Genomic DNA, 57,671 nt, shown 5'->3' with positions numbered 1-57,671 from the left:
GGAGCGGATACTAGAAGTATATGGTTCGGACTTTGAGGTTGAAAATAAAGAGGATAATTCCCCTTTAACATTAGCTGATAAAAGATCGAATGCAGAAATTATTCAACAGTTAAACCACTTTTATCCTCATATTCCGGTTTTGAGCGAGGAAGTCAAAGCAGTGGATTATCAAGAACGGAAACAGTGGGATTGTTTATGGATTGTGGATCCGCTTGATGGTACGAAAGAATTTGTCAAAAGAAACGGCGAGTTCACCGTAAATATTGCGTTGGTTTGCAAAGGAACACCTGTCATTGGCGTCATTTATGCACCTGTCTTAGATAGGCTTTATTTTGCTAAAAAGGGTGTTGGCGCTTTTAAACTGGAGCAGGCAAAGAACTTTAATAAGATGAATAACGACAATGAATTGCTGGAAGCAGCTTTACGGCTTCCTTATCTCGATAATAAGGACAAAAAATATGTGGTGGCCAGCCGTTCACACATGTCTCCTGAAACAGAGGCTTATGTGAACCGGGTGAAAGAAAAATATGGCGAGACAGAAGTAACATCGATTGGAAGTTCATTGAAGCTCTGTTTAGTAGCAGAAGGGAAAGCAGACGTCTATCCACGTTTCGCTCCTACCATGGAATGGGATACTGCGGCAGGGCAGACAATAGTGGAGCAATCCGGCGGAAAGATTGTCAAAACAGCAGACAACCAGCCTCTGGAATACAACAAAGAAAACCTTCTAAATCCTTGGTTTATTGCGATGAGAGAGGGATTTGGGATTTAAAAATACCTGCAAAGTCACTGTGACACGCCACGATTTATCGAGTGATTGTTCCGGACATGCAGAAAACCCTGCAAAGATAGTTTTGCAGGGTTTTGTTTATACTCTTCTGGCCGACAGAAAGTTTTTTTGCAAAAATTAGGGAAACAGAAGAATCGTCCCCGTGTTTCGAACTGCTTAATAAATCAACCCCAGCAATTCCTCTTTCTCAATATTGCCGAAATAGTGTTTAGTATCTACATCTTTTAATGCTTCTTCAAGGGCGGCTTTTTCGTAGCGTACCCCTTTTAGTTTTTCTTCTATATCGGCGACATTGCCCCAGCCGAAGAAGTCTCCGTAAATTTTTGCATGATGAATGACACCTTTGTCTACATCAAGGCGGATGTCAATCGTTCCTGCCGGGAAGCGGTGGGAGTTTTGGATATTGAATTTTGGTGACTTTCCATAATTCCATTCCCATGTTTGATATTTATGGCGCGAAATCTCATTAATTTTTTCCCAGTCGGCGTCCTTTAACACATACTCCTTGATCTCTCCGCCTTCTTCTTCAAACACACTCTTCAAAATGAATTGGCGGAATTCCTCAACGGTCATCGGCTGTTCAATAAACTCAGAAATATTCCCTACCCGGGCGCGGACGGATTTCACTCCTTTGGATTCAATTTTTTCCTTCCTCGGCTTTAAAGCCTTGCCGACATTGTCCAAATTAGAATTAAGCAGGAGTGTTCCATGGGTATACATTCTGCCGCCTGTTGCAAATTGTGCTGTTCCGGAAACTTTCCGCCCGTCCATTTCGATATCATTGCGCCCCATTAATTCGGCATTCGCCCCCAATTTGCGCAAAGCCTGAATTACCGGTCCGGTAAACTTTTTAAAATTGTCCTGCAGACTGTTTCCTTCATCTTTTGTAATAAAGCTGTAATTCAAATTGCCTAAATCATGATAAACCGCCCCGCCGCCGGACATACGGCGCACCACAGTTACGCCATTATTTTCAACATATTCGGTATTGATTTCTTCGATGGTATTTTGGTTGCGGCCAATGATTATCGAAGGAGCATTGATATAGAAAAGTAAATAAGATTCATGAATATCCAGGTGCGTTAATATGTATTCCTCGATCGCTAAATTAATTTGCGGGTTGTTAATGCCTTTATTATCAACGAATAACATGCTACTCCTCCAGTCTATGCTGCTTAATATTTGACACTAGCATTAGTAATGAAAAACAACTAATAAACTTAGGTCATTCTTGGAAAAATTAATACCCAACTTCAACGGAGGCAACCACAATGTACATCAAATCATTCTTATCGCCTTTTTCCTCAAGCACAACACCGCTGGTTGTCACCATGCCACCATCCATCACTTCCACTGTCACGATGCCAAAAGGCAGGACCTCTTTTACAGCTTCGATATCCAGCAGCTCTTTATCGCAAGGTACGGCCAGCTTTACGTTCACCTTCATATTATTTATATCATTACCGGGCAGCACAGAGCGCATTCCGGGCATCGAATTATAGTGGATCGCATTTTTTACAGCACGGATCGCCGCTTTTGTAATATTTTGACCGTGGACATCAATTCCCATCCCTGTTTCAATAAACATGATTTTTTCCATTGCTTCATCATCTTCCTTCTATTTCTTTTCCTTTATTATAATACTTTAGACTGAGAAGGCGAGGGAATGGCTGGATAAATTAATGAGGGTAGAACCTTAAAAAGAGCGGTGTTATATTGGGACGAGGTTATATTGCTTTTACTTCCAGGGAATATAAGGTTTATGATAGAAAAAAAGAAAAAAGGAATTACAAATGAAATGCGTAGAATTCTATATTGGTTGCTGCAATTAACTTGGGGGCTGCCCTTAAATATAATAGGGGGAATCATGTCCTTTGTCTTATTAATGGACGGAAATAAGCCACGAAAATATGGCTATTCCATTTATTTCGAGGTTGGAGAGAATTGGGGCGGTGTTAATTTCGGCGGATTCTTCTTTGTGCAGAAAAACGCAAGCGCACATATTAAATGCCATGAATACGGACATAGCTTTCAAAATTTAATATTAGGTATATTTATGCCGCTAGTTGTGACTATCCCATCTGCTCTTCGCTATCATTATCGAAATTACAAAAGGGCACAGGGGCACTCCTTGCCGCCATATGATCAATTTTGGTGTGAGGGCTGGGCGACGAAATTAGGCAATAAATATTATAAAGGATAATGGGTAGTAAGGTGTTATCACCAGAAGGACCAGTAATTCATCTTTTATCTGTTCTAAAATCTCCTTTATGCGTCCTCCTCATTTCATATGGACAGTCAAAATCCCTGCAGAGAGGTTCTACAGGGATTTATTATCATCTATCTGGCTGCCTGAATTTACAAAAATTAGGGAAACGCGAGAACCATCCCCTTGTTTCAAGCCTTGTTTTCCTGCTGATCAAGAAGGTGATTTGCATCATGGTGAATAGCAGGGAGGACTGTCTTCTGTAGGCCAAATATTTTGGTTCCCAGTGATTGACGTATTTATCCTTAAATCTTCTTAATCCTTGAAATTGATAGAAGGATTGCCCGTGTTCAAAGATTTGCCAGGCAATTTTTTCACTCAAGAATGAGAATTTTGACATTCCTACATTGGATAGCGGGGCCATGCCCATATTAAATCGTTTATAGCCCTGTTCTTTAGACCAGATAAATAATGAGAGGAAAATAAAATCCATCACTCCCTTTGGTGCTGTCGGAATGAAGCGCATCAAATCGACCGAAAGGGTTTGCCGCCCATCATATACAGGGATCAAGCTGGCAAAGCCTAATACTTGATTTTCGTTTCCCCGGACCACAGCGATGTCTGATTGATTTAAATAATGTTGATCAAAATAGCCGAGAGAGAAACCTTTTTCCGTCCTGCCATTGAGCCATTGTGAAGATACATCCTCAAGCTCTGTCATGAAATCATCGGAAAATGGGGGATGTGCCACCTCGAAATGAATTTGTTCACGGGCAAATTTATTCATAAGCGTCCGCGCATTCTTCCTCTTGTGGCCTTCCATGGAAAAGGACTCCAGATTGACAAATCCTTCCTCGCCAAGTTTGAAAAAGGCATATCCGTTTTCGTGGAAAGAAGGCAGCAGCGATTGGCTCACCTCGTAGTAAACAGGCGTATACCCGTAAAGATCGGCATTTTCGGCAAATTCCTCAATCGCATCGATGAGGTGATCCTTTTCTCCAATGGGATTTCCAAGCACGACCATTTTATTCGCATACTTCTGATAGGAAAATAAAACGGTTTCCTCTTTATTCCAGTAAACATATTTATCATGCAAAAAGATTAAATGAGACAGCGTACTGCCGCCAAATTGATGCAAATGGGCTAAGATTTTTCCCTCTTGACCAAGGCTGGATTCGTCTTTCCAGTTGAGTGGTTTTCTAACCATATAGAAAATGGAAAGGATGATTAGGGCCGTCACCAAGCCGATCATGGCACTAAAAAATACATCATGGGAATTCATCATCACATAGGGCATCAGCTTGGCTGGAAGATTGATTTTAGAGCTTGGCAGGTTTACATAGCCAATAAATAGATAGAGAAAAGTAAACAACAGGATGATAGTAATGTCGAAAATGCTTTTTCCCCAAGTTAGAACATAATTCTCCCGGTAAAATTGACTTTTGGCCAATCTTAAAAGAATGGCTGCAACCAGCACAAAGCTTGCTTCTTCGTAATCAATCCCTTTGAATAAAGTAAAGACAACGGCAAATGACAATACAATCAGGGTGATATGGTAGACCCATTTTACCTGGTATTCAATCCCTCTTGACAGCCCAAGAAGAATAAATCCCGCTGTCACGGAAAGCTGATGGGAAAGATTCATAATCGGCAATGATAAGATTTCCTGTGCCAGCTTTAAGCGGGCGATAATCCCAGGGACAGAGGCCGATAATAGCAAGATGAAACCGGAAACAAAAACCATGATCGTTAATAGAATATGGCTCAATTTTTGAATGAGCATGTTGGGCAATTGGTTCCACGATTGATTCCACTTTTCCCAATATTCTTTAATGAAAAGAACAAAGGACAGGATAAACGGAAGCACAAAATAGCCGATGCGGTAAATAATGATCAGAGCAAGTACTTTTTCATCAGACGTCACTAAGCTTTGCATGCCCCAAATAAACACAAGGTCAAATGAACCCAGTCCGCCGGGAATCATACTGGCGGCCCCTGCGCACGATGCAATAATAAAGACAGGGAAGAGATCCTCCAATCGAAGCGGAATCTTCAAGAAGAAGGCTGATGAATAGATAACGAGAAAAGCACAGAGCCATTCAAGAACAGAAGTTGCCAGCAGAGCGGCTCCTGAACGGAAGCTGACGGGTGTTTCCTTTCCTTTCAGTTTGTGAAAAAAATGCACCATGAAAAACAGCGGCGCATAAAGCCCAATCCCCACAACAGCTAGAAAAAGCCATTTGGTCTCTGCAAGAAGGTGGGAATCGTAATAGAAGAAAAGAACCACCCAAGAAAGCAAAGATAAGCCCGTTAGGAAATATAAGGTTACTGAAGCAATGGTGCCAAGTAATGAACGGTTGGCATCTTTGTATTGGGTATAAAAGGATGTCCGCAGCATCATGCCGACAAGTCCGCCAAAACCAATGAGATTGGAAAAGGAATTGGTAATGAATGAGTTCCTTAGCAGTTTTTTTCGCGGAATCTCCAGTCCTAAAACGCGGGCAAGGATCACATCATATAAAAACATAGGTGTAATTGCCAAGAAAGCAATCATTAGAATAAGGAGGATTTCCGCATACTGTAACTTCCCCAGCTCTTGCTGCAGCAGCCCAACATTAAGTGTCCGCACGAAATGGCCGATCTCAAAAATAGCCACAGCAAAAAGCGCCAATGGAAAACCAACCTTACCAATCTTAAAAACCATTTCCCGATTCATACACATCACCTTTTCGACATCACAGTTGCCACCCGGAATTTATTAAAGGCATATTATTGATTCTTGGATGGAGTTATGATTCACGATCTATTTAGTATTATTTTATATAAAAAATTTAAATTTAAGACTTGTCACCTTATTTAATCTAGTCAAGTATACCGTAGCAAGAGTAACTGTGCCAGAGGGGGGATGGAAAACTTTGTATCGCGTTACTTTAGATGGGAATTTCCGGGAGTCAAATGCTCAAAATAAAATGAAAGTGCAGATAGAAAGGAATGGTCAAATGTCATGCAGATGCATCTCAGCTAGTTGAGGATAGATCCATAATAAAAAAGGACCCTTCCAGAGTCCTTTGATAAATTTCTTACCTTATTGAATTACGCACCCGCATAGTTGGAATGCCAAGGTTTGGAACTTATAATTCCTGAAGTGTATTGATAGTAACAAACGTAAACCCTTCTTTAGATAGTGCTTGTAAAACCCCTTCGATTGCTTGAAGCTCGGTACCAGTGTCATCATACATCGGGTGCATCAAGATAATGGAGCCTGGTTTAATATTTCTCTTAACGTAATTTACCTTGTCAGAAGCGTTTGTGTAATAACTATCCGGTTCGATATTCCAGGTGATGGTATCCCTATTATGTTTATGTAGATAATATGGTAAGAAGACAAGTTTTTTTCCGTTTGGAGGGCGAAAATCAATTTCCCCTTTAAACCCTGCATTTTGAATTAATTGGTCTGTTTTTTCAATTTCTTCTCTAATATAGGAAGGAGCTTTGAAAATCATTCGTTTGTGAGAATAAGTGTGATTTCCAATTTGATGTCCGGCTTCAACAATTTTCTTTGCTTCCTCTGGATGTTTTACCATTTCCTCACCAATTAGGAAAAAGGTAGCCTTGGCATTGTATTTATCCAATAGGGGCAGGATCTGATCGACATTCTTTGTTGGTCCATCATCAAAAGTCAAAGCAACCACCTTTTGCGTGGTCTCTACTTGTTCAGTTAAACCTCCAAACAGTTGGAATGTTCTAGAATTCATTAGTTTATATGTACCAAGTAATAAAAGGAAAGCCAACAGAATGCTTAATCCAATAAACAGCAATTTCTTTTTCATAAATACGACCTTTCTTTTCTAGAAGATAAACTTCTTCGTTTATAATAATAATTCATTATAAAAATGTCATTGGATTTGTCAACTTAATTTGTGGACTTCATGGGAAAGCGTCTGTGAGAGCGCTTATTTAAATGATAAAACAAATAAGGCGCTTCTTTTAGGCACCTTTAAGCAGTTTCGATAATAATTTCGGAATTCCGCATGGTGCCGCTTTCATTTTGCTGAAACGGTCCCGCCGCGATAAATCGTGATCGAAAGCTTCGTATGATATGGACAAACCTCATTGTCATTTGTTTTTATGTAATGTTTGCCGCAAATTTTCCCCCGGTTTTGATAATAACAATTTCTGCAGCAGTTCGCCTTAAAGTTTGATTCAATAATCCCAGCCTGTTCCTTTACCATCCGTCTAATATGAGATGACGGTTTTGTTTTACTCATTCCCCGCTCCCCTTTGCATTAAACTCTCCGTATTTTAACTACTAATACACAATTCGGAATATCCTTAGTTTTATTGAGGGTCCTATTCGAAAAATTAGAAAATGGGCACAACAGATTAGACAAGCCGCAGGGATGCTCCTAAATGGGTCGGAAGAAAGTTCTTTATATTCCTTCGTAGAGAATGATTTATGTGTTAAATTCGTGCATTTATTTTCAGAAAATTCACATATCATTACGAAAAAATATGATAATATAAAATGTGGTCTAATCTATAATCAGAAAAAACACATATTATGGAAGAAGTCTGTATTTAAATGAAAGGGGGGATTTTGCTTTGAAGAAATATTTCTTCTTATTCATCATTTGTTTCCTTATGTGGAGTGGTTTAGCGGCGGGAGCGGCAGCGGCAGAATTTAAAGATATAGATTCTAAACACCCTTTTTACGATGAAATGATCTATTTAAAAAATGAAGGAATTATTTCAGGATTTACAGACGGCACCTTTCGTCCGGATGAAAGGGTTACCCGGGCGAATGTCGCAGTGATGCTTGGGAAGGCTCTGAAATTAAATGGGGCGAAAAAGCCTACCCCTTTTAAAGATGTTCCTTCAAGCCACCAGGCGAGCGGATATATTTCCTCTGCAGTGGATGCGGGCATCATTTCAGGTTATTCTGATGGCACCTTTCGTCCAAATGAGATTGTTTACAGGGGGCAGATGGCCATTTTCCTCGCCCGGGCCTTTCATTTAGAAGTGGAAGCGGTTGTGCCTTTTACAGATATCTCGTCAGCCATGGCCAGTTATCCTTATATTAAGCGGCTCATCGCAGCTAATCTAACGGCCGGCTATGGAGACAATACGTTCCGTCCTAACCAAAAGGTAACACGTGCGCAATTCTCGGCATTTTTGGCAAGAGGTCTGAATCCGGCCTTCAAGGTGGAATTTCCGGTTCAACTGAGCTATCAACGGAATACATCAAAGGTCTATCATTATGAGGCAGACTTCGTCGGACCTCACTATTACCGTCTATCGGACAGAAAATATGAGGGCTGGTATCTATGGGATGTTTATGAAGGGAATGTATATTCTTATTCCTTTTTAGAAAACGAAAATATTCAGGGCTATTACATTGGATATCCGGATTCTGAATTTCATCAATTGATTAGTTATCCAATCATGCTCGGAAAGACATGGGACGGATATGGAGAGATGCCTGATTATTATTCCATTACCGGCACAGATTTGACTGTAACAACCCCGGCAGGGACCTTCCATCATGTTGTGGCTGTTTCCTTTGAACAAGTGACTGAATATTTTGCACCGGGTGCAGGGACGATCAAAATAACGCAGAACGGTAAAACGGTATCCCAACTGGTGAGAATAGAATAGTCATCCTATTATCTGAAAAAGCGGCTGAGCATCCATAGAATGGGTGCTCAGCCTTTTTTATCATGATGAAATCATGATCCAGAATGGAGTTTGTTAACAAGGACCGCATCATAAAACCTGCAGCCCTGTCCTCACTTCTTATGATCATCCTTCTTCTTCGTTTCCTTATGTTGGTTGATTCCCGTCAATGTATTCTCGATAATATCGCGTGAAATCACCGCAACCCCTGTAACGAGAATTCCTTGGACGGCTGACTCAATGGCCCATCCGTAATGAAGCATACAGGCTAAAATGGCAAAGGCCATAAGGATCCACGGGTGGATCCATGGCGGCAGCTGCGGCGTCTGTTTTAAAAATAATCCAATAAAATACAAAGCGGGCACAAGGATAAAGGCATCAGGCCTAATGTACATTGATAAGTCGAAGCTCATACATTCACACACTCTCCCCAAATCATTTAGGCGGATTTACTATGCCATAATATATGCAGCTGCCTAAATACATGCTTATAGGCTATTGCGGAAATTGCAGCGTGGAAAGCGAAGTGCCTGGAACGGAAATCAACAACAAAGTAATAGAGCCTAGAAATAAATTAATAACCTGAAACCTTCTACGAATTGCATCGTATAAACCTATATGAAAGCAATCATTCTGTTAAAAAAGAATCTATTAAAGTGAAACCTTTTCCCATCCGAGTGCGTCTAATAGTAGAGCAGGGACTTTTTCATATAAGGGAAACAACCTCAATGAGTTGGAGATACAAAAAAGGGGACTATTTTACAAAAGGTTATGTTCATGTTCAATGTTGATTTTAGCCATATGTGTATGGTGTGAACGGGTTTTCTTTGGTTACAAAGAACGTAGTGAACCCATGCACATATGGCGGTTTAAGGAAAAACAACAAGGTTTAACACAGCCTTACATAAAAAAAGAACCTGCACTTTAAAAAAGTACAAGTCCTTTTATTTCTATTATTTCGAAGCGTTCATCGCGTTATAGATGGCAGTTGAGAAGAATGAACGAGTTGCAAGGTCTGTTGCGTTGTAACGGTCACCGGCAAATACGGAAGTGCTGTCGATGCTGGCCATTGTAACAATAGCATCATGTGCCCAATATGTAGATGGGATATCACTGTATGTACTTGCAGCTTGTACCGGAAGATTAAATGCTCTTTGTAGAATAACCGCCATTTCGGCTCTTGTCATATTCGCATCAGGACGGAATGTACCGTCTGCGAAACCATTGATAATACCTGCTTCTTTGATTGCCGCTACATCAGCTGCATACCATTTTGAATCGGCAACATCACCAAATCCGGCAGAGCTTGAAGCTTGTTTCTTTAATACTCTATTTATAATAACCGCAGCTTGTGCGCGGGTTACATTCTCTTCTGGATGGAACGTACTGTCACTAAAACCTTGAATAATGCCAGCTGTTGTTAAAGTTTTAATAGCAGGGTAAGTTGGGCTTGCCGTGCTGACATCAAGGAATTCGCCAGGAGCTGCCGTTAATACACGGGTTGCACCGTAATATTTAGGACCCCAATAGCCGCCGCTTAATGAATCCACTTTAATTCCTTTGCTGGTTGTAGCGCTGATAAATTGATTTTCGCCAAGATAGATACCAACATGAGTAATTCCGGATTTGCTTGCTGTACCGCTGAAAAATACTAAATCACCTGTTTGTAGATCAGCTTTTGTTACTTTAGTTCCAGCGTTATATTGATCCGCTGATACTCTTGGTAATTCAATTCCAAAATTACGAAATACATAAGATGTATAACCCGAGCAATCAAAGCCGGCTGGAGTTGTTCCGCCCATACGATAGGGTACCCCCACATATGATTTCGCATAGCTTGTTACGTCTTGATACGATGCTGCCGACACCGGTTGGAATGAAAGGGCTGTCATAACTAATAATCCGGCCAAAATTTTTGTAACTTTACGTCTCATTCTGCCACCTCTTCGGAGATTTTCGCTTTTCATCTAGCAAAATATCACAATTTTTCTCAACGTTATTAGTCTAACAGAAAAATCGACAGCGCAACTTTACTGTTTCATTACAAAAACATTTCATAAAGGAAGTTTGTAAATGTCCAATTGTCGTGAAAAATGTCGAAAAAGCACAGAAATAAAGGTTTTTTTCTTATATTTCTCTGAAAAAGGTCGAAACAAGATGTTCAAACTTTAGACATATTTACGAGTGAATAGAGAAGGTTGATAGCACTATAGTCATGGTGCTTTTATGAAAAATAGTGATAAACCTAGTATGAATGACCCTTTTTTATGCCGGTAGATTGAACCGGATAATCGACTGAAATGGATCAATTATCTAGTTCACATATTTGTAATATTTGTTAAAAAATTACATTACTGGAAATGAGTTGTTGATAAAAAGTCTAAGGTATTTTAATCGTAGGAATGCAGGAAGCAGAGGAAGAGGTGAACTTCTGCTTCCTTTTTTTTCGGAGCCTTTGTTAAGCGGTTCTATGTTAATATAATGATAGATGATTAACTTACTAGTTGAGATAGGAGAATGGAAAAATGAAATTTAAGGTTGGCGTTTTGACTTGTTTAACGGCGGGGCTGCTCGTTGGACAAGCTGCGGCTGCACCTGTGCAGAATCCGGTATATGCGGCGGCAGGAGAGACATTTGTCACGGAGAATCCTTCTTTCCAAACGATTAATAGGATGCTGACGGAAGCAGCCATTGCGGCGGACATTCCGCCTGAGGTTGTGAAGGCTGTCGCGATGCAGGAATCAGGCTGGAGACAGTTTTTCGAAGGAGCACCATATAGATCAGATGATAATGGTTATGGCATCATGCAGATTACCAATTTTGCAAACTATCAAGGAAAAGAAGAGTTAATTAAATATAAGATGGAAGAAAACATTAATGCCGGTGTTGAAATCCTGAACGGGATGTATGACCGTAACGATCTGCCAAAGGTGAAAAATGCAAATAGGCACGACATCGAAAGCTGGTATTTCCCGGTTATGGCCTACAACGGCATCAAACCGGTCAACAGCCCGTTAAAGCAGGCGACGGGTGAAAGGAATGAAGGGGCTTATCAAGAGCAGGTCTTTGCCAAAATCGAAACTGCAAACGATTTAGAGCTGGGACAGTTCCCATTCGATGCAGCTGATTTTCAGTATGATCCAGATAGCGACAAGAATATTGAATTTCAACAGGACGAGTATGAAGCAGCGAATCTCCATGAATCGGCTTATTTTTTCAAAAATAATGCTCAGGTTGTGACGAGTACGGATACGAAACTGCGCAAGACACCAAGCACAGAGGTAAAGGTCATTGATCTTCCGCAAAATACTACATTGATTATTACAGGCGATTTTCAATATGACGAGAAAAGTTCTGACAATCAGTTCGTCTGGTATCCGGTAAAAACAGCCGATAAAAAGTACAGCGGCTTTGTATCCTCTGCTTATTTGAAAAAGGCTGAGCCTGTACAAAAGGTAAATTTCACTGATGTGGATTCAAAATATCAGGAAGCCGTTAGTTATCTTGTAGCAAAAGGGATTAAAGGAAAATCCACAGCGGCCTTTGGCACATACGAACCGATTAAACGGGTAGATGCTGCAGTGATGCTGGCAGAGGCTGCCGGTTGGGATATCGATAGTGCTCCTGACTCCTTATTTACCGATGTACCCGACCGTGCCGTGAAGCATGTCAATGCGATGAAGGTAATGGGAATCACAAGTGGTAAATCAAAAACATCATTTGGTGCACAGGACTTCATTACCCGCGGCGAACTCGCGGTGTGGATCAAAAATACCTTTAAACTCGAGGGCGATCCTAATTATGCTTCGCTTCCATTCGATGATGTAGCGAAGCAATATGCCCCATCCGTTGCAGCACTTGTCAGCAATAACATCACAAGCGGTACATCTGCAACGACATTTGGCACCTATGACAATGCCAAACGCGGCGACTATGCAATTTTCATTTATCGCGCAGCCGTTAAATAGGATGGTTTGCAATAATATAAGCTTTAATAGACAGAGGAACGCGGCCTCTGTCTTTTTTTTCTTTTAAAATAGAAATGAGTCTTTAAAATCTAGGTTTCTAACATAAAATTAGGCTGAACTCTGTGAAATTTGTCTGTGTATGGAACGAACTGAACACTTTCAGAAAGGAATTGCACCAAAATGAGCGAGATTGCACCAAAAAACAAATAATTGCACCAAAATAGGCGATAATTGCACCAAAAATACAATAATTGCACCAACATCATCGATATTTGCACTAATTAGAATCATTTCAAAATCATACTCGATGGTAGTCTTTCCACAGGTCATAGTTGCCGGTCAATCCAATATCTGGGTTCTAGATTGCATCCTGACATAGCTTTTTTTTAAAAGAATGCTGTTATATCAAAGTTTCCACGTTGGTTTACTATATATTCACACAATTCCAACGAAGAAATAAATGAATGAAACACAATATGTTGGTTTGTTTACCATAAAGAACCACTACAATTTGTGCGTAGGTATGATAATATTGTGTTTGTAGCCGATGAGGTGTGCGAGATTATGAATCTGCGAGATTGATAATCAATGACACGCCAGGCGCTATGGACTTACATTAATAACCTCAATAAACAACCTCAAATCAAATGCAAGGCGATTTTCCTATCATAAGGAAAATCAAAATCATAATTCATTTTTCAGTCAGCATTACTTATTAACAAAACTAAACTACAACCACATTGGAGGAATTCATTACATGACAAACTCAAAATCATTGCGTAAATTCTTAACTACTGCTGCTACTGCTACAATCGTTGTTGGCGCCGCGAGCCCTATTGCTCTTGCAGCCGGATTTGAAGACGTAGCTCCGCAGTATAAAGAAGCAGTCGATTTTGTTACTTCTAAAGGAATTACTGGATTTAACGCAACAACCTTTGGAACTTATGACAACATTAAACGTGTCGATGCAGCGATTATGCTTGTAAAAGTTCTTGGATTAGATATCGAATCTGCACCGGCTTCAGGTTTCACAGATGTACCTGACCGTGCAGTTAAATATATTAATGCCCTAAAAGCGGCAGGAATAACAAGCGGAAAAACAACAACTGAATTCGATGCACAAAGCCCAATTAAACGCGGTGAACTGGCTATCTGGATTGACAGAGCCTTCACGAAGCTTCAGGAAAAAGAAAGCAATGTAGTCTTTAACGATGTGGCACCGCAATATAAAGAGGCTGTTGCTACATTAGTGAAATACGGCATTACGAGTGGAACATCAGCTAACACATTTGGCACCTATGACCTGGCAAAACGCGGTGACTTTGCCCGCTTCCTTTATAAAGCAGCACAAGAGTCTGAAAAAATTAACCCATTAGCATCAGGTATTTCCGGTTTCGTGATGGACAACGAAACACCTGTTGTAGGTGCAGCGGTTTCCATTGGTTCCCAAACAGTGAAAACAGACGATAAAGGTTATTATACCCTGCTTAACATTGCACCAGGCAAACACGAAGTCAAAATTGAAGCGGATGGCTATGTCACAACTAAGACCGCAGATGTAACAGTTGCAGCGGATAAAGTGACATCATTCTCAAAAGACATTTCTTCTGTCTTAATTGATACAGATTTAATTAAAATTTCCGGTGTCGTAGTGAATGCAGCATCCAGTGCAGCAATCAGCGGGGCCGATGTTAACCTTGAGACCTTTAATACTGATAAACAAGAGTGGAAAACAGTAGCTTCTGTGCAAACAACTGCTAATGGCGGATATGAAATTGCTCAGAAAGATGCGGATTCTAAGCTTGATTTAGGTGCAGAGTACCGTCTGACTGTTTCAATGGACGGCTATAAAGACTATGTTGTTCCATCCGTTACATTAGATGGGCAGAAGGTAGATAATGTTCTTGAAGGTATCAAGCTTGCAGCCATTGCGCCAATGGATATTACAGGAACTGTTACAAATGCAGAAGGTGCGAAAGTGAATGCTGCAGATGTAAAAATCTATAATGCTGATGGAAAATTGGTACAGTCTGCAACAACAAATGCACAAGGTGTTTACACAATTGAAAATGCAAAATTGGTAACTGACACATACAACGTCGTGGTGGATGATAAAGTTTCTGCCGTTTCCAATACAGATTTAGCGGCAACAGAAGGTACAGATGCAGTTCATAATGTAACCCTAAAAGCAGGTCACAGCATTACTGCCACCATTGATACAGAAACCGTAAACGGCAATTTCGGAACAGGATCTGCTGACGAAGTGGTCTATAAAATGGAGCTTTTACAAGGAAATACAGTTATTGCAACAGATGAATTTAAAAGTGAAAAAGATGCAGCAGATGCAGTGCTTACATTCGATTTCGCCCGCGTAGCAAATGGTGATTACTCCTTAAGACTTTCTGGTGATTATGTTGTAACAAAAACTTATTCTGTTGGAGTTACTGAAGATAAAGCGGTTGAGGACAGAGCGCTGGAAGCTGGGATTATTACTGGGAAAATAACAGCTGGTGCAGCACTTAATGATGCAGCAGTGAACTTATTAGATGCCAATGGCAAAGTTGTCGCTGAGGCGAAAACAAATGCAGATGGAAGCTATATGTTTGTCGGCTTGGCTGCAGGCAAATATAAAGCAGAAGCTGTCAAAAATGGTCTCGTGACTGAAAAAACAGCAGAACTGACAGTAACTAAAAATAATGCCACAGATGCAGGAACACTTGACCTGAAAGCAGTCGCAACAACAGGTGATGTAGCTGGATATGTTCGTACAGCAGGAACACTTAAAGCTGTTGCCGATGCCACGGTTACTTACTATGATGCAGACGGTGAAGAGGTTAAACAAGCTAAAACAGATGCAGATGGTAAATACGCCATCACTAAAGTAGAGCCTGGTAATTATAAAGTAGTCGTTCGCGGCACAGGGGTTGAAACCTATTCTGATACGCAAAAAGTGAATGCTGGCGACAATCTGACAGCGGCTAATTACTCCATGACAGCCGGTGGGGATGCCACATTAAAAATTACAGTCGTGGACAGTGAAGGCAATCCGGTCAATGCAGCGGCAAATGGATTTGATTTATCAGATGTGTTCGTTGACCCAACCAACCCAACTGTCGGTGTAGTAGAAAAAGCTGATGCAGCGGCAAATACCGTAACATTCACTGGCTTATCTGCCGGCACATACAACTTAGCGATTGATACAGCATCTGCAGACTTCGTGGATGTGAAAACAACAGCAACAGTTGCCGCAGCTGAAAAAGCAGAACTGAAGATTGTGGTAGATAAAGTCGCTGCACAAAGCGCTGTCAACTTCCGTGTCGTTGACGAAAACAATGCCAACGTCGATGGTGCCACAGTGGTTATCTTTAAAGAGGATGGCACAATGAAAGAAACCCATAAAACAACAAACGGCACAGCTGACCTGGCATTAATTGACGGCAATTATACCCTAGCTGTTTATCACAACGGATACCTAGTATCTAAACATGAACTGACAGTGGCTGGAAAAGATATCACAGTGCCAGTTATCCAATTAACAAAATCACAAAACTAAGCAAAATCAGGACGCTTCGATTTTGCGGGAATAATAGCAGAAACAGCCGGTCAATTGAATAGGACCGGCTGTTTTTTTACATAGGTTTTACTGTTCTTATTTTTCCAAAGCCTTAGCAAGCATGATGGAGAACTCTGCACGGCTGATGGATTTATTAGGTTTAAAGCTTCCATCATTATATCCTACCGTAATTCCATTTTCGGCAAGAATGCTGATGTAGTTCTTTGCCCAGTGGTCCCCTGCGACATCCTTGAAGGTGAGTGCTGCAGTGCCTGTTAAATCAAATGCTTCTACTAAGACCCGAGCCATTTGTGCCCGTGTTAACTGCTGGTCTGGATTAAACTGATTATTGCTTCCGGAAAAAACTTTTGCCTCTGTCATTTTAGCGATGGCATCGTAAGCAAAGCTGGATTCATTGACATCGGCATAATTTGGGTTTATTGCAGGTGCATCACTATAAACGATCGCCCGGTTCAGCATAATCGCACTTTGTGCCCGCGTAATCGAATCAGATGGAGCGAACTGTCCATTCGCATAGCCGCTGATAATGCCTTTGCCTGCTAATTTTTCAATTTCATTCTTCCCTGTTGTGTTGGCGATATCGCTGAAATTTGTCTCTTTCCCCACATCAAGTGCCTTCCAAAAGGCATTCGCAATCACGAGATAACCGTCCTGATTCGGATGAATATCCATTGGATTCGGCATATATGCCGCCGTATTTTTCGCAAAAACAGCAGCTGTCGGCACAAATACAGCCCCCTTCAGCTTAGCTGAATTCGCAATCGTTTGATTCAAGGCATTCAGCAAGGTTTGAAACTGCGTTTGATATTGTGCCGGCAGTATTGTAAATGGATTGTAATAGCCCATTACATATACATCTGCATTTGGGTTCAATGTCTTAATTTTTGCTAGAATGGCGGAAGTATTCACCCCAACAGTTAAAATCGCAGTATTTACTTTCCCCGGATCCATGTTCACTTCCAGTTTTTCTTTATCAATGGCAATTTCCTTCAGTATATCATTGGCACCTGCATCAATCGTGATCACTTCAGCATTGGCAATAGCGGTCTCTATGGTCACCGTATTTCCGCTGTTATCTGAAACAGACTTGTTTGCCTGGATATCGGCCAGAACATCAGTTGTCGTATAGCCGGAAACTGCGAACCGTTTATCAAAGCTTGACAGCGCTCCTACTTTATTCAGCTGGCTGCCAAGATAATCGGTATACCCCTTATCGATTGTTCGAACGGGCGTCTGCCCGGCAGCAAGTGAATCTCCCAATGCGAGATAATCCAGCTTATCGTTTTCTGCGGCAAAAGCAGAAAACGGTGATAAAGCGGCAGCACATCCGATCGCGAAGGCACAGCAAAGTTTCTTCCATTTTCTCATGAGCAAAATCCCTCTCTCTTTCTCTTAATCTTAGAAACTATTTATTCGCTATTATACTAGGAACTCCTTCTCTAAAGGAAAAATGACGAACTTTTTCTCGATAATAGGATAAAAGATTCAGAAATTCACATAAAATTCTATTTAATTAGAACTATTCCTATGATACTATAATCTTGTTAAAAAGCGGCAAAGTAGGTAAAAGGTAGCGTTCAATCGCAGGGAAATAGATAAAGGGGGCAAATTTTTTATGGCTAAATCTGCTAATAGTAAAAAATATATAGCGGCAGCATTATCAACCGTTGTTGCGGCAAGTGTCGCTGCGCCGGCTGCGGCAAACGTGCAGGCTGCAGGCTTCGATGACGTAGCTGGAGGTGCTTTTTATTATGATGCCGTAACAAAGCTGGCTGGAAAAGGGATCATCAACGGATTCGCTGATAAGACATTCAGGCCCAATCAGGATGTGACCAGGGGGCAGACAGCGCAAATCCTTGCTGGTGTGCTTGGCTTGAATGGTGAAAATGCTCCGGATCCGGGATTCAAGGATGTCAAGAAAAATAACCCGTTCTATAAGGCAATTGCTGCGCTATCCAACGCAGGAATTATTAACGGGGTGACAAAGGAAACATTCCAGCCAAACAAACCAATCACCCGTGCCGAAATGTCGAGAATGCTGACGACAGCTTTCGACTTGATCGAAAACACAACCGCAGCATCGGGATTCACGGATGTACCTTTAGACAAGTGGTATGCAGGATGTGTGGGGGCACTGGTGGAAAAGGGCATTACATTCGGAAAATCAGCGAAAACCTTCGCCCCAAATGAAAAAGTAACCCGGGGCCAAATTGCCTCCTTTATTTATCGTGCTCAAGAAAATCTGGCTGAAACACAGGTGATTGAAAGTGTAACCGACACAGCCGTGGTGATTGACGGTGTAGCCTACCAGGCTGCAAAGGCCCTTCAATCACTGTTCAATGCTGGCAACGCGGCTGCGTTAACCAATGCCAAGATTCAATTCAAAGCAGACAATGGAGTGATTACGCGTGTAACCTCGCTAGATATCACAAAAGCTGGAGCAGCAGCTTCCGGAAATATCGTCCTTGATGGACAAGGGACTGTCATTGACGGCAATGTTACCGTGGCTGGCGACTTTATCACCTTGAAAAACCTGACCGTTAAAGGAAATCTGAAGATTGGATCTGAAGTACAGAACAGCTTTATTGCCGATACATTACATGTGCTGGGAAAAACGATTCTTACCGATGCACCGATTCAAACAGCAGGGCTTTCTGAGCTGGCTAATATCACCTTTATCGACTCCGTCCTAAAGGCGGTGGAAGTGAATAAGATCGTTGATTTAGTGACGCAGGGCGCATCTTCGCTGCAGGATGTATCGGTTTCAGCCGATGTTCATATTTCCGCAGAAGATCGTTCCTCTATTGCAAAAATGACGGTAAAAACCGGGGCGGCTCAGGTACAAATTAACGCGGCTGTCGATGAGCTGATCATTGACGGCACAGGCGGATTAACCATTTCGGGTAATGCCACTTTGGGCAATGTGAAAATTATCAAAGATGCCGAGGTCAACCTGAATGTGACAGGTGCAGTCGAAAGCCTGCAGCTGGTCAATCATGCAGCAAGCCTGCTCTTGTCAATCGGCACTGAAGTTGGAAAGGTTATTTTGCCGGAAGGCTCTGCTGCTGAAAAAATCATTGCCAACTTTGAAAAAGTAAAAGAATATATTGGAACGATTATCGAAGACACGAAGCAGCCAAAAGATATGAATGAAGCAGAGAAGGAAGATCCCGATGAGGGTCTGAATGAAGAACAAGCTAACGCGAATGCTCCGATCGATCCAGCCGACACCATTGCTCCGGCTGCACCGAGTATCTCATTTATTGGTAAAGATGTCGCGGGCGGTGTCGTTGATTTATCAGATTTAAAAAATGGGCTAAAAACCAGAGTCTCCATCCCTGTTACCGGAGAGACAGGAGCAAAGGCTGGGGATATACTGAAGATGCAAATGGTTTCTGAGCAGGGGAAGCCGATTGTTGAGACCTATAAGCTGACGCAGCAGGATATCGCCCGCGGCTATGTTGATCGGGAAATGAAAACGAACGCCCTGCGCAATCTTCTCGGCGGACTGCTCGGTGATACATTAGGCAGTGTTATGGGCGGAATCACAAAAGCCAGCATCGGACAAGCGGCTGTAACAGAGCTTGTCATGAGTCCCGGACCTGTAGTCACGGCAGATACGGTCATTCGTGCTGATAAAGCAGAAACAGAAACAGAAACAGTGGCAGCCGCAAGTCTCATTGTCCATGAGGATGGGACGGCCGATGTAATAGATGCAAATGGACAAGTAGTTGCCAGCGGGTTCCTTAGTGATTTATTAGGCGGAGTAACCGGTGTTGTTAAAGGAGTACTGAATCTGATTGTTGGCAGCAATGGCATCGTTAATCTTGACGGCATTTTAGGGACTCCGGTGGAAGAGCTGCTCGATGGGACCGTAAACGTTGTCGATGGCATGGTTAAATTGGCAGATGGCGTATTATTAACCGTTATCGATGGAATTGTCATAGGCGGAGTTGTGAACGGATTGGTCAGTGGAGCAGAGGATGTAATCGTAAAGGTTCAGCTCATCGACCAAGCTGGCAATCATTCACCGGAAACTAAGCAGGTTTACAAATTCAAAATATCCGAAGCTCTTCCACTGTAAAAAAGTAAACTGCGAGTGAATAATCATTTAAAAAGAAAAGCTGCTCTTGATTGAAAAAAGGGCAGTTTTTCTTTTGTCCGATAACAACTTATCCATCCGCATTCTGTTGTGCCGGACAAATTAATATAGTATGATCTATCTGGTTTTCATGATTATTTGAGGTGAGAGTGGTTTGATTTTTAATTCATTTGAATTTATTTTTTTATTTTTACCAATCGTCTTTCTTGGCTATTTTCTATTGAATAAAATCAGCTTTACGTTTGCTAAGCTGTGGCTGTTCTCGGCCTCTTTATTTTTCTACGGCTGGTGGAATCCGATTTACCTGCCGCTGCTTTTATTTTCACTGGTAGTCAACTACATATTCGGGACAAGCCTAGGGAAAATGACTCATCTGTTAAAAAAGAAAATTGTCCTCACATTTGGCATTTTATTCAATGTCGGATTATTAGGCTTCTTTAAATATTACGATTTCTTTATCGAAAATATCAATGCGGTATTTGAAACAGATTATCGTGTCTTAAACTTGGTTTTGCCGCTCGCGATTAGCTTCTATACCTTCCAGAAAATCCCTTACCTGGTAGACTCCTACCGCGGGGAAACGAAAGGCTACAATCCATTGAACTACGGCTTATTTCTGACCTTCTTTCCGCAGCTCATCGCGGGACCGATCGTTCAGCACAGCGATGTCATGTCGCAGTTTGAAAATAAGGACAACCGCAGGATGAACGCGAAAAACATTGCGATTGGGCTATTTGTATTTGGAATCGGTCTGTTTAAAAAAGTAGGCATTGCCGACACGTTTGCGATCACAGCGAATCTTGGCTACAGCCAGCCTGAGGCACTTACTACAATCGATGCCTGGATTACGTCGCTGGCGTATACCTTCCAGCTTTATTTCGATTTCAGCGGGTATTCCGATATGGCGATTGGAGCGGCGCTGCTGTTCAACATCAAGCTCCCAATCAACTTTAATTCACCGTACAAAGCGGTGAGTATTCAGGATTTCTGGAAAAGATGGCATATGACCCTGACCAACTTCCTGACCCGTTACATCTATATTCCGCTTGGCGGCAATCGTAAAGGACCGGTGCGGACCTATATCCATATTTTAATTGTCTTTTTCGTCAGCGGACTGTGGCACGGTGCCGGGTGGACGTTCATTATCTGGGGTGTGCTGCACGGCATTGCCAGCGTCATTAATCGGCTCTGGTCCAAAGCGGGCTTGCGGATGCCAAAGCTTGCGGGCTGGTTTATCACGTTTCAGTTTGTCAATGCCACGTGGGTTTTTTTTCGCGCCCCGTCCGTTTCCGAGGCCATAACTGTGTTAAAAAGCATGGCGGGTCTGCATGGAGTCAGCCTTCCGGGCGAACTGCAAAGCACTTTTTTGCAAAGGTTAAACCTGCCGTACTATGATTTTACGCTCACGGAAAATTTCTTTGAAATATGCGCTCTTTTACTCGCAGCATTTCTCATTGCTGTTATGGCAAAAAACTCGATGTATTTCAGGGAGCATTTAAAACCGAATCTGGGCTATGCACTCTTTATCTCGGCAATAATCATTTATTCCGTCTTTCAGCTGCAGCAGGTTTCGGAGTTTTTATATTTCAATTTTTAAAACATCAGGTGCAAATCCCATCAGCCTGATCTATCTATGATTCAAGACTATTAAATTTAGGATGAATGCCTATGTCATATAAACAATTTGCCATTACCGTATTGACGCTGGTGCTGCTCGCTGCGGGCGGCTCTGCGTCTTTTATCTATTATATTGATCCGATGTGGACGTTTGGTCACAGCCACGAGTACAATGATGTGCAATATGTCATCGATGAGCGGCAGCAGAAGGTGAATGCGATGCACTTTCAGCCCTTTGATTACGATACACTGCTCATTGGCAGCAGCCGGACGACCTACATAAACCAGCATGATTTTACCGGGATGAAGGTCTACAATTTTTCGGCCAGCAATGTGTCGATCCGGGAGTACGAGCCCTTTTTACAATATGCCGTCGAACAGAATGGAAAGTCATTTGAGCGGGTCATCATTGGTCTTGACTTTTTCAAAACAAGCATCAACCAAAGCTCGGGTGTCGTCAATCTGGACAGCTATATTGCAAAAATGGAAGAGCCGTTTTACCGTTATAAAAATTTACTTTCCTACGATTTATTAAAATACGCTTATGATAATTTTAAGATGTCGAAGGCTGATGCTAATATTCTGGACCGAAGCTATAATCGCAGCAATGTGGCGCAGGCAATGAAGATTGATTCCGAAACAACCTCCCAGCAGACAAAAGAGAAAATCAAGAAGTTCCGTAAAGAGTTTTACGGGGAAACGTACCAATATAATCCTGAATACAAAGCGGTTCTGCAGCAGTTGATCGACAAGTATCCGCAAACAGAGTTTATTTTCTATACGACCCCGATTTCCACGCCGTTGTTCACGGCTTTAGTGGATCAGGGACTCCTGCCGTCCTATGAGCAGTGGATTACAGACGTGACCGCGGCGGCCGGCGGGATGTATAACTTCATGTACCCGAATTCAATCACGAATGACATCGGCCACTATTTTGACGGTCATCACTTTTACCCCGAGGTCGGAACGATGATTGCCCACCGCATAGACGGCACAAATCAGGGCGTTCCCGCTGATTTTGGCACTTACGTGACACCGGAAAATTTAGCGGACCAATTAGAATTTGTCCGGAAAGAATCGGAGGGGCTTTGAAAAATTTTCCTTTTGTAAAATAGCTCATGTAAAAAGAAAAAGTCTGTTGGGTGTGATCCTGCCATTTGGAAGAAAATCACATCTATCAGGCTTTTTTTATGGTGGAATTCCCCTGTTGTTCCAAATCAGCAGGGGATTTATTATATTTCAATAACTAATATTACAAGTATATGAAAATCTTTCTTGAACATATCTATTTAATAGACAAAATATGGTACAATATGACTGAAAAATTTTATAAAAGGAGGGGAATTTAATAGATTATGTCGAAACATATCAGATTAAAGGCGATCGCCTTATTGGCGGTCTTTTGTATGGTCTTTTCCATTAACGGCGGGAGAGGACAGGCGGCTTCACTATCAGATATACCAGTAAGCGCAAGCAGTGAAATCAATTACTTAATGAATAAGGACATCATCAACGGATATAGTGATGGTACGTTCCGCCCTAAGCAGGCAGTGACTCGTGCGGAGGCAGCGATTATGCTGGGCAAGGCATTGAACTTGATCGGCTGGCAAAGAACGACTCCATTCAAGGATGTGGCGGTAAACTCGGCGGCATCAGGCTATATTGCATCCGCTGTACAAAAAGGAATCATTAATGGATACAGTGATGGAACATTTCGCCCTGCAGAACCTATTACCCGCGGGCAAATGGCCCTTCTCTTGCAAAGAGCATTTCAACTGACAGAGAAAGGTGAGGTTTATTTCACCGATATCCCGCAATCAGGCCTTCAATATGATGCCATTAATACCATTGCCACAGCGGGCTTAGCTTCCGGATATGCAGATGGCACATTCCAGCCTAAGGATTCCGTAACCCGTCAGGACTTTGCTGTGTTTGTAGCAAGAGGATTAAATGATGACTTCCGTGTGGCAGCTCCGGCACCTGCACCTGCACCAGCACCCGCTCCAAGCGGTGATACAGCCGTGGTTGGAGAGGTAACAGTAGCTTCACTAAATGTACGTTCAAGTGCAAGCAACTCGGCTCCTGTCATCGGAACTCTTGGCGAAGGCGCCGTTGTATCCGTGTATAGCTTTTCCGGTTATTGGGTCCAAATTAACTACAATAACCAAACCGGTTATGTACATAAGACGTATTTAAAATTAAAAAATACGAACGGCAATCCGCTGCAAAACCGCATTATTGTAGTGGACCCGGGTCACGGCGGACTTAGTGATAAAGGCATCTTAGACCAAGGAACAAGCTACGGTAATCTGAAGGAAAAGGACATCACTCTTGATGTGGCCAACCGCGTATCAGCGAAATTAAAAGCCGCAGGCGCCACTGTTGTCCAAACAAGATCAGGGGATGTCAACAGACAATTCCTTTTAGGAGACCGGACACAGATTGCCTACGATAACAAGGCAGAGCTTTTTGTCAGCATCCATGTCAATTCAGCAGGCTCGGCTTCAGCTGACGGCGCAGAAACCTATTATGATACGTCCAAAAATGCCAATGGAAACGAAAGCAAAGAATTAGCTCAGGAAATTCAAAAACAGCTCGTAGCATTTGCAGGAATGGATGACCGCGGGGCAAGGGACAGTGCTTTCTACGTAGTAAGAGAGCAAAATATTCCAAGTGTCCTTGTTGAATTAGGCTTTATCACGAACTCTGGTGACTATGCAAAACTAGCATCGCCGGAATTCCATGACATCTATGCCCAGGCAGTTTATCAAGGAATCTACAATTATTATAATAAATAATCATTTTGCAAAATAAGAAACGGGTTTTAGCGCCTGTTTCTTATTTTTTTACAAAAAATTGTCTACAAAGGTTTATTTGTAAATCCTTATCCGAATCCTGTACCATGATGATATAATAGAATTAACTTTCCAATTACTTGCAAAGGGTTACATAAATATTTGATTGGATGGTTGATCTTGTAAACTCGTGGTGATTGAATGATATTACTCGTATAATAGTAATTTTATTTGCAATTTTCTCTATTTTCATCCATAGTTTTGTATATTCTTTGGAGGTGAATCAAAACAGTCATCCAAGAAATAAGCCATGCTCAGAGATGGACAAGAGCTTAATAGAATCGTTGCATATCACACAGGGTTTAATCGTGAAGGGGAATTTTAATGAGAAAATACATCATGGCCATTCTATTTCTTTTTTTACTAATTGTTCCTTTTCAAGTAAGTGCGGAAGAGCCGTCTGAACGTGTCATCATCACGTTTAACAAGGAAATCAACGAGAAACTGCTTGAAGAGAACACGATTGAAATTCATCACCTTTTTCCTGAATATCATGCTGCATCCGTGACCATTCCTGCATCCGTGAAGGATAAATTGGCCGCGCAGCCGGATGTTCTGCGGATTGAAAAGGATTCGGTTGTCAAAACCAGTGTCCAGAATGCCAGTTGGGGATATCAGGCTGTTAACATACCGGAATCGCGTGAGCAGTACTACGGTTTAACAGGTAAAGGTGTGAAAATCGGAATTATTGATACAGGTATCAATTTGAATCATCCCGACCTGCGCGTTGCAGGGGGAGTTTCCTTTGTGCCGGGAAACCCATCATACAATGATGATGCAGGTCATGGTTCAGAGGTGGCGGGAATTATCGCTGCACTTGATAATGATTTTGGAGCAGTCGGTGTTGCACCCGACGCTGAACTTTATTCAATTAAAACATTGGATAATTTAGGAAAAGGGAATATTTCAGATGTCATCGCGGGTATTAACTGGGCGATTGACCATGATCTAGATATTATTAATTTAAGCTTTACGTCTCCATCGGGGACCAGTTTACTTGAATCAACACTTCAAGCAGCCTACAACAAGGGGATTTTGATTGTAGCAGCTTCGGGAAATGCCCTTGATCCGCGAATCAATATCACAGATGTATTATATCCGGCACGCTACAATACCGTGCTCGCAGTCGGTTCTGTTGATGAAAAACTAAGACGTTCAGTCTTTTCCTACTATGGTTCGAATTTAGATTTTGCCGCACCGGGTGAGAACATTTTGAGTACAACTATCGGCGGGTCTGATGCGCAATATGCCTACACATACGGTACAAGCATGGCAGCTCCGTTTGTAACGGGGATTGCGGCATTATATAAGGAAGAGTATCCAAGTTTGAACAATCAGCAGATTCGGGGTCATATGGAGCGTGCGGCATATGATTTAGGCGATGCCGGCAAGGACGCTCAGTATGGCTACGGCTTGATTCAGCCTCCATCCAGTGAACAAGCCGATCTATTTATTGATTTGAAAGATAATACCTGGTACTCGGACGAAATCCTCTATCTTTATCGGCATGGCATTGTGAGTGGATATGGTGATGGCGGTTTCCATCCGAATGCTCCAGTGACAAGAGCGGAAGCAGTAGCGATGCTGGGACGTGCCAAAGGATTGGACGGGACGAAAACGCAAACCAGATTCTCGGATGTACCAGCCAGCTCATTTGCGTCAGGATATGTAAAAAGTGCGACGGACCAGGGTGTGATTAACGGCTTCACAGATGGAACTTTTAGACCTGGCAGCAATATTATTAGAGGAGACGTCGCCATTATTTTGAAAAATGCCTTCGGCTTCGCTGATACAAGCACAGCTTATTTTAATGACGTTCCAGGCAGCAAGCATTATTACAATGCTATCAACAGCATGGCCGCGGAAAACATCACCAGCGGCTTCAGCGACGGCAGTTTCCGTCCAAATCAATATATTACAAGAGTAGAATTCAGCGTCTTCCTAGCTAAAGCGCTGGAGGAAGAGTTTAAATAAAAGAATTCAATAGCAGGGGCTGTCCAGCAAGAGGTTTTTCCGATTTCTGGAGGCTCCTATTCATGTTTCAAACCCATGATAGATGAGCACTGTGATGATTAAATATTAAGGAATTCCCATTTTTCGAATCGCACCCCTTATTTACATTTTTTGGCTCCCTTAAGGTTAAATGTAATCGCTTTCGTATCTAATAATAATACTAGCATACAAAAATAAATGCTATGATTTAATTCACACTAGTTCGATTCGATGCTTGTAATATCACGGGTTTGATTACTTTGGAATAATTTCACAGGTAAGCGCTTTAAAAAAATCTGTGAATAAAGATTGACAAATTCCCATAGACCCAATATCCTAAGAATATCAAAATTAAATATGAGCGGATGACGGTTGTGGGAGAGTGCATTAAGTTACACGCCACCGAAGGAGCAAGTTTCAAAAAGACCCTTGGAACAAATCTCTCAGGTAGATGGAACTACAATCGGACGCGCCTCTGGAGAGAGTGTATATACATATTACACCACCAAAGGGGAAGGTTCTATGAATAATGGAGCTAATCTCTCAGGTAAAAAGGACAGAGAAGGGTAAATAAACGGCTACGTTTACCCTTTTCTGTCCTTTTTTGCGTGCAAAAAAGGCGGTGGATTATTCTGTTTTAAACAGTTTTCCCGAGAAAAGCAGGTTAGTAGCACAAAAAGGCGTTTTATCTAACTGCAAGTGATTGTTTTGTAGAGACAAAAGCCTGTAACAAAACGAATTGGGGGAGAAAACATGAGTTTGAGACAAAATGATTCAGCCATTTTTGAGGCGATTGAGAAGGAGCGAAAGCGGCAGCTTTCAACATTAGAGTTAATTGCATCAGAAAACTTCGTCAGCGAAGATGTTCTAGAGGCAATGGGCAGTGTGATGACAAATAAATATGCAGAAGGCTATCCAGGAAAGCGCTATTATGGGGGATGCGAGTTCGTGGATGTAGCAGAACAGGAAGCAATTGCACGTTTAACAAAGCTGTTTGACGTGAAATATGCGAATGTTCAACCGCACTCAGGTGCAACAGCTAATTTCGCTGTATTCTTCGCATTGCTTCAGCCTGGCGATAAAGTGATGGGGATGAACCTTTCACAAGGCGGCCACTTAACTCACGGAAGTCCTGTAAGCGTTTCAGGAAAATGGTTTGAGATTGTGTCCTATGGTGTAAGAGAAGATACTCAATTAATTGATTACGATGAGCTAGAGGCGATTGCAAAAAAAGAAAAACCAAAATTGATTATTGCCGGTGCAAGTGCTTATCCAAGAGTGATTGACTTCGCTCGTTTTAGAGAAATTGCTGATCAAGTTGGAGCAAAACTTATGGTCGATATGGCTCATATTGCCGGACTTGTTGCAGCTGGTCTTCATCCATCACCAATTCCTTATGCAGATGTTGTAACAAGCACAACGCATAAGACACTGCGGGGACCGCGCGGCGGAATCATTTTAACAAACGATGAAGAGATTGCTAAAGCGATTAATAAGTCTGTATTCCCGGGAATTCAGGGCGGGCCGTTAATGCACATCATTGCAGCTAAAGCGGTGGCATTTAATGAAGCACTGCAGCCAAGTTTTAAAGAATATGCTAAGCAAGTCATCGAAAACGCTTCGACGCTTGGCGATACTTTAATAAAAGAAGGTGCCACCCTTGTCTCCGGCGGTACGGATAATCATATTGTCCTCTTAGATCTTCGTCCATGGGATTTAACTGGAAAAGAAGCTGAAAAATTATTAGAAGAAGCGGGAATTACGGTCAATAAAAACACGATCCCATTTGATCCGCAAAGCCCATTTGTAACAAGCGGTATCCGTATGGGCACAGCGGCTTTAACCACCCGCGGCATGAAGAAGGAAGAAATGGTGAAAATCGGCGGAGTCATTGCATCTGTGCTTAAGAGTAAAGGAGACAAAGCCGTTATTGAACAAGCAAAAGAAACAACGAAAGCCATTTGTGATTCATTTCCATTATACCAACAACAGCCAGTTCTAGTATAAAACAAAGTACTAACGATGAAGCCGTTGCATCGGTACAACTGACTGCTTAACAGCACCAAGTGGAATTTCCGGTGGAGATACCGTGAAGTTTTATAAATATATCAAAAAGGGCAAGGGACTCTCTGAAAGTTATATTGGAGATGCCATGACCTTTTCCTTAGCTGCATCTGAAAGCAATGCACGAATGGGAGCTCTGCTTGCCGCTCCAACTGCTGGAGTGGCAAGCAGAATCCCATGCTATGAAGTCATTGAAGCGATGTATAAGGCAGGTAAAGAAATGCCGAGGACTCTTAAGGAGACTGCACTTGGAGGTCTTGCCATTACCGAAACAGGTAAAAGGTGAAAGAAGAATTATTTTGCAGGAAATCATAATCGGAGGCGTAACAATGAGCGTAGAAACTATGTTAAAAAGAACACCGCTTTTTGAATCTTACCAAAAATTTGGAGCAAAAGTCATTGATTTTGGCGGCTGGGAGCTTCCAGTTCAGTTTTCAGGCATTATCGAAGAGCATGAAACTGTTCGAACTGCTGCAGGACTCTTTGATGTATCCCATATGGGTGAAGTAATCGCTGAAGGAAAAGATGCATTGAACTTTGTTAATTATCTTGTTACAAACGATGTAACAAAGGTAGAAATCAACCAAGCACAATATTCAGCAATGTGTTACCCAGACGGTGGTACTGTCGATGACTTGCTTGTCTATAAGTTAGAGGATGAAAAGTACTTGCTAGTCATTAATGCAGCTAACATTGATAAAGATTACGCTTGGATGCAGCAAAATGTAAAAGGCGATGTGAAGCTGCAAAATATTTCAGGTGAGGTGTCACAGCTTGCCCTCCAAGGTCCGAAAGCTGAAGCCATTTTACAAAAGTTAACAGATACAGACCTAAGCCAAATCGGCTCTTTCTGCTTTGCTCAACATGCAACTGTCGCTGGAATTACTGACATTCTTGTATCTCGTACAGGTTACACAGGTGAGGACGGATTTGAACTTTATTTAGCAAACGATAAAGTAGTAGCCCTTTGGGACAAACTTCTTGAAGCTGGCAAGGAAGATGGCTTAAAGCCAATTGGACTTGGTGCACGCGATACGCTTCGCTTTGAAGCACGCCTAAATCTTTACGGTCAAGAACTTTCCAGCGACATCGGTCCGTTGGAAGGCGGAATCGCTTTTGCCGTAAAATTGAAAAAAGAAAGTGACTTTATTGGAAAAGAAGCACTTGTAAAGCAAAAAGCAGAAGGATTAAAACGCAAAATCGTTGGGGTTGAAGTAACAGGAAGAGGTATTCCTCGTCATGGTTACAAAGTGTTCTCAGCTGATGGAGTGGAAATTGGCGAAATTACTTCAGGCACACAATCTCCAACTTTAAAGAAAAGCTTAGGACTTGCATTAGTATCAGCAGAATATGCTGAATTAGGAACAGAGCTAAAACTTGAAATCCGCAATAAAATGATTGACGCAGTTGTTGTAAAAGCACCTTTCTATAAAAGGGGTTAATACTAGAATTTAAGATTTAAGATTTAAGATTTAAGATTAAGATTTAAGATTAAGATTCTATTGGAGGGATTGCCTGAACATGACTATGTGAGGGCAATCATCTTTCCATTGAATACATATAAAAATTGAGAGGAAGATAAAACAATGACAAACGCAACAGCAAACTTAGTTTACAGTAAAGATCACGAGTGGGTATTACAACTAGAAGGAAATCGCGTACGTATCGGAATCTCTGATTATGCACAACACCTTTTAGGAGACATCGTTTTTGTTGAGAATCCTGCAGAGGATGATGAAGTAACTGCTGGTGAAACTATGGGATCTGTTGAATCAGTTAAAGCGGTTTCCGATATCTTTTCTCCTGTATCAGGTAAAGTTGTTAGTGTCAATGAAGCGTTAGAAGATGAACCACAATTAATTAACGAAAAACCATATGAAGCATGGTTAGTAGAAGTAGAATTATCTAATCCGGAAGAATTACAATCACTATTAAACGAGGAAGCTTACCAAGCATTTATTAGTGAAGGAGAAGAATAAGATGACAAACACTTATAGATATCTTCCTGATACAGAACAAGATAAAAAGGAAATGCTAGATTTCCTAGGAATGTCTTCTGTTGAAGAGTTATTCGAAGATATTCCAGCTGACCTTCGCTTAAAAGGTGAACTAGCTATTCCAGAAGCAGATTCAGAACCTGTTTTGATGAAGAAAATGAGCAAGCTTGCTGCGCGAAATGTAAATGCAACGGAGTATCCATCTTTTCTAGGCGCGGGTACATATGATCATTATATTCCAAGCGTTGTTGACCATATGATTTCACGTTCGGAATTTTATACAGCTTATACACCATATCAACCAGAAATCAGCCAAGGGGAATTACAAGCCATTTTTGAATTCCAAACAATGGTTAGTGAATTAACTGGCATGGAAGCAGCAAACTCATCCATGTACGATGGCTATACATCACTTGCAGAGGCTGCTTCACTTGCTGTGGCTTCTACAAAACGTGCAAAAGTAGTTGTTTCAAAGGCTGTTCATCCTGAATCACGTGCTATTTTAAACACGGTGGCAAGAGGTCATGGATATTCAGTTGAAGAAGCAAGTCTTGCTGCAGATGTAACAGACTTAGAACAATTAAAATCACAAGTAGGCAAAGACACAGCTGCTGTGATTGTTCAATATCCAAACTTCTTTGGTTCTATTGAAGATTTAAGAGAAATCAAAGCTGTCGCTGCTGAAAATGGTGCTCTTTTCATTGTAAGTGCAAACCCGCTTGCATTAGCACTATTACAAACACCTGGTAAATTGGGTGCAGATATCGTTGTCGGAGATATGCAGCCGCTTGGTATTTCCATGTCCTTTGGCGGTCCGCATTGTGGATATTTTGCTGTTAATCAAAAATACCTTCGTAAAATTCCAGGACGTATTGTTGGTCAAACGCAGGACGATCAAGGAAAACGCGGATTTGTGTTAACTTTACAAGCTCGCGAGCAGCATATCCGCCGCGAAAAAGCGACATCTAATATTTGTTCAAACCAAGCTCTAAATGCACTGGCCTCTTCTATTTGCATGTCAGCATTAGGTAAGAATGGAATTCGTGAAATGGCACAGCAAAATATTGAGAAAGCTGACTATATGGCGAAGTTATTGCAAAGCAAAGGCTTTAACGTATTAAACAAATCAGCCTTCTTCAATGAATTTGTTGTAGAACTTCCACGTTCAGTGAAAGAAGTGAACGCTAAACTTCTTGAAGCTGGATTCATTAGTGGATATGACTTAGGAATTGATTACGGATTTGACAATCAAATGCTAATTGCCGTTACAGAACAACGTTCAAAAGAAGAGATTGACAAATTTGTAGAAGCATTGGAGGCTGTTGTAAATGGTTGAGTATAATGATTTAATTTTTGAAATCAGTCGTTCCGGTCGTGTAGGGTACAGCCTTCCGAAAAGTGACGTTAAAAGTGTTAATTTACAAGATAAATTTCCAAAACATTTAATTCGTGATGAAGCAGCAGAGCTTCCTGAAGTGGCTGAGTTGGATCTTGTTCGTCACTATACAGCCCTTTCAAATAAAAACCATGGGGTCGATAATGGATTTTATCCACTTGGCTCTTGTACGATGAAATATAATCCAAAAATTAACGAAGTTGTGGCACGTCTAGCGGGTTTCACAAGTATTCACCCTTACCAGCCAACTGAAACTGTACAGGGTGCATTAGAACTTTTATATAATACACAAGAAGAATTAGCTGTCGTTACTGGAATGGATGCTATTACATTACAGCCTGCTGCAGGTGCTCAAGGTGAATGGACTGGATTAATGATGGTCAAAGCTTATCATGAGCATAATGGCGATAAGAGAACAAAAGTCCTTGTTCCAGACTCCGCGCATGGTACAAACCCTGCTAGTGCGAGCGTTGCAGGCTTTAGCATTGTCACAATTCCATCAAACGAAAATGGATTAGTTGACGTAGAAGAATTAAAGAAACATGTAGGCAATGATACTGCTGCATTAATGTTAACAAACCCTAATACACTTGGTTTGTTTGAAAGAGAAATCGCGGAAATTGCTGCTGTCGTTCATGAAGCAGGCGGATTACTCTACTATGATGGTGCTAATACAAATGCCATTATGGGAAAAACAACTCCAGGATTCATGGGCTTTGATATCGTGCATTTAAATCTGCACAAAACATTTACCGGCCCACACGGCGGCGGCGGTCCTGGTTCAGGTCCTGTTGGGGTTAAGGAATTCCTTCTTCCATTTTTACCTGTACCACGCGTCGAAAAAGACGGCGACACATTTGTCTTAAATTCAAATTACCCATTATCCATTGGCCGCGTAAAAGCGTTCTATGGTAACTTCGGTATTATTGTTCGTGCTTACGCTTATATTCGTTCAATGGGAGCAGTTGGATTACGTGAAGTTTCTGAAGGCGCTGTTCTTCATGCTAACTACATGCGTAAAAAATTGGAGCCATATTTTGAAGCACCATTTTCACAAGTTTGTAAGCATGAATTTGTATTATCCGGTTCCAGACAGAAAAAACTTGGTGTGCGGACATTGGATATGGCAAAACGTCTGTTAGATTTTGGCTACCATCCACCAACAATCTACTTCCCATTAAACGTTGAAGAATGTTTAATGATTGAACCGACTGAAACAGAATCCAAAGAAACAATGGATGCTTTCTGTGATGTTATGATTCAAATTGCTAAGGAAGTAGAAGAAAGTCCAGAAATCGTTTTAGAAGCACCACATACAACGGTGATTGGCCGCTTGGATGAAGTTCAAGCAGCAAGACAACCAGTCTTACGTTATAAAAAAGCAGAAACAGCAGTGCAGGAAAAAGAAACTGTTAAAGCTTAATGATTGAGAATTTTGTTTCAAAATGAAAAAACAATGCTGGGAATGGAAGGGAAAGAGGAAAAGAAAATAAATCTTCTCTCCCGTTCATTCCTGGCAGTCTTATAACGAGTTATTTTGAATTTAATTCTTAGTATACTTATAGAAATTGTTGCTTATTTTTATTTTATGTCCAGCAATAGGAGTGAATGATATGACAACGGAATATGTTCGTAAACCGGAGTGGCTCAAAATTAAATTAAATACCAATGAAGATTATACAGGCTTAAAAAAAATGATGCGTGGTAAAAACCTTCATTCAGTCTGTGAAGAAGCGCAATGTCCCAACATTCATGAATGCTGGGCTGAACGTAAAACAGCAACTTTTATGATTTTAGGAAGTGTATGCACTCGCTCCTGCCGATTCTGTGCGGTTCAAACAGGTCTTCCAACGGAGCTTGATTGGGAAGAGCCGGAACGAATTGCAGAATCAGTAGAACAAATGGGCTTAAAGCACGTCGTGATTACGACTGTTGCCCGTGATGATTTAAAAGATGGCGGAGCTGCCATTTTTGCGGAAACGGTTCGCGCCGTGAGAAGACGAAATCCGTTTTGCGGCATTGAAGTCCTTCCATCTGATATGGGCGGGGTATATGACAATTTAAAAACATTAATGGATGCAAAACCTGACATTTTAAACCACAACATTGAAACCGTGAAACGTTTATCACCATCTATTCGGGCACGTGCCACCTATGAGCGTTCGCTTGAGTTTTTACGCCGTGCAAAAGAAATGAATCCTAATATTCCAACGAAATCAAGCATTATGGTTGGACTTGGGGAAACGAAAGAAGAACTCATGGAAGCGATGGATGATCTTCGTGCTAACCATGTTGACATATTAACGATTGGACAATATCTGCAGCCTTCAAAAACTCATTTAAAAGTCCAAAAGTATTGGAGCCCTGAGGAATTTAATGAATTAAAAGAAATTGCCCTGACTAAAGGATTCAGCCACTGTGAAGCAGGACCGCTTGTACGTTCGTCCTATCATGCTGATGAGCAAGTTGAAGCGGCAAAAGCGCATGTATAATGAATGAAGAATAGTAACATTTTATCTAGACCAATCACGAAGAATGCCGGACCGTGGTTGGGTGGTACATATGGCTATCAAGTTAAAAGCGATTTATGAATATCCGTATTTACTTCGTAGTTTTCCTATCTGTTATATCTAATTAATCCTTTTTCATAAGTTGTAAGAATAGAATGATTTTGGTTTCTGGTATTGTGATATCCGGCAATGACCAACTGCAGCAGGCACTGGTCTTAAAAGTACAACTATTTTGGCGGCGGGCAGCACTCTAAAAGAATAGTTTTCACGTAGAACTATAACAATAGGGATAGGGAATGAGCTTAATGAAAGAAAAGTGGAGATTTATTGATTCTGGAAATTGTGATCCTTCTTATAACATGGCACTTGATGAGGCACTGCTTAATTGGCACAGCCTGGGGGAAATCCCGCCGACGGTTCGTTTTTACGGGTGGAATCCTGCGACACTGACAATAGGCTATTTTCAAAAAGCACACAAGGAAATTAATTTTGAGATGCTCAAAAGATATAACCTTGGTTTTGTCAGACGGCCGACCGGCGGTCGTGCAGTGCTCCATGAAAATGAGCTTACATACAGTGTTATTGTATCGGAAGAGTATCCTGATATGCCGAAAACCGTGACAGAAGCATATCGTGTGATTTCCCAAGGATTGCTTGAAGGTTTTATCCATCTGGGTCTGGATGCTCATTTTGCCATTCCAAAAACAGGCGAAGAGATCCATGCGAATGAATCTCGTTCTTCTGCTTGCTTTGATGCACCATCCTGGTATGAGCTTGTTGTAGAAGGACGTAAAATTGCCGGGAGCGCTCAGACACGTCAAAAAGGTGTGATTCTGCAGCATGGCTCCATCTTGCTCGATTTAGATGAGGACAAGTTATTTAATCTATTCAACTACTCGAACGAAAAGGTAAAAGAGAGAGCAAAACGAGCGTTCAGTAAAAAGGCGGCAGCTATTAATGCGATCGCAGGTCGTACGGTTGGACTTGAGGAAGCTAAAAAGGCATTTCGGAATGGATTTGAGCGCGGTTTAAACGTTGAATTAGAACCATACGTATTAACAAGTGAAGAAGAGCAGTATGTACAGCAATTAGCGAAAAGTAAATATTGCTCCGATGAATGGAATTTTAGCCGATGAGATGAATACCACTGTCAATGTATTTGTGCTTGTAATACGTAACAAGTCTGTCCAATGTTCTGATGAAACAAAGACATTTTTTCTTTCCGGCTACAGGATAAATTTTGCATAGGCGTTAGGAGGAGTGAAATCCAATGAAATTAATCATGACAGAATCAGCAATAAACAAAATCAAAGAATTGGCTGTAAATGAAAATGGAGTTCCCCGGATTGATGCCGACGTAGCAGGAGGATGCGGGATGTCCGTGAAGTTTTCCATCGTATTTGGTGAGCCGCGGCGAAACGATATATCGATTGAGATGGATGGGATACAAATCTTGATGGATCAATTTACAAAACGTTATTTAGATGAAGAAACCATCATTGATTATAGCGATGAATATGGTTTTGAAGTCGGAGACAGCTTTACCTCTAGTGCATGTGCAATTGAATTAGATTAATTGGAACCTATATTTTTTAGACCTGCAGAGAGCCTTCCCGCTCTTTATTACTATTCCATTTAATTAATACAAGTTCTTTAAAATAAATTGTTGGTTATTGAAAGGAGATATAAAGATGACAAAAGAATATGATGTTGTTGTTATTGGTGCCGGACCAGGGGGTTACGTTGCTGCCATTCGCTCTGCTCAATTAGGTTTAAAAACAGCGGTTGTTGAAAAGGAATATGTTGGCGGAGTTTGTTTAAATGTAGGGTGTATCCCTTCAAAAGCGCTTATTGCAGCAGGGCATCGTTATGAAACAGCTAAACACTCGGATAAATTTGGGATTACTGCTGAAAATGTAAAAGTAGATTATTCCAAAGTGCAAGAATTTAAAGCGAGTGTTGTTAATAAGTTAACGAGCGGTGTAGAAGCATTATTAAAAGGAAACAAAGTAGACATCATCCGCGGGGAAGCAGCATTTGTTGATAGCCATTCATTGAAGGTGACGTCTGAAGAATCATCAGAAACGATTCAATTTAAAAATGCGATCATTGCTACAGGTTCTAGACCGATTGAATTACCAACCTTTAAATTCTCTAAACGTGTTTTAAATTCTACCGGGGCACTAAACTTAGAAGAAGTTCCAGAAAAGATTGTCGTTATTGGCGGCGGAGTCATCGGGGTTGAATTAGGCGGGGCATATGCAAACTTTGGTTCCCAGGTGACTATTCTAGAAGGATTAGATGATATTTTAAGTGTTGGTTTTGAAAAGCAAATGTCTGCACTTGTGAAAAGATCTTTGAAGAAAAAAGGCGCCGAAATTTTTACAAAAGCAATGGCAAAAGGCGTTGAAGAAACAGAAACAGGTGTTGTCGTAACATTTGAAGTGAAGGGCGAAGAAAAGAAAGTTGAAGCTGATTACGTTTTTGTCATGGTTGGCAGACGGCCAAATACGAACGAACTTGGTCTTGAACAAGCTGGTGTTGAGACGAATGCACGCGGTATTATTGAAATTGATAAACAATGCCGTACAAATGTAAGTAATATCTATGCGATTGGTGATGTTGTACCGGGACCTCAGCTTGCTCATAAGGCATCTTATGAAGCAAAAGTTGCCGCAGAAGCCATTGCCGGGCATCCATCTGAAATTAGTTATGTTGGAATGCCAGCGGTTGTATTCTCTGATCCGGAACTTGCATCTGTAGGTTACCTAGAAAAGGATGCGAAGGAAGCAGGAATTGATGTCATTGCAGCCAAGTTCTCCTATGCAGGAAATGGACGTGCGTTATCGCTTGACAGCGCAGATGGTTTTGTAAAATTAGTTGTCCGTAAAGAAGACGGGGTTGTAATTGGCGGTCAAATTGCCGGTGCGAATGCTTCGGATATCATTTCTGAGATAGGACTTGCTATCGAAGCGGGGTTAACCGCAGAAAAAATCGCTACGACGATTCATGCACATCCAACGCTTGGTGAAATGACAATGGAAGCTGCTGAAGTAGCCTTAGGAAGTCCAATCCACGTATTATTAAAATAAAACCTTACTAAAGTTCGATTGTATCTATTATCTGCCATGTAACAATAATGACTAATAACTGACTTTAACTTCATTCAACAAAAGTCCTCCACCTCTATAAAAGTGGAGGATTTTCTGCTGAATGGATATAGATAAGCTTAAGCAGTAAGGACACAGGACCCGGATGAAAAGGTTGGAGCCTCCGAAGAGCCTTTGATTTTCAAGACTAAACTTTTCCTATAAGCAACTCTTGACAAAAGACTCTTCCTTCAATAAGATAGAGCTAAAGTCGGTTTACGTATTTTTTTTGAAGAAAATATTTCCAAAAAAGGGTTATTTATACTATAATAGAATTACCATATATAATGGCAACTAGATAGTGACTGGAATTCTTGCTGGCTAACATTTGCACGGTAAGATTCTATGTGTAAAGCATTCCTGTTGTAAAGGCTGTGTTAAAAAGGGGTACCCGCCAAGATGAAAGCGGTTATACTGACTTTTAGACTGGAGGAAGACTCCATATTGCTCACTAAAGATACGGCAGCCAATTGGGCATCTAGGACTTATACTTTTGAAACCATCCAAAGCGGCTGATGTTCATATTCTTTTTTCCCATTAGAATGTGTATCAGTGATTGCATCAGGGAAATAGATAGATGTTTAATAAAATAAACTTCCTAGTTTCAACAAAAAGAAAATGCCCCGTTAAGGACATTTTCAGTTCATTTTATATTATTGAGCTTTTCTCTCTTTTAATTCTGTAACAATGTTTTGTCCAGCTTTAAGTACATGTCCTTTTGGAATATTACTTACTATAGCTACAAAGGCTAGTACTGTGAAAAGAATATTGGTAATCAAACCTGCACTTGCAGCGACTTCCAAATTTCCGCCAACCTTTTCAACAATACTATAAACTGCAATAGATATCGCTAATCCCATTGAACCGCCTATTGTACTAGACATTTTATAAATACCTGCTGCCTCTCCGGCCTTCGCTGCAGGAACATTGTCAATGGCTGTATCGGTAGATGGTGTGGCATAAAGACCAAGACCAATTCCATAAATTGTAAAACCGATAACGACAAGAATGGTATACATTGTATTTGGCAAGAATGTAAATGTCATTAGCGCAATTCCGGCTACTACTAAAATACAAGATAAGATCATCGGCTTTCTTGGGCCGTGTTTTTGTAATAATTTTTCACCGACACGAATCATCGCTAATACGCAAACTAAATAGCCAAGCGATAATAATCCGGATTGAAAAGAACTGTATCCTCTTGCAACTTGGACATACGTATTTGCAACAATGAGAGCTCCGGCTACAGCATTTAGTAATAAGTTTGACACTGTTGCGCCGGTAAAATATTTATTTTTGAATATTGAAATATCAATGAAGCCGTTAGCTTTGCTTGATACAATCTTTAAGAATAACGCGCCGCCGATGACAACAACACCCAAACAGCTTAATGTAATAGGACTTGTCCAGCCAAATTCTTCGCCGCGTGTAATACCAAGTTCTAAAGCAAGCATGACAAAGATAAAGACAATCATGCCGACAAAATCAAATTTTGCTGAATTGTTTTGTTTTGCCTTACTTTCTGGAACCTCTTTAACCAATAACATAGATAACAAAGTGATAACGATTGAGAAAACGAAGATATAACGCCATCCTAAATAAGTAGAAATGAATCCTCCGGCGAAGGAACAAATACCGCCGCCGCCCCAAGAACCAAAAGACCAGTAACTTAAGGCTCTTTGCCGGTCAGCGCCATCAAAATAACTTTTCACTAAAGCAAGCGTCGCAGGCATAATACATGCTGCTGAGAAACCTTGAATGATACGGCCTATAATTAAGAGAATCGTTCCGTGGGCTAAGATGAGGCAAAGTGAGCCGATTATATTTAATACTAAGCCCAGCATCGTAATTTTCTTTCGCCCAATTCGATCAGATAATCCTCCTGCTGCTACAACAAACATACCGCAAAATAAACCCGTTAAACTAATTGCTGTGTTCAGAAGCCCTAATGAAATACCCATATCTTTCTGAACTTCCGGAATGACATTGATTAGTGACTGTGAGAAAAGCCAATACGTAAGAACCCCAAATACAATTCCTGTTAACATCTTATTATTACCCTTGTAGCTCGTTTCCATGGTAAACCCCCCTGTTTTGGTTAACTTCCATTGAACTGACTGCGTCTCTGCAATGATGACTGAATTGTGGGCACGACAAAAAAGACAGAGAAAGAACAAATGAATTTCCCTGCCCCATCCCTGTCTGTTTACCTGAGAGTTTAGCTCTATAGAAGCCCATCCCCGTTGGTGGCGTACCACATTCATACGCGCTCTCCAGAGTTGTGTCCAGTTACAGTCCTTATACCTGAGAGATTCACTCCAAAGGGTCTTTTTGGAGTTTGCTCCTTCGGCGGTTTATAAAATAAACGCTCTCCTGCAACCTTCATCCACTATTAGTTTGCTTTAAAGATTCATACTATAAGGATAGTCTTAACGTCTTATCCTGTCAACAAAAAATAGAAAACGTTTTCAAAAAAATTATACTACTAGTATAACATAAAACTAAATTAGGCTTTTTTACATTTGAGGTTGACCTCCAGTTAGTATATATTCACTGATTTAGATGTTATTGCAATAAAGTGTTTACTGTGTTTAATTAAATGTAAATCTGTTTTATAACAACGTTTTCATGTCTCTAATAATACCCTGAATAAATGTGTCATGCAGTGACTTAGTTCACTTTTCTCCCATTTTTTACTTGTATACTTTTGTCGAGTTGATTTTAGGACGAAATTTTTTATAAATCCAATGTTTAGATAAGGTTAAATTATTGTAAAAAATAGAAAATACTATAGTTTATTTCCACCAATCTAGTATACTTCCAATTAGGATAAAAGATACTCCCCCTGATATATTTTCAACCTCACAATGTTCGACGAATTTTTAACCCGCATTGGCCTTCCTGGGGGAGCATGGTTTATTCCTTGGCTCTGTTCATTGATATTGCTAGGAATAAGGTCTTTTTTGGATACGGTCATTTTGTCGTAAAAAGATTTCATGACCGTATGCACCAGAGACCGTGTTACCGGCAATAATCTTTGGCAGAGTCCTTTTTTTTGCACCCCAAAGCCTATGATTTTTCTCGGAAATTAGCAGACTCCAAAAACAATTTATGGTAGAATACTAGAAGAAAATGGAATCAAATTGGAGGAAAAAATGAGAAAAAAATGGACTCATGTGGCAAGTGCGCTTGTCATTGCAGGCAGTATTTATACATATTCAGGGACGGCTGCTTTAGCGGCAAATGATGATATTACAGGAATCGCTCTCGAGCAGCCGATGCGAAGCTTAATCAATCAAGGGATTATTCAGGGATTTGGCCCCGGGCAATTCCATCCTAGTGAAAAAGTAACCCGCGGTCAATTTGCTGCATTTATCTCACGGGCACTCCAGCTTCCGCCAGGAACACCGAAATTTAAGGATGTGCCGGCCAGTTCCGGTTTGGCAGACGCCATCAACCGTGTCAGCAATGCCGGTATCGTCAACGGTTATGACGATGGGACCTTCCGCATGCACGAGCCGATTACCCGCGAACAGATGGCGGCCATGATCGACAACGCCTTAGTTTTTTCAAATGCAGAAAGAAAAGAAAGTATGCTGACCTTTGCGGATTCCTATCAAATTAACAATGCATTCAGACAAGCAGTGGGACGGGTCGTCAATGATAAAATCGTCAGCGGCTATAAAAACAGTCTGGGAATATCTATGTTTAAACCGAAAAACGAAGCAACACGGGCCGAAGCCGCGGCATTTATTTCAGGGATGCTTAGTGTCATCAAAGAATTGCAAGCGCAGGGTACGGATGGCGGCGGGGCAGTTCCTGCACCGGCACCAGTTCCAGCTCCACAGCCAGCGCCGGCACCAGCAGTTGTCGATCACAGCCTGCACCATGGCATAATGGGAACACCAGTCGTAACAGCTGCGAAAATGGCTGCTTTTGTCAAAAGAGAAAACCCGAATGCGCCGGACATTGATGAGATTGCCACAGCCTTTATCGAAATCGGGAACAAATATGGCATCCGCGGCGACATTGCCTTTTGTCAGTCCATTGTTGAAACAGGCTGGTTTAAATACAATAGCGGCACCGCTGTGACGCCTGATCAGCATAATTATGGCGGACTTGGTGTCACGCAAAAGGGAATAAAAGGCAACATTTTCCCTACCGTCCAAGAAGGAGTTACGGCACAAATCCAGCACTTGTACGGCTATGCGAGCCAGAGCCCGATTCCAGCAGGAGAAACCATCGTAGACCAGCGCTTTGAAATCCTTGAGCGTTATGGAAAAAGAGGAACAGCACCGCATTGGCAGGATTTGAGCGGAGTATGGGCCGGCGATCGTGATTATGGAAATAAAATACTAGCAATCTATCATCAATTGCAAAACTCCTAAAGTGTGTGGGGCCTAGCCCCGCATGCTTTTTTTGCTGGCTCTCATTAAATTTGGTTCACAATTGCCGATGTTGAAAAAACGATATCCGGCCAAAAGTCGATGATATATTAGCAAAAGTGGCCGATATATCTGCCGAAGTGGCCGATATCCAGCCGAAAGTGGCCGATATCCAGCCGAAAGTGGCCGATATATCTGTCAAAGTGGCCGATATCCAGCCGAAAGTGGCCGATATATCTGCCAAACTGGCCGATATCCAACCGAAAGCGGTCGATATATCTGCCAAACTGGCCGATATCCAACCGAAAGCGGTCGATATATCTGCCAAACTGGCCGATATCCTGAAACAGGTGCCTAATCTCCTCCACAAATCCAACTATTTTCACGCAAAAACCGCTTCCTGTGGAATCAAACCTGAAAGAATAGACATATTTTCATAACAACCCGCTCCCAATACACTGGAAGCCCCATCCTCCATAGAGATTTAACAGACTAAGAGGGTAGATTATGGTAGAATAATAGAATAGCATAGTACTTTTGGAGGGAGAAAATGAAGAAAAATTTAATGTACCTGGTTGGACTTTTTGTGGTGCTTGTATGCAGTGCTTTCACGTATCAACATACAGCCGCTGCTCCTACAAAGGATGATATTACTGGGATTGCACTGGAAAAGGAAATGCGCGAGTTGATTCAATTAGGGGTCATTCATGGCTACAGTGAAGGGGAATACCGGCCGCATGAAGAAATCACGAGAGGCCAGTTTGCTGCTTTTGTGGCACGGGCATTAGAACTGCCTGAAGGGGAACCGGCATTTACAGATGTGCCGGCAAGCTCAAATCTGGCCAAAGACATTTACCGTGCAGCCAGTGCCGGGATTGTCAATGGTTACGGTGACAAGACGTTCCGCATGAACCAACTCGTTACCCGCGAACAAATGGCGGCGATGATTGATAATGCACTCATTTTTAAACAAATGGAGCGAAAAGGTGCGGTCTTGAATTTTACAGATGCTGAGCAAATTAATCCATCATTCCGGGATGCGGTGGTCCATAATGTGAATGACGGCATTATCAGCGGCTTTAAAAACGAGGACAATACATACAGCTTTAATCCAAAAATGGAGGCGAACCGGGCCCAGGCGGCAGCTTTTATCGCGCGCATGCTGCATATTCTTGAGCCAGTACCTGAGCCTGAACCAGAACCGGTTACAGGATACTCAGTGGCATCTATCAATGCCAATAAGGAACTTGTTCCGGGCACAGTAAGTTATGCCAGTTTTGATGAAGCCAAAAAAGCCGTCACAAACGCTAATCAAGTGGTGACAAATGATGGGAAAATTGTCAGCATGTCAGGCGGTTTAGTTATTTCAGAGCAAGTAGCAACTATATATGAAAAAGCGGATTTTAAAACAAGTATGACTTATGTGAATGCTCAGCAGGAAATGGAATACATAGATAGTTCAGAGTCGTATGTAAAAGTAAATATTGCAGGGAAAACTGGTTATGTAAAGCCTGCCGAAGTGTCTTTGCTTCCGGATCAAATGATCGCAGGCAGAAGCTATTATTCTGTGGTCAATGGTGACTTGATCCACTATGTTTACAGCCAGAAAACGAAAACGGCGCCAAACTATGTGGCAGGAAAAGCGCCTTCCTTTTTAACAGCAGGACAGAAGTATTACAGCTGGGATGGTGCCGCCTTCTATAATGAAGCAGGACAGCATGCCGGCACAGCCTACCAATATTTTACCTATCTGCCTGCAAGGACAGTGACCAATTACAGTGCTGAAGAACTTGATGATTTTATCGAATATATGTTAAAAGACCGTGAAACTCTGTATAACAGTGATCCAGTCAAATATGTCCGCTATCAAGATGTCGTCAATAAAAGTAAGCTTAAAGGATTAGGAGCCTATTTAAAAGAGGCTGAAGGCAAATATCATATCAATGCTTTATTCATGCTGGCGATTTCATTTAATGAAAGTGACTATGGAATGAGTGAAATTGCGCAGACAAAAAATAATTTGTTTGGATTAAAGGCCTACGACTCCAATCTCGATGCGGCTGCGACTTTTGAGGCACCAACACAATCCATTGACGGACTAGCAACAGAATACCTGAATGGAAAATACCTGGATATTTCCCGGTCGTTTTATGCTAATGGTTCTGTTTTTGGCAATAAAGCGGTTGGAATCAATGTAAGATATGCCTCCGACCCATATTGGGGCCAGAAAAATGCCGGCTATATGTACAGAGCCGATAAATATCTTGGCCGCAAGGATTATGGCAAATACCAGCTCGGTCTTACTAATACAACGGACTTAAATGTAAGAAGCCAAGCAACATCTTCTTCACAGAAATATTATACTTATCCGAAGTCCGGAATGCCGGTTGCCATCATTGGAACGGAAGTAAATCCGGCAGATGGAGCAACATGGTATAAAGTCGTATCCGAGCATATCGACTATCCGGAAGGCTATATTCATGGCGCATACGTAACACCGATTAACGTTGCTCAATGATTCTTGAAAAATAAATCCGAGCGGTAGATCTCTAAAAGGGTCTATCGCTTTTTTTGGTTCGCAACCCCCTTCCGAATTACTCGGAACCCCGTCAGAACTCGGGTCATTCCCCCCTTCCGAAACGTTCGCAACCCCCTTGCGAATGAAGCAGATGCCAATTGCTGTCAGTTTCCTTTTTCCCAATTTTATAGATTATGATTATGTTAGAATAATATAGGTTGTGAAATAAGTTCATAGAAAAAGAGGGGAATGAATGAGGAAAAAAGTTGTCTGTTTACTGTGTTTTCTTTTATTAGCTGGAAGTTTAAGTTCTTTTCATCAAAAAACAGCGGCAGCGAACGACGATGTAACAGGAATCGCCCTGGAAAAGGAAATGCGGGCCATGATTGAATTAGGGATCATGAGGGGCTATGGGGAAGGTGTTTATCAGCCTAAGAAGGAAATCAACAGAGGTGAGTTTGCCGCATTGATTGCTCGTGCCCTTGATTTGCCTGCAGGTACTCCAGCTTTTCGTGATGTATCTGAGACAGCACTTGCACCCGATATTTACCGGGCAAGCACGGCGGGAATCATCAATGGCTACAGCGATGGAACCTTCCGCATGGAAATGCCGATTACCCGTGCCCAAATGGCGATGATGATTGATAATGCTTTAACCAAGTACTTAAAACTAGCGCGGAAAAAAGCACCGTTAGCGTTTATCGATCGAGCAGACATCGGCGGTGCAGCGTTTCAGGAGGCTGTATCCCGCGCTGTGTATGATGAAATTGTGCTTGGCTTTTCCTATCCTGAAGGCAGTAAATTTTTACCGAAAAAATCAGCCACACGTGCTGAAGCAGCCGCGTTTATTTACCGCATGCTCCGTACCTGGAAACCAGAGTACAAGGTAGCAACGGTTAACGGCAGCGACCAGCTTGTTGAGGCAGCCGCGGTTTATTCTTCTTACGGAGACGCGTCAAATGCAGCCTCCGGTTCCAATCAAGTGATTACAAAAAATGATAAGATTGTTGGGATGACTTCTGGTATTGTCATTACCAAGCCCCCATTCGGCAGCGCATTAACCAATATTTATAGTGATTCAAGCTTCTCCTATATCTTTACATACCTCCCTGCACAGCAGGAGCTGGAATTTGTCCGGGCGACAGAGGATTATGTAGAAGTGAAGGCTGCCGGTAAAACGGGCTATGTAAAACAACGTGAAGTTAGTCTCATTCCAGATCAGCAAATAAAGGGAAGAAACTATTATTCTGTTAATAGTGCCGGGGATTTGGTGCATTGGATTTATGTTCCATCCGGTAATTACTACCAAAATTACGTAGCTGGGAAGGCGCCGTCTTTTCTTGCCGCAGGACCGAAATATTACAGCTGGGACGGCGGTATATTTTATGATGCATCCGGAGTGAATGCAGGAACTGCCTACCAATACTTCAACTATCTCCCGGCGAGAACGGCATCAAACTACAGCGCGGCAGAATTGGATTCTTTTATTAATCAAGAATTATCCCGGATTGAACAGCTATACAATAGCCAGCCAACTGTTTTTAAAAGCTTTAAGGATGCGACTAAGAAAAGCAAGTTAATCGGCTTAGGAAATTATTTAAAGGAAGCAGAGGCAAAATATAAAATCAATGCGTTAATGATTTTAGGAATGGCGATCCATGAAAGCAACTTTGGTATGAGTTATTTAGCGCAGGACCGAAATAACCTGTTCGGGATGAATGCGATTGATGGCGATGAAAATCAGGCGGAACGCTTTGATTCGCCGGAAAGAGCCATTGACGCCTTAGCAGAAAGATATTTAAATAAAAATTACATCAATCCGCTTGGGAAGTATGCCAATGGCGCAGCATTCGGCAATAAATCGCGCGGCTTTAACGTCAAATATGCCTCCGATCCTTATTGGGGACAGAAAATTGCCGGTCATATGTACCGTGCTGATAAAGCGTTGGGCGGCAAGGACTTAGGCAAATATACGATTGGAGAAACGATCTCCACCAACATTGAAGTCCGTCATACTCCAGAGGAAGGCTCAGTGAATCAGCAATTTACGTACCTGAATGAAAGAATGCCAGTGGCCATTTTAGAATCCACAAACGGCTGGTACAAGGTGATTTCTGACCACAACGACTACAGTGAGGCCTATATTAACTCGCAGTATGTAAGAGAAATGGAAATAGTGAAATAGATTAAGAGACCCCGTCGCTTGGATGCGACGGGGATTTGTATGTAATGGGAGAAACAGGGAGTTGCCGATAAAATCGAAAAGTGGCCGATATCCATGCCAAACTACAGATTTTTGCAAAGTGGCCGATATTTATGTCAAAGTGGCCGATATCCTGGCTAAAGTGGCCGATATATTGTCCAAACTGGCCGAAATATGCCCGAAAGTGGCCGATATAATGAAAAGGAGGCTGGTTTATACTCGGAAATCCGCCGTTATATCAAAAGAAAGCGAATGGCGTGCTGTAAAAACCTAAAAAGATCAGTAAAAATAGCGGTTACTCACAATAAAATCTTCCGCTGCCCCTATAAATTGCCCCAAAACGCAAAAAAAGCGGGGCAGCCCCCGCTTCACATTCACACCTATACTATCCTCTTCGCACCAGCCGCAGCAGCTGTCTGAACGCATCGCGGTAAAACACATACAATCCTGCCGCATACAGGACCACCCCAAGCGGAAGCAAAACCGCCAGCTGCATCAGCGCATACCACTCAGAAATGGCCGTGAATTTTTCGATCAAATACAACGGCACCGCCATGATCACCGTCGGAATCAGAACCCGCACAAACAAAACGGCCAGTTTCCTTTTTTCCCCGCGCTCAAAATCTTTATAAACAATGTAGCTTGTCACGCTCAAATAATAGACGGACACGAGCGAGCTCGTCAGCGCCAATCCCGGGTAACCGTACGGCTTGACAAACAGCCAGTTCAAGACGAGATTGAGCACAATCGTCGTCGCACTGACGCGGAACACAGTCGCCGTGCGTCCTTGGGCATACATGGATTTCGAGACAATGTACTGCATCCCCTGTGTCACAATCGTCGGCACATAAAGCGCCAAAGCAAGATACGTATTGTATGTGTCCTCAGCGGTGAATTTCCCGCCCTCATAAATGAAGGAAATCGCGGGCTTCCCGATCAGAAGCAGTCCGACCGCAATCGGCATCAAGGTCACGAATGAAACCTGCATCCCCATAAAAAACGTCTGCTGATATTTTTTCTGATTGTCCACCTGCTCTGACAATAATGTGAAGATAATCGCCGCAATCGTCGTCCCGTAAATCACTTGCGGCACGCTGGTCAAGAGCGACGCGTTGTTTAGATAAGTAACCGCGCCTTCCATCGTCCCTGAGGCAAACATTTTGTTCACAAACATATTAATCTGCCCGACAACCGAATTGAGCAGGGAAGGGACAAGCAGCACAAGGAAGGCCGAACGGAATTCTTTTTCCACCTTTAAGGTCGGCTGCCAGCGGAACCCGCTTTTTTGTAAAAAATAAAGCTGAATCGCGGTGCCAAGCAAGGTCCCGAAAATAAAGCCGTATGCTAAGCTGTTGATTCCCCATTCCTCTGAAAAAAGTAAAGCAAACACGGCACCCATTAAGGTGGCTGTAAGTTTGGAGATCTGTGACGGAACAAAAATTCTCCGTCCTTGTAAATAGGAGTCCAGGATCCCGTTCAAAGCAATGGCCGTTAAAAAGAGGAAGAAGAACCGTGTAATTTCAACGGCAATCTTCTCAGTACCCGGCGTCATCGAACCATAGATAAACGGAACGAAGACCGGGACAAAGAAATACCCGATAATTGTTAAGAGAAAGAAAATCAACGCGGTGGCATTCATAATCCCGTTTGCATTACGCTCGGTTTGATCCGGCCGGTCCTTGCGCTGTTTCACATACATCGGCAGGAAGACATTATTAAAGCCGCCCGAAATCATCGCAATCACTAAGGTAATAAAAGAAAAAGCCAGCAAATAGCCGTCCGTCGCTTCATTGGCCCCGAACTGCCGTGAAATAATACTTTCCCGCAAAAAACCGGACAGCTTCAGCACAAGCGCCAGCAGCGTCATCCAAATAGCCGTCTTCTTTAATCCTGCCATCACATTTCCTTCGCTTTCTATATGTATTCACTGCTTTAAAGCAAGAGCCATTTCCAGAAGAATAGGGGACTGCCCCTGAAAATCCATTCGAGACAGTCCCCTGTATGGACAGATTTTACGATCTTTTCTTCCTGCTTTTCAATCCATTCAGCAGCATGAATCCTAATTGGATGATATAGCCGCTGAACAGTAAGTAGATAGGAATAATTGGTGCCCGATAGCGCTGCCCTTCAACAAGCAGACCAGCTGAGCTTAATGCTGTGAAGCCGGCAATATAGTAGAGCAGCATCAGCATCACACCAAGCCGTCCTTTTTCCATAATAAGAGCGGCAATAAACCCAAGGGCAAATAAAAGATTCATAAGGGTATCAAACTGATTAATCCCTTGGAAAAACAGTTTGGCGCGCAAGATGACCCGCTCCGCCGTCAGCACAGGATCGGATAATATATGGTCAATCGCACGTTCCCTGAGAAGGGTGCTTTTTTCCGAAAGCGGCAAATCACTTAAGGTAAAGAAGTAAGGCTCTACAAATGCTTCTAATTTATGCGTGTTATAAAATTCAATTTTCGTATTTGGATTATTGGCGATATACAAATTTTGTCCGCTGTAATTTTCGAACGGAACCGCCTCATGATGGACGATTTTATTATGCATCATATTAGCGCCGAAAAGAATAACCGGAATCAATAATGCCATCACGGCACTTTTCACACTCAGCAGCTTTTTGAACAACATGTATAACCCGATCAGCCCCAAAAGCGGAAACATAAACAACATATGCGGCCGCAGCAGCATGCTCACACAAATAATCAAGATACTCATGATAAAGGCCTTGTTTGTCCCTTTTTTGGCATACAGGCTTTCACATAAATTCACAAGAGACCAGGCAATAATTAGGACGAAGAAGGTAAATACCGTTTCCGTTAAAAGATAATTCGGTCCGTTCAGCAGCAGCACCGGATTAAAGATATAAAGAAGTACAGCGATCCAGGAGATAAAGCGTTTTTCCTTAAAAACCTTCCCGGTTAAATAGTATAGGATGATGGCGTTTACTCCATAGAGAATATATTGAAACACAAAGAATGAATAAATAGTCTTAAAGATCCCAAGAAACGGGAGCAGGATTAATGGAAATAATGGCGGCACGATAATATCTTCGACCCGCACCGTATTAATCAATCCGTGTCCATTCAATAAATTCTCCGCTAAATTCATATATAACTTACCGTCCGGTGAGATGATGGTAAAGGGCTGTTTCGTGTACACTAAGTAGCACAGGAGCACAGCTTCAGTCAAAATGAAGATAAGCAACATATTTAAGAAACTTTTTTTATTAATAAAAATACACCTCTTTGCTAAGATAACCATTATTATTTTACCGAAATGACCTGTCCATGTCGAGATACCCAGTATTGAAAAGTTTGGTCAAATCGGCTAACCTTAAACTATTAGGTGGTAATTGGAACTTTTTTGCATAAAAAGTCCTTTCTGCTGCAATTGAGGTGTTAAGATGAAAAGCGATGTCTTGATTATTGTTCCGGCTTATAATGAACAAGAAAGTATATATAAAACCGTGTTATCCATTCAAAAGCTGAAAAAGTATGACTATGTTGTCGTCAATGACGGCTCAACCGATCGAACCGCGGAAATTCTTGATCAATACCATTTCAATCATATCGATTTGCCCATCAATTTAGGGATCGGCGGTGCGATGCAGACGGGGTATAAATATGCTGAACGCAAGGGATATGACTATGCGATTCAATTTGATGCGGACGGACAGCATAGTGCAGATGATTTGGACAAGATGGTGCAGGAAATGAAAACATCCAATGTTGATATGGTGATCGGCTCGCGTTTTGTCGAGAAAAGTGATTATAAGGGAAGTATCATGCGCCGGATTGGAATCTTCTATTTCTATTTTCTGCTTTATGCCTTGACGAAGGTGAAGGTCAAGGACCCGACATCGGGTTACCGGATTGTGAACAAGAAAATCATCGCGGAATTTACGCGTTACTATCCTGTTGATTATCCGGAGGTGGAGGTGATTGTCCATCTTTCCAAACGGAAATATCGGATTAAAGAAACGAAGGTGGAGATGAATGACCGCCAAGGCGGCGTTTCCTCGATTACACCGGGTAAATCGATTTACTATATGATCAAGGTAACAGTCTTTTCGTTTTTGCGCGTGATTTTTTAAACTGACAAACAAAAAAATGAATCTAATTCAATTAGGGTGAGGAAAACGTGAGTAGTGTCCAAATGGTTGCCATTCTGTTTGCGGTGTTTTTTCTAATAGAAGTGGTCATGCTTATGAAGAAAAATAAATTACATGATAAGCATGCTTTTCTTTGGATGACATTTGCTGTCGCGGGAATTGTCATTGCTGGTTCCCTGCACGGGCTGGACAAGCTGAGCAAGATGGTGGGGATCAGTTATATGCCTTCTTTAATCTTTGTGATGGCATTCTTTGTTATTCTTAGTTTGCTGATTTATCAAACATCAATCATTTCCCGCCAGCAGCAGCAGTTGAAAAGTCTCATCCAGGAGATGGCTTACATAAAGAAGGATATGGATGATGTCTTGTTGGAGAAGTCTGATGATAAGGAAGAAAAAGTGAATGAACATTAAAGATATTTTATTAATTTTAGCCAATACTCTCATGCTCGTCGTCGGGCAGTTCCTTTGGAAATCGGGAGTAGATAATAAACAGCAGGAATTCTCCTCGCTGCTGGGGATTGTGAAGCTCGTATTTTCACCGCCGATATTGGGAGGTCTGGTGCTCTATGCCTTTGCAACCGTCCTTTGGCTTTATATCCTGTCCCGCGTTTCATTAAGTCTGGCCTATCCGCTGCAAAGCCTGGCCTACATCATTACCGTTTTTGCCTCCTACTTTATTTTCAAGGAACCGATCACGGCCTACAAAATAGCCGGCTGCCTTCTTATTTTGGCAGGAATTTCATTGATTAGTCTGACCACTAAAGCCTGAACGGTATGAATGTAACTACATGAAAAAGCATGCGAACAAATCCTAAAGGGTTCCGTTTTGCGGTGCATATTATATAATTGACAACAAAAATGGCGTGCGAACTGACAGAAGTTTTTGCACGCCATTTTTACGTTAATGAAGTCACAGTCAGCATTGAAGATATCTTAACTATTAGATGGTTTACTTAATTAAATTTGTTGTCAATTTTTATTGAGGGTCTTTGTCGGCTTTGTACTCCAAAATATCACCTGGTTGACAATCCAAAGTCTTACATATCGCTTCTAATGTTGAAAAACGAACTGCTTTTGCTTTCCCATTTTTCAGAATAGAAAGATTCGCCATAGTAATTCCAACCCTCTCCGAAAGCTCCGTTACGCTCATTTTTCTTTTTGCTAACATCACATCAATATTAATAATAATTGCCATATCCTCCACCTCAGACCGTCAAATCATTTTCTGATTTTATGTTAATCGCTTCTTGCAAAATCCTTTGGAGAACAGCAGCAAAAACTGCGATAACCAACGAAGCAAAAGGAATGAGCATTCCAACAAATATGAGACCTGGGGCATCGTCTTTATCTGCCACGAGATAATAGAGCGGCAAACCTAAGACATGCAAACTACAGATGGAAATGGCGCAGTATTTGATTCTCATTAAAGTTCGAACAGACAATTCAGAGAAAGCAATGTTCTTGTCAATATAACTTAACAGTTTAAAAGCTTGATGAAGGGCGAAGTAAAAAGGTAATGCCCCTCCATATAAAAGGATGAAAATGATATATTTAATGGAATGAACCCCTAAGAAATCCGCTACCGCATCTGCCAGTTCAGGAACCAGAAAGAGGCACAAAGCGAGAACCGGAATTCCAATGAGAATAACAGCTATCTTCAAAAATAATGTGGTTGCTTTCTTCATAAAAAACACCTCTCGTATTTTTCAAAATGTTAATGGTTTTTTGGCTGTGAATCCAAGATATTCTTTATAGGTTTTTGAAGTACGTCCACAATGGCTGCGATGATACTTGTTGCTAAGATGCCCATTAGACCTAGAGATATTGGACCTGCTGCATCATCACCTGTGAATTGAGCACGCACCCTTAAATAAACTATTGCTAATAAAATGAAGAAAATGACAGTAAAAGTGCATTTTTTAATTATCTTTAAAGATTGAAGAGATAACTCAGAGAAAGTATTATTCTTTTCGATAAAGGTTAAAAGTTTAAATATTTGATACAACGCCACAGAAAACGTAATACATACTCCATATGCACATAACAAAAGTGGATATAATGAATAATCATCTGGGCGTTCTATCGCATCTTTTCTGGCTGCTTCAGGCAAAAAATATATACACACGGCAAGCACTGCAATTCCAACCAGAAAAATAATGGCCTTTAAGAAAACGGTAGAACCTCGTTTAACTTTCATTTAAAACACCTCACTTATTTAATGACAATACGAATTTAACATATAATTTATCGTTTTACAATAAATTAATATCGTTTTTTATTGTATTATTATTGTTATTGCTTAATAGTAAGACGAGGTTTTTACAAAATAAAAAGCATTTCTCATTACAAAGAAATGCTCTTACTTTAAAAAGTTAAATTACAACTTGTTCACCAACAAGGCTAACCCCGTTCATAGTAGAACGGGGTTTTATTTATATAGCGTGCTGAGATATATTCCTTCATATTTCATCGCAGCAGCAAATCAAATAAATTTATAACTTATGAATATAGTGATTGATTAATAAACAATTAATCTATTGACGATATCATTCTACACCTCTATAATGATATGAAAAGTCACGTTTTAATGTAAGGAGAGTTGACATGATGTTGATCGATGAGATAAATGCAGCGAATGTTTTTCAGATAAATTCAGAAGAATTTATCAGGGCTTTACACAGCATGAAGAGAAATAAAGAGAACGAGATCATGGCAATTAAGAAAAAAATTGAAAGATACGAAGAAAAAAGAAGACAGGAAGAGGCCATGTATCGTTCGTTATCTCCACTCAAGAAGCTGTTTACCAGCCGTACTCCGAGTCATCATCAAGCCGTGGCATATATGGTGAATGTGAAAGAGCGGTTAAAAAGTATCAGCAGCATTAAACAAAGCATTGCCCTCTTGGATAAATTGATTTCGGATGTTCATTCAGAGCAAAGCAAAGAGGAAATGTATCTTTCTCGGCTTTTGCTGGAAGAAATAAAAACTTGGAAGGAAGCAGAGGTGAATGAACAATGACAATAGAAACGCTGCGGACGGGGATTGATACGGTATGGGTCGTATTAACAGCCGCGATGATATTATTAATGGAAGGCGGATTTGCTCTTTTAGAAGCAGGGTTTGTCCGCACCAAAAACAGCGTCAATATCATTATGAAGGTATTTGCTGATATCACCATTGGCACTCTTTGTTATTTTATTATCGGTTTTGCCCTTATGTATGGTTCGGATTTCTTCGGCTTAATCGGTACCAATGGTTTCTTTTTGAACGGGGATTTATCGCACCTCGACGTCACGATTTCACTCGACACGTTTTGGTTGTTCCAGGCTGCCTTTGTCATTGCCGTTATTTCGATTGTTTCCGGGGCAATAGCGGAAAGGGTGAATTTTCGTGCATACTTACTTTTTGTCCTCTTGATGACGGCGTTGATTTATCCGATTGCCGGGCACTGGATCTGGGGCGGAGGCTGGTTAAGTACATTAGGCTTCCAGGATTTTGCCGGTTCAGCTGTCATTCATGCATTGGGCGGATGTGCGGCATTAGCTGCGGCTATGATCATTGGACCGAGAAAAGGGAAATTTTCAACGGATGGTACCAGTGTGATTGCTCTGCCTAGTAATCTGCCGCTGGCATCGGTTGGTGCCTTTTTATTATGGTTCGGCTGGTTTGGTTTTAATGCGGGCAGCACTCTGGCTGCAACGGACGCAAGGATTGGTCATATTGCTATCGTCACAATGCTTTCAGCAGCGGCAGGAGGGGCGGCTGCCCTGCTTTATACCCTGTTTCGTTACGGGCGCTCGGATGCCCCGTCTGTTATCAACGGTTCTCTTGCCGGTCTCGTCGCCATTACTGCCGGCTGCGCTTTTGTCAGCGATCGGGCTGCGATCCTCATTGGAGCTGTCGCTGGTTTGCTCATGATCGCGGCAACAAACTGGCTCGAGGCAAGAAAAATTGATGATCCGGTTGGGGCATTCCCGGTCCACGCGGTTTCCGGGATCTGGGGAACGGTTGCTGTCGGTCTCTTTGCCGCAGAAGGCGGTCTTTTGAACGGCGGCGGCTGGGGTTTATTGGGCATTCAAGTATTGGGGCTGCTCGTTTTATGTGTCTGGGGTTTTTGCATGACATGGTTCAGTATCAAGTTGATAAATCGTTTCGTGCCAGTCCGTGCGACAGACGAAGAAGAGGAAGTCGGATTGGATATCAGCTACCATGGCATCATGGCGACCCATACCTCACCGGAGTTTGTTGAGGTGAAAGAATCCTTTTTCGAGTGGGAAAAAGTGAAGGATGATTATTAATGTATTACCCCGTTCTATGTGGAACGGGGTTTTTATTTTATTTGATACGCTATTAAGATTAAAATGCATAGTGAAATGATTGAATTGAAGAGCGTGCAAATACCAAAAAGGGGGATCCGTGTTGAGGAAAATAAGAATCGCTTTATTGCACTTATTACCTATTGTTGGGGATATTCAGTATAATCAAGCTTTAATTGAAAGAGCTGTGAAGCTCGCGGCAAATAAAAATGTTGATTGGATCATAACGCCGGAATTGGCTGTTAGTGGGTTGCAGTTTTCTCGAAAAATTGGAACTGATTGGATTAAAAAGCAACCCGATCAATGGATGAAACATTTTTGTACTGTAGTTCAATCAATCAATACGAATGTGTTTCTTGGCTGTCCTGAAATGTCTGATGATGAGGAGCTTTATAATTCAGTCTTTGTCATTAATAGAGACGGAGATTTAATCGGAAGACAAAGGAAGATCTCCACTATTTCAGATGGTTGGTGTCATTCAGGTACTGCCATTGAAACGATCGATTTAGAAGGTATTAAAGTTGGAATTATGATATGTGCCGATGCTTATACAGACAAGATTGCAAATACCTTATTAGCGAACGGAGCAGAAATAATAGTAGCTCCATCTTCTTGGGGACCAGGTTTGCATGGACCAAACGGCGAGTGGGAACAGAGATCAATCGATACGGGATTACCTTTATTCGTCTGTAATCGAACGGGAGAAGATGAAACGGTGGCATTTTGGGGAGCGGAAAGTATGATCATTAAAAATGGGAAACGTCTTCTGTCACATCAATCCGTACAATCGGCCATTCTAACTTTTGATTGGAATGTAGAGATGATGGATTTAATTTCTTCCCAATTTCAGGTTGAATATTTAACTTAACTTCTTAATAAAAAATTCGAGATGATCAGTACTTCCCAAATTCAAGAAACGAGAGCGAAAATGTAACAGCATCGAGTTAAAAATATATAGAGCCCGTTAGAGCTTGATAATAAAAGCCTGTATTAAACAGGACTTTCCTTTTATGTTCGTAGAGATGTTGTAAAACATCAATAAAACTTCCTCCATTAAAGGGCCATATAACGGAATAAGGCTTATTGAACTAACAAAAGGTGAGGTACACAGATGCAAAAAAACCGACGTTATGTCGGTTCCTTTATTTATTTATTCTCTTTTCAATTACGTCGGCTATTTTTTCTATTGTTCGATATTCTTCTTCTAAAGAATTTTCAGGTCCTCCAACACCAAGCACAGCTAATTCAGGAAAAATATCTTGGTTGTAAGTATTAGAACTGTCTCTTATCACCACACCTCTGGAAATACCTGGGGAGGACTTTTCTAATTCTTGGTGAATAGTTTCTGCTAATTCCAAGCTCTGATTGTAGTATTTTTTATTCGCTTTAGAAACATAAAAAATAACTTTTGCGTAATTCTCACCGTTTATTTTTGTAGTCGTTTCTTCTCGTAAAGCCGTATCCCGATGAATATCCAATGCCACACTTACATTCTCTTTTTCCAATGCTTTTTCGAGTTTTTCTTTCGAAATAGAGTAACTCTCTTTAAAAGAAAGATTCTTCTTTTCTAAAGTTCCAGCAATGTCAGTAGTATCTTGTACGGCATTAATGTTTTTGTTTTCTAGACTTTCTTTCAAATGTTTTCCCACCAATGCGATGTTTTGAGTGGAATCATGAGCTTCGTATGGATTATCTGTTTTCAAAACAGGCAAAAACGACTCTCGATTATGCGTGTGATAAATATACACGGTTGAGGGCTCAACTGTTTGTGAAACTTTACTTGCCTTTGCTTCTTTTTCTTGTCCCTGACAGGCAGCTAAAATAAAGATGGCGCACAACAACACTAGCCACTTAATTAAATGTCTCATTTCAAACTCCCTTCTATTGGAATTACTATACAACTTATTCGTTGTATCAAACTATTATTCCCAGCATATCTAGCGTTTCTCCACTCACTGCCACCGAAGATTCTCAGTAATCGGGTACAAAACTTGAGCAAAATGGGCTTTTAACAGCCCATTTTTTGCCTATAATCAATTATATGGCAGGGTTTTTGTGAAAGAAGTTCGATGAATATAATAGGCATGATTGATGTTGTTGAGGTGATAGATTTGTGGGAAGCAATCCTTGTTTTAATATTTGGTGTATATAGTAATCTAAAAGTGGACCACCGCAGTCATTGAAAAGTCCCCCACCTAGCTTATAATAACCCATGAGGAAATACCTATATTTCAGCGT

At 41.5% G+C, this 57,671-nt stretch carries 46 protein-coding genes and 3 riboswitches (1 of these 49 running past the window's edge); of the genes, 31 read left to right on the top strand and 15 right to left on the bottom strand.

What is annotated here, in order from left to right; all coding sequences use genetic code 11:
• Window positions 1-772, top strand: the 3' portion of a protein-coding gene (cysQ, locus tag HNR53_RS13195) for a 3'(2'),5'-bisphosphate nucleotidase CysQ (protein WP_184526956.1). Its footprint begins 53 nt before the window's first position; the window shows 772 of its 825 coding nt (coding positions 54-825); its start codon lies off the left edge, out of view; its stop codon occupies window positions 770-772.
• Window positions 773-946: 174 nt separating this feature from the next.
• Here the strand turns inward: cysQ and lplA are convergent, their stop codons facing one another.
• Window positions 947-1,942: a lipoate--protein ligase gene (lplA, locus tag HNR53_RS13190; protein ID WP_184526728.1), complete on the bottom strand. Its 996-nt coding sequence runs from the start codon at window positions 1,940-1,942 to the stop codon at window positions 947-949.
• Window positions 1,943-2,030: 88 nt separating this feature from the next.
• Window positions 2,031-2,390 (bottom strand): Lin0512 family protein, encoded by a 360-nt coding sequence (locus HNR53_RS13185; RefSeq protein WP_184526726.1) that lies wholly within the window; start codon window positions 2,388-2,390, stop codon window positions 2,031-2,033.
• Window positions 2,391-2,657: 267 nt separating this feature from the next.
• Between HNR53_RS13185 and HNR53_RS13180 the strand changes: the two genes are divergently transcribed.
• Window positions 2,658-2,993, top strand: coding sequence for a hypothetical protein (locus HNR53_RS13180; protein WP_184526724.1), 336 nt, complete (start codon window positions 2,658-2,660; stop codon window positions 2,991-2,993).
• Window positions 2,994-3,126: 133 nt separating this feature from the next.
• On the opposite strand, the gene mprF is transcribed toward HNR53_RS13180, so the two are convergent.
• The 3 genes from mprF to HNR53_RS13165 all read right to left on the bottom strand — a co-directional run bounded on the left by mprF (window position 3,127) and on the right by HNR53_RS13165 (window position 7,264).
• The gene (gene mprF, locus HNR53_RS13175; RefSeq protein WP_246439568.1) at window positions 3,127-5,712 is read right to left on the bottom strand and encodes a bifunctional lysylphosphatidylglycerol flippase/synthetase MprF; all 2,586 of its coding nucleotides are present in this window, start codon (window positions 5,710-5,712) and stop codon (window positions 3,127-3,129) included.
• 415 nt (window positions 5,713-6,127) lie between these two features.
• The gene (locus HNR53_RS13170) at window positions 6,128-6,826 is read right to left on the bottom strand and encodes a polysaccharide deacetylase family protein (protein WP_184526720.1); all 699 of its coding nucleotides are present in this window, start codon (window positions 6,824-6,826) and stop codon (window positions 6,128-6,130) included.
• Between the two features lie 213 nt (window positions 6,827-7,039).
• A complete protein-coding gene (locus HNR53_RS13165) occupies window positions 7,040-7,264 on the bottom strand; it encodes a hypothetical protein (RefSeq protein ID WP_184526718.1) in 225 nt (74 codons plus the stop codon).
• Window positions 7,265-7,598: 334 nt separating this feature from the next.
• Between HNR53_RS13165 and HNR53_RS13160 the strand changes: the two genes are divergently transcribed.
• Window positions 7,599-8,651, top strand: coding sequence for an S-layer homology domain-containing protein (locus HNR53_RS13160; RefSeq protein ID WP_184526716.1), 1,053 nt, complete (start codon window positions 7,599-7,601; stop codon window positions 8,649-8,651).
• A 131-nt stretch (window positions 8,652-8,782) separates the two neighbouring features.
• Here HNR53_RS13160 and HNR53_RS13155 read toward each other — a convergent pair whose 3' ends face one another.
• Window positions 8,783-9,082 (bottom strand): phage holin family protein, encoded by a 300-nt coding sequence (locus HNR53_RS13155; protein ID WP_184526713.1) that lies wholly within the window; start codon window positions 9,080-9,082, stop codon window positions 8,783-8,785.
• Window positions 9,083-9,622: 540 nt separating this feature from the next.
• Window positions 9,623-10,603, bottom strand: coding sequence for a C40 family peptidase (locus HNR53_RS13150; RefSeq protein ID WP_184526711.1), 981 nt, complete (start codon window positions 10,601-10,603; stop codon window positions 9,623-9,625).
• Between the two features lie 591 nt (window positions 10,604-11,194).
• Between HNR53_RS13150 and HNR53_RS13145 the strand changes: the two genes are divergently transcribed.
• Both HNR53_RS13145 and HNR53_RS13140 read left to right on the top strand, forming a co-directional pair.
• On the top strand, window positions 11,195-12,637 hold the full coding sequence (locus HNR53_RS13145; protein ID WP_184526709.1) for an S-layer homology domain-containing protein: 1,443 nt from the start codon (window positions 11,195-11,197) through the stop codon (window positions 12,635-12,637).
• A gap of 757 nt (window positions 12,638-13,394) precedes the next feature.
• Window positions 13,395-16,190: a carboxypeptidase regulatory-like domain-containing protein gene (locus tag HNR53_RS13140; RefSeq protein ID WP_184526707.1), complete on the top strand. Its 2,796-nt coding sequence runs from the start codon at window positions 13,395-13,397 to the stop codon at window positions 16,188-16,190.
• A 96-nt stretch (window positions 16,191-16,286) separates the two neighbouring features.
• Here the strand turns inward: HNR53_RS13140 and HNR53_RS13135 are convergent, their stop codons facing one another.
• Window positions 16,287-17,579 carry an S-layer homology domain-containing protein gene (locus HNR53_RS13135; protein ID WP_184526705.1) on the bottom strand — a complete coding sequence of 431 codons (1,293 nt, stop codon included), beginning with the start codon at window positions 17,577-17,579 and terminating at the stop codon, window positions 16,287-16,289.
• A 247-nt stretch (window positions 17,580-17,826) separates the two neighbouring features.
• On the opposite strand from HNR53_RS13135, the gene HNR53_RS13130 reads away from it, so the two are divergent.
• From HNR53_RS13130 to lpdA, 15 genes are all read left to right on the top strand, one after another.
• Window positions 17,827-20,295, top strand: coding sequence for an S-layer homology domain-containing protein (locus tag HNR53_RS13130; protein WP_184526703.1), 2,469 nt, complete (start codon window positions 17,827-17,829; stop codon window positions 20,293-20,295).
• A 172-nt stretch (window positions 20,296-20,467) separates the two neighbouring features.
• Window positions 20,468-21,910, top strand: coding sequence for an MBOAT family O-acyltransferase (locus HNR53_RS13125; protein WP_184526700.1), 1,443 nt, complete (start codon window positions 20,468-20,470; stop codon window positions 21,908-21,910).
• 71 nt (window positions 21,911-21,981) lie between these two features.
• Complete coding sequence (locus tag HNR53_RS13120; protein WP_184526698.1) at window positions 21,982-23,022, top strand: hypothetical protein; 1,041 nt, start codon at window positions 21,982-21,984, stop codon at window positions 23,020-23,022.
• A gap of 263 nt (window positions 23,023-23,285) precedes the next feature.
• Window positions 23,286-24,728, top strand: coding sequence for an N-acetylmuramoyl-L-alanine amidase (locus tag HNR53_RS13115; protein WP_184526696.1), 1,443 nt, complete (start codon window positions 23,286-23,288; stop codon window positions 24,726-24,728).
• 381 nt (window positions 24,729-25,109) lie between these two features.
• The gene (locus tag HNR53_RS13110; RefSeq protein WP_184526694.1) at window positions 25,110-26,759 is read left to right on the top strand and encodes a S8 family peptidase; all 1,650 of its coding nucleotides are present in this window, start codon (window positions 25,110-25,112) and stop codon (window positions 26,757-26,759) included.
• A gap of 383 nt (window positions 26,760-27,142) precedes the next feature.
• Window positions 27,143-27,247, top strand: a riboswitch (glycine riboswitch).
• A 283-nt stretch (window positions 27,248-27,530) separates the two neighbouring features.
• A complete protein-coding gene (gene glyA, locus HNR53_RS13105; RefSeq protein ID WP_184526692.1) occupies window positions 27,531-28,784 on the top strand; it encodes a serine hydroxymethyltransferase in 1,254 nt (417 codons plus the stop codon).
• Between the two features lie 82 nt (window positions 28,785-28,866).
• The gene (locus HNR53_RS13100) at window positions 28,867-29,127 is read left to right on the top strand and encodes a hypothetical protein (RefSeq protein ID WP_184526690.1); all 261 of its coding nucleotides are present in this window, start codon (window positions 28,867-28,869) and stop codon (window positions 29,125-29,127) included.
• A 43-nt stretch (window positions 29,128-29,170) separates the two neighbouring features.
• Entirely contained in the window at window positions 29,171-30,283 is a 1,113-nt protein-coding gene (gene gcvT / locus HNR53_RS13095; protein ID WP_246439567.1) for a glycine cleavage system aminomethyltransferase GcvT, read from the top strand.
• Between the two features lie 144 nt (window positions 30,284-30,427).
• On the top strand, window positions 30,428-30,820 hold the full coding sequence (gene gcvH, locus HNR53_RS13090) for a glycine cleavage system protein GcvH (RefSeq protein ID WP_184526688.1): 393 nt from the start codon (window positions 30,428-30,430) through the stop codon (window positions 30,818-30,820).
• A gap of 1 nt (window position 30,821) precedes the next feature.
• Window positions 30,822-32,174 (top strand): aminomethyl-transferring glycine dehydrogenase subunit GcvPA, encoded by a 1,353-nt coding sequence (gcvPA, locus tag HNR53_RS13085; RefSeq protein ID WP_184526686.1) that lies wholly within the window; start codon window positions 30,822-30,824, stop codon window positions 32,172-32,174.
• Window positions 32,167-33,657 carry an aminomethyl-transferring glycine dehydrogenase subunit GcvPB gene (gene gcvPB, locus HNR53_RS13080; protein ID WP_184526683.1) on the top strand — a complete coding sequence of 497 codons (1,491 nt, stop codon included), beginning with the start codon at window positions 32,167-32,169 and terminating at the stop codon, window positions 33,655-33,657. Before gcvPA ends, gcvPB begins: the two co-directional genes overlap by 8 nt.
• A gap of 190 nt (window positions 33,658-33,847) precedes the next feature.
• Window positions 33,848-34,726, top strand: coding sequence for a lipoyl synthase (gene lipA, locus HNR53_RS13075; RefSeq protein ID WP_184526681.1), 879 nt, complete (start codon window positions 33,848-33,850; stop codon window positions 34,724-34,726).
• Window positions 34,727-35,049: 323 nt separating this feature from the next.
• Entirely contained in the window at window positions 35,050-35,880 is an 831-nt protein-coding gene (locus tag HNR53_RS13070) for a lipoate--protein ligase family protein (RefSeq protein WP_184526679.1), read from the top strand.
• Between the two features lie 134 nt (window positions 35,881-36,014).
• On the top strand, window positions 36,015-36,320 hold the full coding sequence (locus tag HNR53_RS13065) for an iron-sulfur cluster biosynthesis family protein (protein WP_184526677.1): 306 nt from the start codon (window positions 36,015-36,017) through the stop codon (window positions 36,318-36,320).
• A 115-nt stretch (window positions 36,321-36,435) separates the two neighbouring features.
• Window positions 36,436-37,836, top strand: a complete 1,401-nt coding sequence (lpdA, locus tag HNR53_RS13060; RefSeq protein WP_184526675.1) for a dihydrolipoyl dehydrogenase — start codon at window positions 36,436-36,438, stop codon at window positions 37,834-37,836.
• Window positions 37,837-38,546: 710 nt separating this feature from the next.
• Here lpdA and HNR53_RS13055 read toward each other — a convergent pair.
• The gene (locus HNR53_RS13055; RefSeq protein WP_184526673.1) at window positions 38,547-39,971 is read right to left on the bottom strand and encodes an MFS transporter; all 1,425 of its coding nucleotides are present in this window, start codon (window positions 39,969-39,971) and stop codon (window positions 38,547-38,549) included.
• A gap of 113 nt (window positions 39,972-40,084) precedes the next feature.
• A riboswitch (glycine riboswitch) is annotated at window positions 40,085-40,175 on the bottom strand.
• Window positions 40,176-40,279: riboswitch (glycine riboswitch) on the bottom strand.
• A 769-nt stretch (window positions 40,280-41,048) separates the two neighbouring features.
• Here HNR53_RS13055 and HNR53_RS13050 point away from each other — a divergent pair.
• From HNR53_RS13050 to HNR53_RS13030, 5 genes are all read left to right on the top strand, one after another.
• Window positions 41,049-42,281, top strand: a complete 1,233-nt coding sequence (locus HNR53_RS13050; protein WP_184526671.1) for an S-layer homology domain-containing protein — start codon at window positions 41,049-41,051, stop codon at window positions 42,279-42,281.
• A 116-nt stretch (window positions 42,282-42,397) separates the two neighbouring features.
• Complete coding sequence (locus HNR53_RS13045) at window positions 42,398-42,718, top strand: hypothetical protein (RefSeq protein WP_184526669.1); 321 nt, start codon at window positions 42,398-42,400, stop codon at window positions 42,716-42,718.
• Between the two features lie 110 nt (window positions 42,719-42,828).
• Entirely contained in the window at window positions 42,829-44,796 is a 1,968-nt protein-coding gene (locus HNR53_RS13040) for an S-layer homology domain-containing protein (RefSeq protein ID WP_184526667.1), read from the top strand.
• Window positions 44,797-45,049: 253 nt separating this feature from the next.
• Window positions 45,050-46,981, top strand: a complete 1,932-nt coding sequence (locus HNR53_RS13035; protein ID WP_184526665.1) for an S-layer homology domain-containing protein — start codon at window positions 45,050-45,052, stop codon at window positions 46,979-46,981.
• 61 nt (window positions 46,982-47,042) lie between these two features.
• Window positions 47,043-47,273 (top strand): hypothetical protein, encoded by a 231-nt coding sequence (locus HNR53_RS13030; protein ID WP_184526663.1) that lies wholly within the window; start codon window positions 47,043-47,045, stop codon window positions 47,271-47,273.
• 111 nt (window positions 47,274-47,384) lie between these two features.
• Here the strand turns inward: HNR53_RS13030 and murJ are convergent, their stop codons facing one another.
• Window positions 47,385-48,896 carry a murein biosynthesis integral membrane protein MurJ gene (gene murJ / locus HNR53_RS13025; protein WP_184526661.1) on the bottom strand — a complete coding sequence of 504 codons (1,512 nt, stop codon included), beginning with the start codon at window positions 48,894-48,896 and terminating at the stop codon, window positions 47,385-47,387.
• A 115-nt stretch (window positions 48,897-49,011) separates the two neighbouring features.
• A complete protein-coding gene (locus HNR53_RS13020; protein ID WP_184526659.1) occupies window positions 49,012-50,211 on the bottom strand; it encodes a glycosyltransferase family protein in 1,200 nt (399 codons plus the stop codon).
• A gap of 196 nt (window positions 50,212-50,407) precedes the next feature.
• On the opposite strand from HNR53_RS13020, the gene HNR53_RS13015 reads away from it, so the two are divergent.
• The 3 genes from HNR53_RS13015 to HNR53_RS13005 are packed head-to-tail and all read left to right on the top strand — an operon-like array spanning window position 50,408 to window position 51,886.
• Window positions 50,408-51,097, top strand: coding sequence for a glycosyltransferase family 2 protein (locus HNR53_RS13015; protein ID WP_184526657.1), 690 nt, complete (start codon window positions 50,408-50,410; stop codon window positions 51,095-51,097).
• Between the two features lie 47 nt (window positions 51,098-51,144).
• Window positions 51,145-51,528 (top strand): DUF2304 family protein, encoded by a 384-nt coding sequence (locus HNR53_RS13010; RefSeq protein ID WP_184526655.1) that lies wholly within the window; start codon window positions 51,145-51,147, stop codon window positions 51,526-51,528.
• A complete protein-coding gene (locus HNR53_RS13005; RefSeq protein WP_184526653.1) occupies window positions 51,518-51,886 on the top strand; it encodes an EamA family transporter in 369 nt (122 codons plus the stop codon). The genes HNR53_RS13010 and HNR53_RS13005 overlap by 11 nt, the downstream gene beginning before the upstream one ends.
• Window positions 51,887-52,093: 207 nt before the next feature.
• Here HNR53_RS13005 and HNR53_RS13000 read toward each other — a convergent pair whose 3' ends face one another.
• Genes HNR53_RS13000 through HNR53_RS12990 form a run of 3 tightly spaced genes read right to left on the bottom strand, consistent with a single transcriptional unit; the run spans window position 52,094 to window position 53,314 of the window.
• Window positions 52,094-52,312, bottom strand: coding sequence for a helix-turn-helix domain-containing protein (locus HNR53_RS13000; RefSeq protein ID WP_184526651.1), 219 nt, complete (start codon window positions 52,310-52,312; stop codon window positions 52,094-52,096).
• Between the two features lie 10 nt (window positions 52,313-52,322).
• Window positions 52,323-52,802, bottom strand: a complete 480-nt coding sequence (locus HNR53_RS12995; protein ID WP_184526649.1) for a DUF2975 domain-containing protein — start codon at window positions 52,800-52,802, stop codon at window positions 52,323-52,325.
• A gap of 29 nt (window positions 52,803-52,831) precedes the next feature.
• The gene (locus HNR53_RS12990; RefSeq protein WP_184526646.1) at window positions 52,832-53,314 is read right to left on the bottom strand and encodes a DUF2975 domain-containing protein; all 483 of its coding nucleotides are present in this window, start codon (window positions 53,312-53,314) and stop codon (window positions 52,832-52,834) included.
• Between the two features lie 407 nt (window positions 53,315-53,721).
• On the opposite strand from HNR53_RS12990, the gene HNR53_RS12985 reads away from it, so the two are divergent.
• The 3 genes from HNR53_RS12985 to HNR53_RS12975 all read left to right on the top strand — a co-directional run bounded on the left by HNR53_RS12985 (window position 53,722) and on the right by HNR53_RS12975 (window position 56,301).
• A complete protein-coding gene (locus tag HNR53_RS12985; RefSeq protein ID WP_184526644.1) occupies window positions 53,722-54,135 on the top strand; it encodes a hypothetical protein in 414 nt (137 codons plus the stop codon).
• Window positions 54,132-55,415 carry an ammonium transporter gene (locus HNR53_RS12980; RefSeq protein ID WP_184526642.1) on the top strand — a complete coding sequence of 428 codons (1,284 nt, stop codon included), beginning with the start codon at window positions 54,132-54,134 and terminating at the stop codon, window positions 55,413-55,415. Before HNR53_RS12985 ends, HNR53_RS12980 begins: the two co-directional genes overlap by 4 nt.
• Window positions 55,416-55,536: 121 nt before the next feature.
• Window positions 55,537-56,301 carry a carbon-nitrogen hydrolase family protein gene (locus HNR53_RS12975; RefSeq protein ID WP_184526640.1) on the top strand — a complete coding sequence of 255 codons (765 nt, stop codon included), beginning with the start codon at window positions 55,537-55,539 and terminating at the stop codon, window positions 56,299-56,301.
• Between the two features lie 274 nt (window positions 56,302-56,575).
• On the opposite strand, the gene spoIIP is transcribed toward HNR53_RS12975, so the two are convergent.
• Entirely contained in the window at window positions 56,576-57,301 is a 726-nt protein-coding gene (gene spoIIP, locus HNR53_RS12970; protein ID WP_184526622.1) for a stage II sporulation protein P, read from the bottom strand.
• Window positions 57,302-57,671: the final 370 nt, after the last annotated feature.

It is taken from the genome of Bacillus benzoevorans (assembly GCF_014207535.1).
Classification (GTDB): Bacteria; Bacillota; Bacilli; order Bacillales; family Cytobacillaceae; genus Bacillus_BD; species Bacillus_BD benzoevorans.
Note: the sequence above shows the minus strand (reverse complement) of the source record. Positions and strands in the feature narration are given on the sequence as shown.

Bases quoted from the DNA above. Each gene is read 5' to 3' on its own strand.
- lplA (WP_184526728.1), bottom strand. From the start codon at position 1,942: ATGTTATTCGTTGATAATAAAGGCATTAACAACCCGCAAATTAATTTA.
- HNR53_RS13185 (WP_184526726.1), bottom strand. From the start codon at position 2,390: ATGGAAAAAATCATGTTTATTGAAACAGGGATGGGAATTGATGTCCAC.
- HNR53_RS13180 (WP_184526724.1), top strand. From the start codon at position 2,658: ATGTCCTTTGTCTTATTAATGGACGGAAATAAGCCACGAAAATATGGC.
- mprF (WP_246439568.1), bottom strand. From the start codon at position 5,712: ATGAATCGGGAAATGGTTTTTAAGATTGGTAAGGTTGGTTTTCCATTG.
- HNR53_RS13170 (WP_184526720.1), bottom strand. From the start codon at position 6,826: ATGAAAAAGAAATTGCTGTTTATTGGATTAAGCATTCTGTTGGCTTTC.
- HNR53_RS13165 (WP_184526718.1), bottom strand. From the start codon at position 7,264: ATGAGTAAAACAAAACCGTCATCTCATATTAGACGGATGGTAAAGGAA.
- HNR53_RS13155 (WP_184526713.1), bottom strand. From the start codon at position 9,082: ATGAGCTTCGACTTATCAATGTACATTAGGCCTGATGCCTTTATCCTT.
- HNR53_RS13150 (WP_184526711.1), bottom strand. From the start codon at position 10,603: ATGAGACGTAAAGTTACAAAAATTTTGGCCGGATTATTAGTTATGACA.
- HNR53_RS13145 (WP_184526709.1), top strand. From the start codon at position 11,195: ATGAAATTTAAGGTTGGCGTTTTGACTTGTTTAACGGCGGGGCTGCTC.
- HNR53_RS13140 (WP_184526707.1), top strand. From the start codon at position 13,395: ATGACAAACTCAAAATCATTGCGTAAATTCTTAACTACTGCTGCTACT.
- HNR53_RS13135 (WP_184526705.1), bottom strand. From the start codon at position 17,579: ATGAGAAAATGGAAGAAACTTTGCTGTGCCTTCGCGATCGGATGTGCT.
- HNR53_RS13130 (WP_184526703.1), top strand. From the start codon at position 17,827: ATGGCTAAATCTGCTAATAGTAAAAAATATATAGCGGCAGCATTATCA.
- HNR53_RS13120 (WP_184526698.1), top strand. From the start codon at position 21,982: ATGTCATATAAACAATTTGCCATTACCGTATTGACGCTGGTGCTGCTC.
- HNR53_RS13115 (WP_184526696.1), top strand. From the start codon at position 23,286: ATGTCGAAACATATCAGATTAAAGGCGATCGCCTTATTGGCGGTCTTT.
- HNR53_RS13110 (WP_184526694.1), top strand. From the start codon at position 25,110: ATGAGAAAATACATCATGGCCATTCTATTTCTTTTTTTACTAATTGTT.
- glyA (WP_184526692.1), top strand. From the start codon at position 27,531: ATGAGTTTGAGACAAAATGATTCAGCCATTTTTGAGGCGATTGAGAAG.
- gcvT (WP_246439567.1), top strand. From the start codon at position 29,171: ATGAGCGTAGAAACTATGTTAAAAAGAACACCGCTTTTTGAATCTTAC.
- gcvH (WP_184526688.1), top strand. From the start codon at position 30,428: ATGACAAACGCAACAGCAAACTTAGTTTACAGTAAAGATCACGAGTGG.
- gcvPA (WP_184526686.1), top strand. From the start codon at position 30,822: ATGACAAACACTTATAGATATCTTCCTGATACAGAACAAGATAAAAAG.
- gcvPB (WP_184526683.1), top strand. From the start codon at position 32,167: ATGGTTGAGTATAATGATTTAATTTTTGAAATCAGTCGTTCCGGTCGT.
- lipA (WP_184526681.1), top strand. From the start codon at position 33,848: ATGACAACGGAATATGTTCGTAAACCGGAGTGGCTCAAAATTAAATTA.
- HNR53_RS13070 (WP_184526679.1), top strand. From the start codon at position 35,050: ATGAAAGAAAAGTGGAGATTTATTGATTCTGGAAATTGTGATCCTTCT.
- HNR53_RS13065 (WP_184526677.1), top strand. From the start codon at position 36,015: ATGAAATTAATCATGACAGAATCAGCAATAAACAAAATCAAAGAATTG.
- lpdA (WP_184526675.1), top strand. From the start codon at position 36,436: ATGACAAAAGAATATGATGTTGTTGTTATTGGTGCCGGACCAGGGGGT.
- HNR53_RS13055 (WP_184526673.1), bottom strand. From the start codon at position 39,971: ATGGAAACGAGCTACAAGGGTAATAATAAGATGTTAACAGGAATTGTA.
- HNR53_RS13050 (WP_184526671.1), top strand. From the start codon at position 41,049: ATGAGAAAAAAATGGACTCATGTGGCAAGTGCGCTTGTCATTGCAGGC.
- HNR53_RS13040 (WP_184526667.1), top strand. From the start codon at position 42,829: ATGAAGAAAAATTTAATGTACCTGGTTGGACTTTTTGTGGTGCTTGTA.
- HNR53_RS13035 (WP_184526665.1), top strand. From the start codon at position 45,050: ATGAGGAAAAAAGTTGTCTGTTTACTGTGTTTTCTTTTATTAGCTGGA.
- murJ (WP_184526661.1), bottom strand. From the start codon at position 48,896: ATGGCAGGATTAAAGAAGACGGCTATTTGGATGACGCTGCTGGCGCTT.
- HNR53_RS13020 (WP_184526659.1), bottom strand. From the start codon at position 50,211: ATGTTGCTTATCTTCATTTTGACTGAAGCTGTGCTCCTGTGCTACTTA.
- HNR53_RS13015 (WP_184526657.1), top strand. From the start codon at position 50,408: ATGAAAAGCGATGTCTTGATTATTGTTCCGGCTTATAATGAACAAGAA.
- HNR53_RS13005 (WP_184526653.1), top strand. From the start codon at position 51,518: ATGAACATTAAAGATATTTTATTAATTTTAGCCAATACTCTCATGCTC.
- HNR53_RS13000 (WP_184526651.1), bottom strand. From the start codon at position 52,312: ATGGCAATTATTATTAATATTGATGTGATGTTAGCAAAAAGAAAAATG.
- HNR53_RS12995 (WP_184526649.1), bottom strand. From the start codon at position 52,802: ATGAAGAAAGCAACCACATTATTTTTGAAGATAGCTGTTATTCTCATT.
- HNR53_RS12990 (WP_184526646.1), bottom strand. From the start codon at position 53,314: ATGAAAGTTAAACGAGGTTCTACCGTTTTCTTAAAGGCCATTATTTTT.
- HNR53_RS12985 (WP_184526644.1), top strand. From the start codon at position 53,722: ATGATGTTGATCGATGAGATAAATGCAGCGAATGTTTTTCAGATAAAT.
- HNR53_RS12980 (WP_184526642.1), top strand. From the start codon at position 54,132: ATGACAATAGAAACGCTGCGGACGGGGATTGATACGGTATGGGTCGTA.
- spoIIP (WP_184526622.1), bottom strand. From the start codon at position 57,301: ATGAGACATTTAATTAAGTGGCTAGTGTTGTTGTGCGCCATCTTTATT.